Genomic DNA, 42,844 nt, shown 5'->3' with positions numbered 1-42,844 from the left:
CCCACCCCTCAGGCAACAACTCCGCCACCCCCACCCGACTGCCCACCTCAACCCCGACCCCCAACTCCATAGACTCCTCAACAGCCACCATCACGTCCAGAACGTGATAAGCCGTCTCCCCCGAAGCCCTCTCCGCCACCCCAGCCCGAACCGACCGGGCAAGATCAAGCACCCCGGTCCCCCGAGAAGCCGAATGCCCCACCGCGGCCAACTCCTCCGACTCCGCCTCCCCGCCGAGATGCACGACCGTAGCCCCGCCAAACCCATTAGGATCCGGCAAAACCGCGGTACCCCGTGAACCGGTAACCTCCACCACCCCAGTCCGCCGCACCGCGGAATCAAACGAAAACAAAACCTGCGCACTCCCCCCGCGCGCAAACTCAATCAACGCACCAACCGTAGTAGGCACCGCAACCGGAAACTCAGTCCCAGCCCGAGGCCCAGCCCCGATCACCCGAGTCTCCCGCCCCCGCCCGCCAACCCCGGTAACCTTCCGCACCGACCCGAAAACCTGAACCAACTGCGTCAAGTAATAAGGCCCGATATCGAGCAACGGCCCGCCACCGGCCTGAAACAAAAACTCCGGCGCGGGATGCCACCCCTCCGGCCCCGGCGTCTGAAACAGGGCCAACGCGGTAAAAGGGACCCCGATCCGCCCATCCGCAAGCGCCCGAAACGCAGTCTGATGCCCAGCACCAAGCAGAGTGTCCGGCGCCCCCGCCACCCGCACCCCCATCTCCCGCGCCCGATCAAGAAGCTTCCGCACGGTCGACCGATCCACCCCGATCGGCTTCTCCGTCCACACGTGCTTCCCGGCCTCCACCGCCGCGAGACTGACCTCGACATGCACCGAAGGCACAGTCAAGTTCACGACAATCTCGACCTCCGGCAACGCCAGCAACTCCGCTACCGAACCAGCCCAGGCAACCCCATATCGATCCGCCCCCGCCCGAGCCCGCTCCACATCGAGATCAGCAACCCCCACCACCCGAAGATCCGGAAACGAGGTCAGATTCTCCAAATACGCAGCACTGATAAACCCAGCCCCAACAACTCCGACCCCGACACTCACTCGCCGCCCCCAGCGAGATAAGCGAAACTCTCCGCAATCCCCCCGAAAACATCCTCGTGCTGATCAAACTCCACCACCCGCAACGCCCCCGGCGCCGCCGCGAGCACTTCCCCCATCGGCACCCGCCCTTGACCAGCAGGCACCTGCCCAGTGGCGTCGACAGCCAACGACCCGTCCTTCACATGAACGGCGCACACCCGCTGCCCCAACCGCCGCAGCAACGCGGGCGCATCCTCCCCGCCCGCCGTAGCCCAATAAGCATCCACCTCCAGCACCACCTCCGAAGAGAGCCGATCCGCGAAAACCTCCAACGCACTACGCCCGGAAATCCGCGATTCCAGCTCCCACCAATGATTGTGATAACCCACCCGCACCCCAAACCCCGCGGCAACCTCAGCCGCCGCGTTGAGCGCTTCCGCCGTCGCAGCGATCTCCGCCGCATTCCCCCATTGCGAAGCGGGAACCAACGGCTCGATCACCACGTCGATCCCCAGCTCCCGAGCCGCGGCGAACACCGCCTCCTGATCCTTCCCGACCAACGCTGCGTGCGCGGTAGGCGCACTCAACCCGTGCGCCGCCAGCCCCGCCCGAAGCGCCTCGACGTTCTCCACCACCCCGTACGGCTCGACCCGCTCGAACCCGATCGCCGCCAGCCGCCGCAACGTCTCGTCCGGATCAGCCGCGAACGCGTCGCGCACCGAGTACAGCTGCACCGAAGGTCCACCCATGCCAACTCCCAGCGGTAGAGGGCTTTCGCCAATTTCTACCACCTGGTCAGAATTGACACCAGGACAAAACCGGACGGAACTCCGCGGCCAAGATCAGCCGAGATCCTTGTGCCAGATGAGAAAATCGCACGGAGTGGCCAGCAGCGGAGCCAGCTCCGGATGCGGTCCGTCGATCGTCGACGTCTCCACCACCTGGTACCCCAGCCGGCCGTACCACTGCGCGAGGAACTCCTTGGACGGATGCGTCCACTCCCGCGGCACCAGCAGCTCAAGCTGCATCCGCGTACATCCCTGAGCGCGGCAACAACTCTCCGCGAACTCGACCAGCGCACGCCCGATCCCCGCGCCGCGCACCTCCGGCGAAGCAGCGAGCAGACCGAATTCCCCCAGATCCTCGGCCAGCCGCTGAATCCGGACCGACCCCACCACGGTTCCGTCGATCCGCGCCACCGCGATCTCGCCCGCGCGAACCAGCCCGGCCATCTCCCCGGCATTGGTCCGATCGGCCGAACCGGCCCACAATCCCGCCTCGGCCTTCGCGTAGACGGTGTTCACCAGATCGGTCAACAGGGCCACCAGCGCGGTGTCCTCGGCAGCGGACGGCGGCAGGAAGGCGATCTCCGGAGTCGTCACCGGTCCAGACTAACCACCCTCAACTGGCGGCCGAACCGGAAACCGCGGGCCGCGCCTCGCCGAAGCCGCCGTACCGATCCGCTTTCGCGCGCTTGCGCACCTCGTCGAAATGCCGGTGCACCGCGTGCGCGGCCGCCTCCGCGTCGCCGCTGACGAGCGCGTCCACGATCGCCTGATGCCGTTTCGCGGTGGCCGTCGCGGACGAAACCGGCCCGCCCATTTCGCCTTCCGCGGCCCGGTAGACGTCCCAGAACAGCCCAGTCAGCTCGCGCGCCAGGTCGAATCCCGCCTCGGCGCAGATGAGGTCGTGGAACTCGCGGTCGGCCACCGCCGCGTCCGGCCCCTTGCGGCGCATCCGCGCCACGCACGCCTGCAGTTCCCCGATCAGCTCCGGCCGGTGGTCGCGCGCGACCCGGCTGGTCAGCTCCGTTTCGATCATCTCGCGGACCTCGAGCAGGTCGCGCAGCCGCCCGGCGTCGGTGCTGCCGCGGCTGCGCGTGCGGAAGAGCAGCCACGTCTGCAGCGCCTCCGACCCGGCCGAGCCGACGAACGTGCCGTACCCGTGCCGGACCTCGACGATGCCGAGCGCCTGCAGCGCCTTGACCGCCTCCCGGATCGAATTCCGGCTCACGCCGAGATCCTCGGCGAGACTCAGTTCGGTCGGCATCGGCGCGCCGGTCGGCAGCTGCCGGTCGACGATCAGGTCGATGATCTGCTTGGTGATCTCTTCACTGCGTTGCGGGCGCGCCACACGTGTCTCCCGGATGTCTTTCTTGCACTGGCACGTCGCCATCGGAGGACATCCTACGTCATGATCGGCTTTCCCCGCTGCACCCGCGCGGGTGGGAAGCGGGCCGGAACAAGCCTCTTGACCGGGGCGGGAACGGGACTTAGGGTTCCGGCAAGTCATAGGACGTCCCACGTCCTACTTCTCGATGCTTTCTGGGTGGAACACCGCATCAAGTCAGGAGACGCCATGTCCCGAACCGCCATGGGGACTTCGTTCAACCGGCGCGCACTGCTGCGCTACGCCGGCCTCGCCGGGGCTGCCGCAGCGGTTTCGTCGACGCTCGCCGCGTGCGGGGGTCCCGCGTCCACCAACAAGACCGGCGCCTCGTCCGGTTCCGTCACCGCGGTGATCGGGTACGGCAACAACCAGACCTGGGACCCGCTGCAGACCGCGTCGGCGTTCGCGATGGCGGCCATCCTGCACAGCTACGAATCGCTCGTCGAGGGCGATCCGGTCACCCGGGAACCGTTCCCCGGCCTGGCCAAGGCACTGCCGGCAGACCTCAAGAGCACCACGATGCGCTTCGAGCTGCGCGACGGCGCGAAGTGGCACGACGGACAGCCGGTGACCGCCGACGACGTCGTGTTCACCTACGCCCGGGTGCTCGATCCGAAGGAAAACGTCCTCATCCACAGCTTCTTCTCGCAGTGGCTGGAGTCCGTGACCAAGGTCGACGCGAAGACGGTGGAGTTCAAGCTGAAGTTCGCGTTCCCGTACGCGCTGCAGCGGATCCAGATCTGCAAGATCGTGCCCAAGCACGTGTTCGAGAACAACTGGAAGGCCGCCGCGGCGGGCAAGGTCGTCGGTTCCGGGCCGTACAAGATCACCGAACAGGCCCCGCTCTCGCACACGTCGTTCGAGAAGTTCGCCGACTACAACGGCCCGCGCCCGGCCGCGTACGACAAGATGCTCTGGAAGTCCATTGTGGACTCCGCACCGCGGGTCGCGGCGATCTCCGGGGCCAAGCCGGACGCGCAGATCGCGGAGAACATCCCGCCCGCCAACGCCGAACAGCTGCGCAAGGCGGGCCGTACGGTCGAATTCGCCGACGGCGGCAACAACCTGTTCCTCCTCTTCAACACCAAGCACTCCCCGTTCGCCGACAAACGGGTCCGCCAGGCGCTGCATTACGCGATCGACAAGAAGAAGATGATCGAGATCGGCTTGCGCGGCACCGGAACCGCGGGCACGTCGTTCATCAACCCGAAGCTTCCCGGTTCACAGCCCGCGGCGCAGGACTTCACCTACAACCCGGAAAAGGCGAAGCAGCTGCTCGCCGAAGCGGGCGTCAGCGGTTTGAAGATCTCCCTGTCCACGACGAACACCTCACTGGTCCTCGACTGCGTCAAGGTGATCAAGGAGGGCTGGGACGCGATCGGCGTGCAGACCACTTTGGACTCGCAGGACACCAAGGCGCTGTTCTCCAAACTGGACAACGGCGACGACTTCCAGGTCGTGGCCACCACCAACAACCCGTTGCAGTTCGGCAACGACCCCGATCTGCTCATCCGCTATTACTACGACGCGAAATCGGTGCTCATGACGCGGTACGCGCGCTGGAGCGGCTCCGACACCGACGCGTTGCTGGCGTTGCAGGACAAGGCCGCCGCGGAGACCGACGAGACCAAGCGCGGCGGGCTGTACAAGCAATTGCTCGACCAGATTTCCGAGCAAGCGGTGATCTACCCGATCGTCTTCACGCAGATGGGCACCGCCTGGGACCCGAAGGCGATCAGCGGAGTGCGTGCCCAAGGCTACCCGGGCATCTACCTCAACCAGGCCAAACCGGTCTGACGGGAGGCCCGGAAGTGACAGTCGTCGTGCGGATGCTGGCCGGCCGCATCCTCGCCCTGATCCCGCTGCTGCTCGGCGTGATCCTGTTCGTGTTCATCGTGATGCGGTTCTCGCCGGTCGACCCGGCGATGGCCGCGTTCAACGGCGCCAACGCCACCGCCGACCAGCTCCAGCAGTTCCGGGAGCAGAACGGCCTGCTCGACCCGTTGCCGCTGCAGTACGTGCACTTCGTGTGGCATCTGCTGCAGGGCGACTTCGGCACGAGCGTGATCACCAAGGAGCCGGTGGGCCAGACCATCGCCACCGCGCTCCCGCTCACCGTGCAGCTGACCCTGCTCGGCCTGGCGCTCGCGCTCGTCGTCTCGGTCGTGCTCGGCGTGACCTCGGCGCTGTTCCGCGGCCGCTGGCCCGACCACCTGATCCGGTTCGTGACGCTCGCCGGCGTCGCCGCGCCGGCGTTCTGGATCGCGCTGCTGCTGGTCCAGTGGCTGGCGGTCGGCAAGGGCCTGTTCCCCACCAGCGGCTACGTCAGCCCGGCGGACTCGTTCTCCGGCTGGCTCAACTCGCTGACGCTGCCCGCGATCGCGCTGGCCGCGCCGGTCGCCGCGCAGCTGACACGGGTGATCCGGACGTCGATGGTCGAGGAACTCGACAAGGACTACGTGCGGACCGCGCGCGGCGGCGGGCTGCCGCCGGTCGTGGTGGTCGGCCGGAACGTGCTGCGCAACGCCCTGGTCAACCCGCTGACCGTGCTCGGCCTGCGGGTCGGCTACCTGCTCGGCGGCGCGGTGGTGATCGAGACGATGTTCGCGCTGCCCGGCATGGGCCAGAACATGATCCAGGCCGTGCAGGACGGCGACACCGCCAAAGTGCAGGGCTTCGTGATCACCATCGCGGCCGGATTCGTGCTCGTGAACCTGATCGTCGACGTGCTCTACCTCGTCGCCAACCCCCGTCTGCGGAGCCGCTCGTGACGCGCCCGAACCTTCTCGCCGACGTGCTCTTCTCCGTCGCCGACCCCCGACAGCGGAGGCGCTCGTGATGCGCCCGGTCCTCCGCCCGAACCTGACCGCCCGGCTCTCGCGGCCCGGCGTCCGGTTCCGGCGGCTTCCCCTGTCCTCGTGGATCGCGCTGGCCGTGCTGATCGTGCTCGGGCTCGTCGCGATCCTCGGCACCGTCGTCGCCACGCACAATCCGGACCTGCTCAGCACCGACACCGGCGGGCCCAGCGCGGTGCACTGGTTCGGCACCGACCAGTCCGGCCGCGACATCTTCTCCCGGCTCGTCGCGGGCACGCGCTGGTCGCTCGCGATCGGCCTCGGCGCGACGCTGCTCGCGCTGGTCGCCGGAGTCGTCGTCGGAGCCTTCGCGGCGACGTCCGGCCGCCGGGTCGACGGACTGGTCATGCGGGTCCTCGACGTCCTGATGGCCTTCCCCGGCATCGCGCTGGCCGCGGTGCTGGTGGCGGTGTTCGGCCGCGGCATCCTCGTGCTGATCCTCGCCATCGGCTTCCTCAACATGGCTCCGGTGGCGCGGGTGGTGCGGGCGAACGTGCTCGCGCAGTACGGCGAGGACTACGTCGCGGCCGAACGCGTGATCGGCGCGAAACGGCTGTTCATCCTCGCCCGGCACGTCGCGGTCAACTGCGCCGCGCCGATCCTCGTGTACTGCACGGTGACCGTGGCGGACGCGATCGTGTTCGAGGCGTCGCTGTCGTTCATCGGCGCGGGGATCCAGCCGCCCGATCCGTCCTGGGGATCAGTACTCGCGGACGGCAAGGACCTCGTGCTGACCGGCGGCTGGTGGGCGACGCTGTTCCCCGGTCTGCTGATCCTGCTCACCGTGCTGGCGTTGAACATCCTCTCCGAGGGCATCTCCGACGCCTGGGCCGCGCCGTCGGCCCGCACCGCGAAGGCGGCCGAAGCGGCACAGCAGATCGAGTTGGCTCCGGAGGCCACTGCTCCGGTGCTGCCGCTGCGCGGTCTGCGCGAAGCCGGACAGCGGCTGGCGGCGAAGGCGCGGGATCTCTCCGGCCGGGAAACCGTGCTGGGGGTGGAGAATCTCGCGATCTCGTTCCCGGATCGGCACAACGGCGTGCCCGTGGTGGACGGAGTGTCCTTTTCGGTCCGTTCCGGCGAGGTGCTGGGGTTGATCGGCGAATCGGGCTGCGGGAAATCGCTGACCGCGCTGTCGATCATGGGACTGCAGCCGGACGCCGCGCGGCTCAGCGGCGAGATCCGGTTCGCGGGCGAGGACCTGCTCACCATGAAGCCGGGCGTCCGCCGCCGGCATCTCGGGCACGACCTGGCGATGATCTACCAGGACGCGCTCAGCTCGCTGAACCCGGCGATGACGATCCGCGCGCAGCTCAAGCAGTTCACCCGGCGCGGCGGCACCCGCACGCCGGAAGAGCTGCTGGAACTGGTCAACCTCGATCCGGGCCGGACGCTGCGGGCGTATCCGCACGAACTGTCCGGCGGGCAACGGCAGCGCGTGCTGATCGCGATGGCGCTGTCCCGCAGCCCGAAGCTGATCGTGGCCGACGAGCCGACGACGGCGCTCGACGTGACCGTGCAAGCGCAGATCATGGCGCTTTTGCTGCGGCTGCAGGAGGAGCTGGGGTTCGCGCTGGTGCTGGTATCTCACGACCTCGCGCTGGTATCCGACCTCGCCGACCGGGTGGTCGTGATGTACGGCGGCCAGGTCGCCGAGACTGGCGCGACCGCTGCGGTCGTCGGTGCGCCGCGGCACCACTACACCCGTGGTCTGCTCAGCGCGGTGCTGTCGCTGGAGGAGAACGAAGCGACGCTCACCCAGATCAAGGGCGTCGTACCCGCACCGGCGGACTTCCCTCCCGGCTGCCGGTTCGCGAGCCGGTGCCCCGCCGCGCGCGGGCACTGCTTCGAGGTCGCGCCTGAACCCTCAGGTGAAGGACATCTCGTGGCTTGCCACTACCCCGCCGAGAGCCCGGTCGCGGTGATGGTGGAAGGAGCACAGGCATGAGCCTCGTCGAAGTCGACGGCGTGCACGTGGTGCACAAGATCCGCGGCTCGAGTCTTTTCGGACACGACAAGGTGTACGCGCTCACCGACGCCACCCTGGCGATCGCGAAGGGCGAAACCGTCGGCGTGGTCGGAGAATCCGGCTGTGGGAAGTCCACTTTGGCCAAAGTGCTGGTGGGGCTGCAGAAGCCCACCTCCGGCACGGTGCGCTACGCGGGTCAGCCCCTCTCCGCGTTGCGTCCGGCCGAACTGGGCCGCACGGTCGGCATGATCTTCCAGGACCCGTCGACCGCGCTGAACCGGCGGCTGCCCGTTTCGAAGATCCTGCGCGACCCGCTCGACGTGCACCAGATCGGCGCCGCGGCCGAGCGGGCCGAACGGGTCCGGGAGCTGATGCACCTCGTCGGGCTGCCCACCAGCGTGGCCGACGCGCTGCCGTCCCAGCTGTCCGGCGGACAGCGGCAGCGCGTGGCGATCGCCCGGGCGCTCGCCCTGCGGCCGGCCCTGCTGGTGGCCGACGAGCCGACGTCCGCTTTGGACGTTTCGGTGCGCGCGCAGATCCTGAACCTGTTGCTGGAACTGCGGGAACAGCTCGAACTGGCGATGGTGTTCGTGTCGCACGACATCCAGACCGTGCGCCGGATGAGCGACCGCATCGTGACGATGTACCTCGGCCGGATCGTCGAACAAGCCCCGGCGAGCGAACTGCCGCACCACGCGCACCATCCGTACACGCGCGCGCTGTTCTCGGCGACGCCGAGCCTTCTGCACCCGGTGGAACCGATTGTCCTCAGCGGACCCGTCCCGTCGGCGACCGCGCCGCCGCCCGGCTGCCCGTTCCACACCCGCTGCCCGAAAGCCACCGACGAATGCTCCCTGGCCTTGCCGCCGCAGTCCGGGCCGGACGAGCACACCTACCGCTGCATCCACCCAGAAATCGGAGTGACTGCCTCATGACTGCGCCCACGTTCGCCGGCATCATCCCGCCGCTGTGCACGCCGTTCCACGACGACTTCACCGTCGACACCGCGTCGCTGCGGCGGCACATCGACTTCCAGCTCGACGCCGGCGTGCACGGGATTTTCGTGCTCGGCTCGTCCAGCGAGGTCGCCTTCCTGCCCGACGACCAGCGCCGGATCACCGTCGAAACCGCGGTCGACCAGGTCGCCGGCCGAGTCCCGGTGCTCGCCGGCTGTATCGACATGACGACCCTGCGCGTCGCGGAGCACGTGAAGACTGCCGAAGCGGCCGGCGCGGACGCCATCGTGGTGACCGCGCCGTACTACACGCGCACGCACGTCGCGGAGATCGACCGGCATTTCCGGTTGCTGCACGAGCGGACGTCGCTGCCGATTTTCGCCTACGACATCCCGATCGCCGTGCACACGAAGCTCGACCGCGACATGGTGCTGAACCTGGCCGCGGACGGGGTTCTGGCCGGGCTCAAGGATTCCAGCGGCGACGAAGCCGGGTTCCGGATGGTGCTGCAGCAGCGGCGCGAACGCGGGCTGGAGCGATTCGCCGTGTTCACCGGGTCCGAACTGCTGGTGGACGCCGCACTCGCGCAGGGCGCGGACGGCGCGGTGCCGGGGCTCGGAAACGTCGACCCGGTCGGCTATGTGCTGATCTACGACCACTTCCGCGGCGGCAATCCGCAGGCCGCGCGACGCGAACAGGAACGGCTGCTGACGTTGTTCAGCATCACCGACGTGGCGCCGCCGAACCGGATGGGCCGCGGGTCGGCCGCGCTCGGCGCGTTCAAGGCGTCGATGAAGATGCGCGGATTCATCGACAACGCGGTGATGGCGCCGCCGCAGCTTCCTCTCAACGACGACGAACTGCTGCAGATCAAGGGAAAGCTGGCGGAAGCGGGTCTCCTCTGATGGATCGGCTGTACTACGGCGGGGACTACAACCCCGAGCATTGGTCGCCCGACGTGTGGGCGGAAGACCTGAAACTGATGGCCGAGGCTTCGGTCTCGATGGTGACTGTCGGGATTTTCTCCTGGGCGCAGGTCGAACCACGTCCCGGGGAATTCGATTTCGGCTGGTTCGACACGGTAATGGACAACCTCGCTTCCGGCGGCATCCGGGCCTGTCTCGGCACCATGACGGCCTCGCCGCCGCCGTGGCTTTCCCACCGATATCCGGAAATCCTGCCCGTGCGCGCGGACGGCACCCGGCTGTCCGCCGGTGCGCGGCAGCAGTTCTGCCCGTCCAGCCCGGTGTTCCGCGAGCACGCCGCTCGGCTGGTGGAACAGGTCGCGACTCGGTACGCCGAGCACCCGGCACTGGAAATGTGGCATATCGGCAATGAATTCGGCTGCCACATCCGCGCCTGTTACTGCGACGAGTCCGCAGTGGACTTCCGGCGCTGGCTCGCCGAACGCTACGGCACCATCGAGGCGTTGAACGAAGCCTGGAGCACGACCTTCTGGTCGCAGCGGTACTCCGAGTTCGCCGAGATCCAGCCGCCGCGCGTCGCGCCGACCTTCCCGAACCCGGCACACCAGCTCGACTACCACCGGTTCTCGTCCGACGCTTCGCTGGGCTGCTACCTCACCGAGCGCGAGGTGCTGGCCCGGATCACGCCGGACATCCCGGTGACCACGAACTTCGTCGGCCTGGTGCAGAAGTCGCTGGACTGGAACAAATGGGTGCCGCACGAGGACATCGTGAGCCTCGATTCCTATCCCGACCCGTACGATCCGCGCGGGCACCTGGAAGCGGCCTTCGCCTACGACCTCGTCCGGTCCCTTAAGGACGGTCAGCCCTGGCTGCTGCTGGAACAGGCGCCGAGCGCGGTCAACTGGCGCACCCGCAACAGCCCGAAGCCGCCGGGGACGATGCGGCTGGGCAGCTGGCAGGCCGTCGCGCGAGGCGCGGACGCGGTGCTGTTCTTCCAGTGGCGGCAAACGCCGGGCGGGGCCGAGAAATTCCACTCCGCGATGGTGCCGCACGGCGGTCCGGACACCCGGATCTTCCGCGAGGTGCGCGACCTGGGGCAGGAACTGGCGTCGCTGCCGCAACTGGCGGACAGCCGGGTGAAGGCCGACGTCGCGCTCCTGCACGACTGGAACAGCTGGTGGGCGCTGGAGCTGAACTCGCATCCGTCGGACGACCTCAGCCAGCTCGACGCGCACCTCGCGCACTACGCGCCGCTGTTCGACGCGAACGTCACGTGCGACGTCGTGCACCCGTCGCGCGAGCTGTCCGGATATCGGCTCGTCGTGGTGCCCAATCTGTACTTGATGGACAGTGCGGTCGCGGCCAATCTAAGGTCCTATGTGGAGGGTGGCGGGCACCTGGTGGTGTCGTTCTTCTCCGGTATCGCCGACGAGAACGACCGGGTGTACCCCGGCGGCTATCCCGCTCCCCTGCGCGACCTTCTCGGCCTGCGCGTCGACGAGTTCTGGCCACTGCCCGAGAGCGGTGCCACGACGCTCGACCTCGACGGCGCCACCGTGGGTGCGAAGATCTGGTCCGAATGGATCGAAGCCGAGGGCGCGGACGTCGTCGCCACCTTCGCCGAAGGCCCGCTGGCCGGGCGGCCCGCCATCACGCGGCACGAGCTCGGCTCAGGCGTCGCGTGGTACCTCGGCACGCGGCCGGACGCGGACGTCATGCGCACGCTGTTCGACCGGATCACCGCCGACGCCGGAGTTTCGCCGGTGCTGCCCGGCTTGCCGGACGGCGTCCAGGCAATCGTGCGGCATGGTTCCGAAGACTATCTGTTCCTGCTCAACCACAACGCTGAAGCCGTCACTGTTTCCTTGCCTTCGCCCGGTACAGATTTGCTCACCGATCCCGCTCAGCCATCGTCCGAAGTGGAATTGGCGGCACACGGCGTGGCCGTCCTCTCCGGACAGTTCGGAACGGAGACCAGATGAGAACCGCCCTTCGCGTGGTGCTGGCGTTCGTGCTGCTGGCTTTCCTCGCGCCCGTTTCAGCGCAGGCCGCGCCGCAATTCGATCAGCAAGCGCTTTTCAACCCCCACCAGGAAACCGGCTACGCGTGTTTCCGCATCCCGGCGATCGTCCGCAGCACGCAGGGCACGCTGCTGGCCTTCGCCGAGGGCCGCAAGAACAACTGCGGCGACACCGGTGATATCGACCTGGTGCTGAAGCGGTCGACCGACGGTGGCACCACCTGGTCGCCGCTGCAGGTGGTCAACCGCGGCGGCGGGGACACCCACGGCAACCCCGTGCCCATTGTGGACACTAAGACCGGCCGGATTGTCCTCATCACCACGTACAACAAGGGCCGCACCGACGACAAGGGCTGTGACGTGCCGTGCCCGCGCACGCCGCACTCGCAGTACAGCACTGACGACGGCCGCACCTGGTCCACGCCGGTCGACATCAGCGCACAGGCGAAGCTTCCGGAGTGGGACTCCTGGTACGCCTCGGGCCCGGTGCACGGCATCCAGTTGCAGCACGGCCGGCACGCGGGTCGGCTCGTCTTCGGCGTGAACGCGGAACGCAGCGACGGCACCCATTCCGTCGAGAACTACGCCGGTCTGATCTACAGCGACGACGGCGGTTCCTCGTGGCACGTCGGCGCGGTCGACCACTATCTGCACCCGGTGGGCGGCACCTTCACGCAAAAACCGTCCGAAGTCAGCGTCGTGGAACTGCCGGACGGCACGATCTACGCCGGAGGCCGCGAACAAAGCGGCACCGACATCGGCAACCGCGACTACGCGTTGAGCCGGGACGGCGGCGAGACTTTCTCCCAGCGTTTCACCACGATTCCCGACCTCGTGACGCCGATGGTGCAGGGTTCCCTGCTGCGCCTGGACCGTCCGGGCGGCAAGCGGATCCTGTTCGCCTCCCCCGCGGACACCGACCGGCGGCGCTGGATGACCATCCGTTCGTCCTATGACGACGGTCGCACGTGGGAAAACGCCGACCAGGGCACGCGGATCACCACGGACTGGTCGGGCTACTCCGATCTGGTGCAGCTGAGCGGTCCGCAAGACAAGAACGCGAAGATCGGCCTGATGTACGAGGGCGGTGCGGTGGACGCGCGCGACGAAATCCGCTTCGCCCGCTTCGACGAGAACTACCTCGGTTGGAAACGCTCGCCGGGAGTGTCCACTCCGGATGTCGCAAGCAGACAACCTGCCCGCATCCTCGGCGACGCCAGTTTGGTTCCCGGCAAGTTCGGCAAGGCCGTGCAACTGAACAACAGCTTCGTACGCGTTCCGTACTCGCCGACGCAACTGGTGGGCGCAGGCGACTTCACCTTCACCACCTGGGTCAACTACGGCGCGTCCAAAGACCCGCAGGCTCTCCTGTGGCTGGGCGGCATGGGCTCCACCGCGCCGCAGCTGTGGCTCCGCGCCGAACCCGCGTCGCATCGTCTGATCGCGATGATGACCACCGCGGCCGGAAGCAAGTCGGTCACCACGCAGTCGGCGTACGACGATCAGCAATGGCACCACGTGACGCTTCAGCGTTCGGGTGGCCAGCTCCGCATCCTGGTCGACGGCGCGTTGGCCGCATCCGGTCCGGATTCCCCCGGCTCGGTCACCCAGACCGTCTCGTTCCAGCTGTGGCTGGGCGAACGCCTGGACGGCGCCCAGCACCTGTCCGGTTCCCTGGACGACGCACGCCTCTATCGCCGTGCACTGTCCACTGTAGAACTGGACAGCCTTCGCGCCGGAAAGCCGGTCTCCGGAGCGGTCATGCAGCTGCCCTTCGACCGGTAATGCACTGGCTGAAGCCGGGTGCCCGCCACCCGGCTTCAGCCGTGCAACGCGAGATACGGCGCGATCCCGACCAGCACCGCGACGAGCGCGGCTTTCAGCGTCTTGGTCGGCAATGCGTGCGCGATCCGCCAGCCGATCAGCACGCCCGCCAGCTCCGGAATCCCGACGATCGCCGCCAGCCGCCAGTCGACTGCTCCGTGCAGGACATACCCCAGCGTGCCGACGCTGGCGATCACGACCGACTGCACCTGCGCCGCCGCGAGCGCGCCGAGCACCGGCATCCCGGCGACCACCAGCAACGGCACCGCCAGCATCGGCCCGCCGACGCCGACCAGCCCGGCCACCACCGCGACCCCGGCCCCGATCGCCCCCGCGACCGGCAGCCCGACCGCCCGCTCCCGCCCCTTCAGCCCGACGAACACCGCCACGACGAGCGCGAACCCGCCGAGCACGATCCCGAACGCCTTAGCGGACACCCAGGAGTTCAGCAGCACTCCGAGCGGCGTCCCGACTGTCGCCGCGGCGGCGAGAACTCCCGCTGTCCGCCGGGTTTCCGGTTCCCGCAACTGTCCGGAATGGACGAACGCGGCACTGCCGAGGATCCCGGTGGCCACGTGCGTGACGATCGCCGTCCCGGCCACCTGCGCCGGGGTGAGGGAGGTGAAGACGAACAGCCCGACGGTCGCGAGCACTCCGCCGGGCCCGACGGCGGTGATGCCGATCCCGGCGAGCAATCCGGTGACGATGAGCGCGAGGATCACGTCAGACACCGCCGGAAGCCGGTTGCTCGCGCGTGCTCCGCTGCGGGATTGCCCGCACGACGAACTCGCCTGCGCACGGTCCACCTACCGAAACCAGTCCCTCGTCGACGCCTCACCGCGCGACCGCCGGAAAGACCAACCGCCCCACGCACAACCCGGTGCCCGAAACCAGTCCCTCGTCCGCGCCCCACTGCCCGACCACCCGCACGACGAACCGGCTCGCGCGCAATCCGCCGCCCGAAACAGGCCTCTCCTCCGCACCCCACGGCGCCATCACCCGCACAACCAACCGGCCCGCGCACAATCGACCGCCGGAAACCGCGGTCTGCCAATCGAATCACTCCTCACCTCGGTGTGCCCGGCCCGGACTTAGCCACGAACCGCGATCTCCGCCCAGCCACCCTCAAGCCGACCTCGGTGCCCGCCCCACGGCCACGGCGGCAAGATCTCTGCGGACGTCACCCCGCCCCGCGATGCAAAGTCGCGCGCAGTGTCAGCCGGTCCGCGCGGATGTGCAGCCATTCCGCGTCCACCGGACGGCCGTCCGGCAGGCGGGTCAACCGGTCCAGCGCGAAAACCGCCGTTCCCGGCGCGATGCCCAGCAGCGCAGCCGTGTCCGGCCCGGCGGACACCGCGTGCACCTCGACCTCCGCCCGCCCCAGCCGGATGCCGTTCGTCTCCTCCAGCAGCGCGAACAGGTCCCGGTGCGCCAAATCCTTCCCCAGCAACGGAATCCCCAGGTCCGCCACCAGATAGGTCGAGTCGAGCGACAACGGCGCCCCGCCGAGCCGCCGGACCCGCTCCAGGTGCACGACCTCTTCCCCCGCCGCCAGCCCGAGGCGTTCGGCCACCGACGGCGGCGCGGCGACCGTCTCGGCGGTGCGCACCTCGTTGACGACCTCGCCGTGTCCTTCGAGCGCCTCCGCCAGCCCGGACAGCCGGTCGAGCCCGTGCCCGTATTTCGGGCGCACGACCAGCGTCCCGACCCCCTGCCGGCGTTCGACGAGCCCCTCGTCCCGCAGCAAGCCGAGCGCTTCCCGCACGACGTTCCGCGACGCGCCGAACCACTCGCCCAGCGCCCGCTCGCCCGGCAGCAGCTCGCCGACCTCGCCCGCGACGATCCGCTGCCGCAGTCCGTCGGCCACCTGCCGGGCCCGTTCCGCCCTCCGCTGTGCAGTCACCACGTCGGCGACGCTACCGGGATTGTGATTACGCCGAGGTTACGCCACCCACATTGACCTGCGGAACCGCCGTGATCAGCGGCGATGGGCGACCCCGGTGCCCGTTCCGCCACCGCGAACCGGCACGGGGATGCCCCGGGCAGCGGGAGACACCCGGCATCAGCCGCGCTCGACGACCGCGCAGCTCCCGCCGCAGCGGCACCGACCATAAGCACAGCGGCCGGGCTGAACCGCTCCTCGCGGGTCAGCCCGGCCGCCTCAGCCAACGGAACGTGCTCAGCTCAGCAAATGCTCCCCAGGCTCGACGTCCAGCCCCACCACATCCCGTACTCGGCGAGGTTCCCCGCGTCGTTCAGGTGCACGTTGTCCGCCAGCCACGGGCTCGGGTTCGGCAGATTGGCCGAGCCCGCGGGCGGGATGTACTGCCGCAGATCGACGAGCGCCGTCCCCTTGGCGACCGCCGTCTCGTAGATCGCCGAGCCGTACTGCGACCAGAAGTACTTCTGCGTCTGCCCGCCCCACGGGTTGGGCGTCCACTTCAGCTCGGCGTAGATCGACAGCAGGATGTCCACCCCGGGCCGCGCGGCGCGGATGTTGTCGATGACCTTGCCGAGGTTCGCCTTGAACACCGCCGGGTCGGTCTGCGAGATCAGCTCGTTGCCGCCGAGGTCGACGAGGACCAGGTCGGGCTGGCGCTGCGTGATGTCGGCGAGCGCGCCGGTCGTGTCGGGCCAGCGGCCGCCGGGAAGGTAGTCGGTGGCCATCGCGCCGTTGTGCGCGTAGTTCTTCGTGGTGGTGTTCCACTGGGCGTGGAGGTCGTTGGCGATTTTCGTGGTCCAGCCGTAGGTGGTCGGCGCGTAGGTGTCCGTGGCGGACTGGTAGCCCGTGGTGCCGTAACCGGTGTCGGCCGACGTGCCGAGGATCGCGACCTGCTCCTTCTTGGTGCACCAGGTGCTGGTCTGACCAGCGTCGGCGGCGACGGCGGGGGACATCGCGATGCCGAAGCCGACCAGGGTCAGCAGTGCCGCGATACGGGCTCTTCGCATGGGGACCGGGCCTTTCCGGGAGAGATGATCTGCGGATGTGTCGCCGCGACGGGCCCGCGCGTTACCGCTGTGCGGAAAGAGAAACCAGGATGCGGGGAGCGTCACGGTTCTGGCAGGCTCGAAAGCGTGAAGATCCTGTTCGCGTCCGCGCCCGGGTACGGGCTCACCCTTCCGCTGATCCCGGTCGTCTGGGCTGCCCGCGCTGCCGGGCACGACGTGCTGCTGGCCACCACCGCCGAGGTCGCCGAGGTGTCCGCGCGCGCCGGGCTGCCGGTCGCCGACGTCTTCCCCGGCCGCGACATCTGGACCGACCTGCTGGCCACCGTCAAGGGCGACGCCGCCCCGGACCCGGACGAACCCGAGGAGTACCGCATCGCGCGCCGGCACCAGGGCCCGTTCGGGCTTTTCACCGCCGCGATGACCGAGGGCACCATCGAGGCGGGCCGGGCGTTCGGCGCGGACCTCGTCGTCTACCCGTCCGACCACGGGACCGGCGCGCTCGCCGCCGTCGCGCTCGGCGTGCCCGCGCTCGAGGTCGGCAACCGGATCTCCTGGTCGGCCCGGGACCTCTCGTGGCGCACCGAGCACGCCGACTTCCTCGACGGCGAACTCGTCGCGTTGATGCGCACGAAGCTCGGCCTCGGCGACGAGCCGCCGAATGTCATCGCCCGGATCGACCCCCGGGCGCCGAGCATGGGCGGGCTGCGCGCGGAAGAGGAGCACGTGGACGAACGCGACGGCGCGCCGTGGTGGCCGATGCGGTTCGTGCCCTACAACGGCGGGGCGGTACTGCCGGAGTGGGTGCTGCGGAAGCCGGAACGGCCCCGGGTGGCGGTCACGCTCGGCACTGTGGTCCCGGCGATGAGCGGGGTCAGCAGCCTGAAGGTCGTGCTGGACGCGCTCGGCGGAATGGACGTCGAGGTCATTCTCGCGGCGGGCACCGCTGATCTGAGCGAACTGGGCGAGCTTCCCGGGAACGTGCGGTCAGTGGGGTATTTGCCGTTGTCGGTGTTCTTGCCGGGGTGCGCCGCGATCGTGCATCACGGCGGGTCCGGAACTACTGCCGCGCCGTTGTATTACGGGGTGCCGCAATTGGTTCTGCCCAGTTTCGCGGACAATCCGATGTCGGCCGAGCGGGTGGTCGACCGGGGCGTCGGGCTGAGCCACGATCCGGCCACTGTGGACGTTCCCACGGTCCGGAAGCTGGTCTCGCAGTTGCTGGAGGACGAGGCGTACCGGCGGGCGGCCGCGGAGGTCCGGGCGGAGATGAGCGAGCAGCCCACCCCGGCCGACATCCTCGCACGTGCGGTCGCGGCCGTCCGCTAGATCGCCGTTTCTCCCTTGCCCAGCACGACGATCCCGAAGTCGCTGACGTGGTAGTGGCCGCGATCCCGGGCCAGGTCCACCCCGATGTGCGCTCCTGGCGGAACGACGACGTTCTTGTCCAGGATCGCGCGCCGCACCACCGCGCCGCGGCCGACCCGGGCGCCGTCCAGCAGCACTGAACCCTGCACGACCGCGCCGTTCTCGATGAAAACGTCCGGCGACAGCACCGAATCCACCACCTGCGCGCCGGAGATGATGCAGCCGTTGCTGACGATCGACTGGGTCGCCGTGCCGCCTTCCACGAACTTCGCCGCCGCGCGCTGGCCGGGGTGGGCCAGAATGGGCCATTTCCGGTTGTACAGGTTGAAAATCGGCTGCGTAGAAATCAAATCCGTGTGCGCGTCGTAATAGCTGTCGATCGTTCCGACGTCGCGCCAGTAGCCGTGGTCCCGGTCAGTTTCCCCGGGTACCACGTTGCCGTTGAAGTCGTAGACCGCCGCCTCGGATTTCTCCACCAGCGCCGGGATGATGTCGCGGCCCATGTCGTGTTTGGACGCCGGGTTCTTCGCGTCCGCGTGCAGCGCGTCGAGCATCACCTGCGTCGTGAAGACGTAGTTGCCCATCGACACGTACGATTCGTCGGGCGAATCCGGCAGGCCCGGCGGATCCTCGGGTTTCTCCAGGAACGCGTCGATCTTCGTGCCGTCCTCGGTGCTGATCACGCCGAACGAACGGGCCTCCGCGCGCGGCACCCGGATCCCGGCGACCGTCACGCCCGCGCCGGACGCGATGTGCGCGTCGATCATCTGGCGCGGGTCCATCCGGTAGATGTTGTCCGCGCCGAACACCGCGATGTACGCGGGAGATTCGTCGTGCACGAGGTTCAGGCTCTGGTGGATCGCGTCCGCGCTGCCCTGGAACCAGCGCGGGCCCAGCCGCTGCTGCGCGGGCACCGGCGTGACGTACTCGCCGGTCAGCGACGACAGCCGCCACGTCGTCGAGATGTGCCGGTCCAGCGAATGCGATTTGTACTGCGTCAGCACGCAAATCCGCCGGATCCCGCCGTGCACCAGGTTGGAGAGCACGAAGTCGATCAGCCGGTGCACGCCGCCGAACGGGACCGCGGGTTTCGCCCGGTCGGTGGTCAGCGGCATCAGCCGTTTGCCCTCGCCGCCGGCGAGAACGATTCCCAGCACATCGGATCCGTCGATCACGAAACCCTCCCGCACGCCTCGTAAACCCCGACCGTCGCGGCGGCGATCGCTGCCCAGCCGAACTCTCCCACCGCGCGGTCCCGTCCGGCCAGGCCCAGCCGGGTGGCCCGGTCCCGGTCGGCGGCCAGGCCGTTGATCCCGCGCGCGAGCCCGGCCTCGAAAGCGCCGGGCTCGTTCTCGTCGTAGTGCACCAGCACGCCGGTCTCGCCGTCCGCGACCACCTCCGGGATGCCGCCGACGTCGCTGGCCACGACCGCGGTGCCGCAGGCCATCGCCTCCAGGTTCACGATGCCGAGCGGCTCGTACACCGACGGGCAGACGAACACCAGCGCGTGGGTCAGCAACTGGACGACTTCGCGGCGCGGCAGCATTTCCGGGATCCAGTGCACGCCGGACCGGTTTTCCTGCAATTCCGCGACCAGCCCGCGGAACTCCGCGTCCAGTTCCGGCGTGTCCGCGCCGCCCGCGCACAGGATGAGCTGCACGTCTTCGTCCAGCTGAGCCCCGGCGCGCACGAGATGCGGCACGCCTTTCTGCCGCGTGATCCGTCCGACGAACAACGCGTACGGCCGGTTCGGATCGATGCCGTGCTTCTCCAGGACATCGGTGCCCGGATCGGGTTGGTACAGCTCGGTGTCGATGCCGTTGCGCACCACGTGCACCCGCGCCGGGTCGACGTTCGGGTACGCGGCGAGCACGTCGCGCCGCATGCCGGAGCTGACCGCGATGATCGCGTCCGCCGCCTCGTACGCGTCGCGCTCGATCCACGACGACACGCGGTAGCCGCCGCCGAGCTGCTCGGCCTTCCACGGCCGCAGCGGTTCGAGCGAATGCGCGGTGATGACGTGCGGGATGCCGTGCGCGAGCTTCGCGAGATGGCCGCCGAGGTTCGCGTACCAGGTATGACTGTGCGCGAGATCGTGGCCGGCGAGCGCGTCCGCCATCGAAACCGCGATGTCCATCGTGGCGAACGCGGGCTGGGCGTACCCGTGCGCGTCGCGGTGCCCGTGCGCGCCGTCCGGGCGGTCGGGGCCCCAGCAGTGCACGTCCAGGTCGACCAGCGACCGCAGTTCCCGCGCGAGGAACTCGACGTGCACCCCCGCTCCCCCGTACACGTCCGGCGGATACTCCCGGGTGAGCAGGCCGACCTTCATGCGTCGACCCTAGACGTCCCCACCGGACGCACGCAGTACGGAATGCGGGCGAATCCGGTTCGCCGCTCAGTGTTCGCGCCGTCCTACCACGACTGTCGCGCCGAGTTCGTCATCTTCTTCCACCGACGCGGCCAGTCCGGCGCGGCGCAGTTCGGCCGTCGCGGCAGCGGCTTGCCGTTCGCTGGCCTCGAAAAGCACGTGTCCGCCAGGCGCGAGCCACGCCGGTGCCTCAGCGACCACGCGACGGAGCACGTCGAGACCGTCTGCTCCGCCGTCGAGCGCGACGCGGGGTTCGTGGTCGCGTGCCTCGGGCGGCATGAGCGCGACGTCGTCGGTCGGGACGTACGGGACGTTCGCGATCAGCACATCCACCCGGCCGCGCAACCGCGGCGGAAGAGGTGCGTAGAGATCTCCTTGGTAGACCTCACCAGGCACGTTCTGCCGCGCGCACTCGACCGCGGCGGGCTCGACGTCCGCCGCGTGCAGCTCGATTCCCGGCGCCTCGGCCGCGACCGTTGCGCCCAGTGCACCGGAACCGCAACACAGATCGAGCACCACGGACTGGTCATGCGCGAACCCGACGGCCAGCCGGACAAGCAATTCGGTGCGGTGCCGGGGCACGAAAACGCCCGGCGCGACGACGAACCGGCGGCCCGCGAACTCCGCCCAGCCGAGGATGTGCTCCAGCGGTTCCCCGGCGACCCGGCGCTCGACCATCCCGGCCAAGTCGCCCGGCTGGCCCAGCAGAAGCCGGGCCTCGTCCTCGGCGAACACGCAGCCGGCGGCGCGCAGCCGAGCGACGACGTCCTCGAACCCTCGTGCGTGTTTATGCCGGTTAGAACCGGCGTTGCCGCTCACGAGGCCCTACGGCACCACGACGACCGGCCAGGTCGCGGCGCGCACCAGGCGGTTGCCGACCGAGCCGACGAGCCGGTGCCCGCCCTGCTCGGACGCGCCGACCACGACCATGTCCGCGTTCACCTCCTGCGCGGCCTGGCGCAGCTCCGGGAACGTCTCGCCGCGGCGGACCACGAACGTGACCGGCACCTGCAGGTCGGCCGCCCGGTCGCGCAGTTCCGCGCGCAGCTGCTCGATCTCTTCCTCGAACGTCTGCTGCTGCACGTCGACGACCGCGGCCGCGGCGAGGCCGGTCCACACCGTCGGCGCGGCCACGTACACCACGACCAGCCGCGCGCGCTGCCGCCGGGCGAGACCGCCGCCGTAGGCCGTCGCCCGCAGACCGGTCGGCGAGGTGTCCGCGCCGACCAGGATCACGCGCGGCCCGTCGGTGCCCCGTTCGTACGGGCCCGGGTCCCAGCTGGGTCCGTATTCCTCGACCAGTTGCTCCACGCGGCCCATTATGTCCGGAGCGCCGGGACCCGCCGGGGAGCGCCCGCGGTCGGCGAGGAAACCTCGCAAGAAAATTCCCATCTGGTTGGATTTCCCGTCGTTCGGAGTACCCCAGACCTCTCGTGCCTGGTAGCGTCCCCGCAACCTGAACACGCGTCCGGGAAGGACCGGGGAGCCCACACGCGTGCGGCGGCGAGGCGGATCGCGATGCGAGACGATGTAGTCGAGGCGAGTGCGGTGGTCGGGCACTCGCCCGAACAGGTGTGGCAGATCGTCGGCAGTCCCGAGCTGTACCCGAGGTTCGTCCCGGCCATCAGCTGGTGCGAGGTCACCGTGCCCGCCGAGCGCGGCCGCGGCCCGCACTGCCTCATCCGGCTGGCCCCGGACCGGCACACTGTCGCCGAGGGCACCATTCACGCGGCGGTGTACCGGCCGGGCGAGCACGTCGTCTGGTGCGGGCTGCCGGACGAACGGACCTGGGTGTCGGTCGAACTGCGGCCGGTCCCGCGCGGCGGCACCGAGATCGTGCTGCGGATGATGCTCCCGTCCCTGCCGCCGGAACACTCCGACCTGCTCGCCCGCGGCACGGTGAAAGGCCTGCTCAAACAGCTGGCGAAGCGGATCGGGCAGCAGTTGTCCGGGCTGCCGGGCGACCCGCCGGAGCAGGAACCCGCCACGGCCCTGCGCACGGCGAACACGCTGGTCCGCGCGGGAGTGCTGGCCGCCGGACGGCCGGACAAGGTGGTGAAGCAGCTCAGTTCGCTCGCCCGCTGGGGCGCGACGCTGGCCGGCGGATACCTCGCCGCGACCGCCCGCGGGGCCGACGACGTCGCGGTGCACGACGAACGCCACACCCGCACGTTCGGCGAGATCGACGAACGCAGCAACCAGCTGGCCAACGCACTGGCCGCGCTCGACGTCGAGGCCGGTTCGCGGGTCGCGCTGATGTGCCGCAACCACGCGGCGATGGTCGAGGCGTTCGTCGGCTGCAGCAAGCTCGGCGCCGACGTCGTCCTGCTCAACACCGGCCTCTCCCCCGCCGCGGTCGAGGAAGTCCTCACCCAGCACCCGCCCGCCGCGGTCCTCGCCGACGACGAGTTCGCGCCGATCATCGCGTCGGTGCCCGGCGAATTCCCGCGCGTGAGCACGTGGGACGACGCCGACCAGGGCTACCGCACGCTGGACGAACTGCTCCAGGACGCGCCGACGACCCGGCCGAAGCCGAGCGAACGCGAGGGCCGGATCGTCGTGCTGACCTCGGGCACCACCGGAGCTCCGAAGGGCGCGCGCCGTCCGACGCCGAAGGGCGTGAGCACGTCGGCGACCGTTTTGTCGCGAATCCCGTTGCGGGCCAGGGACAAGATCGCCGTGGCCGCCCCGCTGTTCCACAGCTGGGGCCTGGCCGCGATGCAGCTCGGCATGGCGCTGCGGGCGGAGCTGTCGCTGATCCGGAAATTCGACGCGGAGCACACGCTGCGCACGATCGCCGAGCACCGCTGCGACGCGCTGTTCGCGGTGCCGATCATGCTGCAGCGGATCCTCGACCTGCCCGAACGCGTGCGCAGCCGGTACGACCTGTCGTCGCTGCGGATCGTGGCGAGCAGCGGATCGGCGATGCCGGGCGCGTTCGTGACGTCGTTCATGGACACCTTCGGCGACATTCTCTACAACTTCTACGGCTCCACCGAGGTGTCCTGGGCGAGCATCGCCGACCCGGCGGACCTGCGCGCCGCGCCGACGTCCGCCGGCCGCTGCCCGCCGGGCACCCGGGTCGCGATCCTGGACGAGGACCGCCGCCCGGTCCCTCCCGGCGACGAGGGCCAGATCTTCGTCGGCAACGACATGCTGTTCGACGGCTACACCAACGGCTCCAGCGTCCCGCGCGCCCACGACCTGATGGCGACCGGCGACGTCGGCTACCAGGACGCGTCGGGACGGCTGTTCGTCACCGGCCGCGCCGACGAGATGATCGTGTCCGGCGGCGAGAACGTGTTCCCGCGTCCGGTAGAGGAAGCCTTGGCCGCGCTGCCGGGCGTTTCGGACGCGGCGGTGGTCGGGGTCCCGGACGACGAGTTCGGCCAGCGCCTCGCCGCGTATGTCGTGCTCCGCCGCGGCGCGCGCATGCACGCGGAGGACGTCCGGCACTACATCCACCAGAGACTCGCGCGATTCGCGGTGCCGCGCGATGTCTACTTCGTACCGGAGCTCCCGAGGAACGCCACGGGGAAGATCGTGAAGCGGCTCCTGAACGACGATCTTTGGCCGATCACGCAAGGCTGATCTGTTACGGCCCGAGTGCGCGCCTCGCCGCCCGCCCCACCGCCTCCGCCACCGCGGCCAGCGAAGGCGAGTCGAGCTTCCACTGCTGCCAGTACAACTCCACGTCCACCGCCCGGTCCGGGGCCAGCTCGACCAGTTCCCGCCCGGACAGCTGCAGCTCCGGCACCATCCCCCAGCCCAGCCCGGCGGCCACCGCGTCCACAAAGGACACCGAGGCCGGGATGTAGTGCCGGACCCGGCTCGGCAGCTTGCGCCGGGTCAACCGGCGCAGGAACCGGTCCTGCAGGTCGTCTTTCCGGTCGAACAGCACCGCGGGCGCGGCGGGCAGCCGCTCCGCCAGCGAGCCGCCGTCCAGCCAGCGCCGTGCGAACGCCGCCGACGCCACCGCGCGGTAGCGCATCGTGCCGAGGCGGCTGACCGTGCAGCCCTGCACCGGCTGCGGGGTCGCCGTGATCGCCGCCATCACCAAACCCTCGCGGAGCAGGGCGGCCGTGTGGTCCTGGTCGTCGCTGCGCAGGTCGAACGAGACCGGTGGCTCGGCCGGGACCTCTTCGAGCGCGGACAGGAACCACGTGGCCAGCGAGTCCGCGTTGACCGCGATCGGCAGCGTCGTCGGCAGGCCCGGACCGCCGAGCCCCAGCTCCGCGCGCGTGTCCTCCTCGAGCCGGGTCAGCTGCCGGGCGAACCGCACCAGCACCTCGCCGGATTCGGTGAGCCGCACGGGTTTCGAGCGCAGCACGAGCACCCGGCCGATCCGCTGCTCCAGCGCCTTCACCCGCTGGCTCACCGCGGGCGGCGTCACGTGCAGCACGGCCGCCGCGCGATCGAACGACTGCTCGTCCACCACCGCGAGCAAGGTGCGGACCTGGTCAAGCGGAAGATCGGACATCACGATCGCTTATCTTAGTTCAGAATCTTTACCTGGCTTAATGCCCGCGCCCGCTTCTACCGTCGGCAGCGTGATCGCTGCGCTCAGCGCCGGATTCGGCACCGGCATGTCCCTCATCGTCGCCATCGGCGCCCAGAACGCTTTCGTGCTCCGCCAAGGATTGCGCGGCGGCCTGGTCGTCCCGGTGATCCTCGTCTGCACCCTGTCCGACGCGGTGCTCATCGCCGCCGGAGTGAGCGGGATCGGGGCGGTGCTGCAGCGGTGGCCGTCGGCGATCAAGGCGATCGCGATCGTCGGCGGGCTCTTCCTTGTCGGGTACGGGCTCCTCGCCGCGCGCCGCGCGTTCCGCCCAGGGACGCTGTCCGTCTCCCCCGCTGACGTCTCCTCGCCGAAGCGCACCCTTCTCACGTGCCTCGCGCTCACCTGGCTCAACCCGCACGTCTACCTCGACACCGTTCTCCTCGTCGGTTCCGTCGCGGCCGGACACGGCGACAGCCGCTGGCTTTTCGGCATCGGCGCGGTGGTCGCGAGCGCGGTCTGGTTCAGCGCGCTCGGGCTCGGCGCGCGAAGGCTGTCCGATGTGTTCGCGCGTCCCGCGGCCTGGCGGATCCTGGACGGCGTGATCGCGGCGACCATGCTCGTGCTCGGCGTCGCGCTCCTGCTCCACCGGGGATGAATCGCCAGGCTTCCGGCGAACAGGACATTTAGCGTTGCTAATGACTCTGAGTCAGAGCTAACTTGGCGGCATGCCCGCACCCCGGATCGACCTGGCCGAACGCGTTCTCACCGCGGTGCTGGGCGTACGCCGCGTTGTGCGCCGCCGCGTCCGCGCCGAATTGCCGGGGCCGCATCTGCCCGGCTCGCAGGTGGAACTGCTGCGCGTGGTGCACCGGAACCCCGGCATCGGCGTCGCGGCGGCGGCCCGGGAGCTGAGCCTGGCCGGGAATTCGGTGAGCACGCTCGTGAACGTGCTGACCGAGGCCGGCCTGCTGCGCCGCGAAGTGGATGCGGCCGACCGCCGGGCCGCGCGGCTGCAGCTCACCGACGCCGCCCGGGACCGGATGGCGACCTGGCGGCGCGCCCGCATCGGTCTCGTCTCGGTTGCGCTCGCCCGGCTGTCCGAAGAGGACACCGCAGCGATCGTCGCCGCGCTGCCCGCCCTCGAACGGCTCACCGAAGCACTCAAGGAGGACCTGGCATGAGCGAACCGGCAGTCCGCTGCACCGGCTTGCGGCACTCCTTCGGCGCCACCGTCGCGGTCGACGGCGTGGATCTCGCCATCGAACCCGGCGAGGTCTTCGGCCTCCTCGGCCCGAACGGAGCCGGGAAAACCACCACGATCCGGATGATCACGACGCTGCTGCCCGTGCCGGCGGACCACATCACCGTCTTCGGGCTCGACGTCGCCCGCCGCCGGATGGCCGTCCGGCGGCTGATCGGCTATGTCCCGCAACAGCTTTCCGCCGACGGCGCGCTGACCGGCCGCGATAACGTGTCGCTGTTCGCCCGGCTCTTCGACGTGCCGCGAGCGCAACGGGCCGCGCAGGTGCGCGAGGCGCTGGAACTGGTCGGCCTGGAGAACGACGCGGACCGCCCCGCCGGTCGGTACTCCGGCGGCATGATCCGCCGGCTGGAACTGGCGCAGGCGCTGGTCAGCTCGCCCCGGCTGCTGATCCTCGACGAACCGACCATCGGCCTCGACCCGGTGGCGCGCTCGGCAGTGTGGGAGCGGATCTCCGAGATCCGCGCCAAAACCGGGATGACCGTGCTGGTCACGACCCATTACATGGACGAGGCCGAGCAGTACTGCGACCGCGTCGCGCTCATGCACACCGGCAAGATCCGCGCGCTCGGCACGCCGGCCGACCTCGAAGCCGGACTCGGCCCGGAGTCCACTTTGGACGACGTGTTCCGGACCGTCACCGGGAACGCGCTCGACGCGGGAGGGATCCGCGATGTCCGCGCCGCCCGCCGCACCGCCCGCCGCCTCGGCTGACCAGCCTGCCTTCGCCGCGTTCCCGATCGCCCCCGGAAACGCGCCCTATCCAGAAAGGGAACCGCGATGTCCGCGCCACTCGCCGTATCCGCTGACCCCAGCCCGCTGGGACAACTGCGCGTCCTGTTCTCCCGGATCGGCGCGATGTGCCTGGTGGAACTGCAAAAGCTCCGCCGCGACCAAACCGAACTGCTCACCCGGGCCATCCAACCCGCCCTGTGGCTGCTCATCTTCGGCGAGACCTTCACCCGCCTGCGCGCGATCCCGACCGGTTCCGTGCCGTATCTCGACTATCTCGCGCCCGGGATCCTCGCCCAGTCCGCGCTGTTCATCTCCATCTTCTACGGCATCCAGATCATCTGGGAACGCGACGCGGGCGTCCTCGCGAAGCTGCTCGTCACGCCCACTCCGCGCGCGGCATTGGTGGCGGGCAAAGCTTTCGCCGCCGGGGTGCGCGCTCTCGTGCAGGCGTTCATCGTCGTGCTCCTCGCCGCGTTGCTCGGCGTCGGGCTGACCGCGAACCCGTTGCGGCTGCTGGGCGCCGCGGCGGCCGTGGTGCTCGGTTCGGCCTTTTTCTGCTGTCTTTCCATCGTTATCGCCGGTTTGGTGCTTTCGCGCGAACGGCTGATGGGCATCGGCCAGGCGATCACGATGCCGCTGTTTTTCGGGTCCAACGCGCTCTATCCGGTGAACCTGATGCCGTCCTGGCTCAAGGTGCTGAGCCACGTGAACCCGCTCAGTTACCAAGTCGATGCCTTGCGGGGACTCTTGATCGGCACCCCGGAGAACCTTGGGGCCGACTTCGGCGTCTTAGTGGGTGCGACCGCGCTGGCGATCGCGGTCGCTTCGGCTCTGCTGGGAAGGCTGGCTCGATGAAACACCCTGAAGTGCACACCGTTTTCTCACTCGGACAGGCATAACGTGGGAACCGTGTCTCGTCGCAGGGGGATAGCCCCGTTCCTCGGATTGTGCGTACTGGCCGGGATTCTCGTCGCGGGCACGATGGCCCCGGTCGCGATCGGGGCCGGCGTGCTGTCCAACCAGGTCAGCGATTCGGTCGACGCCATCTCCGCCGATCTCGTGCACGCGGAGCCGCCGCTCGTCACCACGGTCACCGACCGGAACGGCGGGACGATCGCGACTTTGTACTCGCAGTACCGCATTCCGGTCACCGCGGCGCAGATCTCCCCGGCGATGAAAGCCGCGATCGTCGACATCGAGGACCGCCGGTTCTACAGCGAGGGCGGCGTCGACCCGCAGGGCATGCTGCGCGCCGCGGTGCACAACAGCTCCGGCGGAAACCTGCAGGGCGCGTCCACTTTGACGCAGCAATACGTGAAGAACTACCTCGTGAACGTTGTGGATCGCAACAACAAGGCGGCGCAGCAACGGGATCAGGAGGATTCGCTGGCGCGCAAGCTGCGCGAGGCGAAAATGGCGGTGCAACTGAGCCAGACCGTGTCGAAGGACGACATCCTGGCCGACTACCTGAACGTGGTCGAGTACACCGGAACCGTGTACGGCGTCGGAGCCGCCGCGCAGGCGTACTTCGGGACGACGGCGGACAAACTGACCGTGCCGCAGGCCGCGCTGCTCGCCGGGATGGTGAACAACCCCAACATCTACAACCCGTACACGCATCCGGACAAGGCGCTCCAACGGCGCAATCTGGTGATCGACGCGATGGTGGCGGCGCGGTCGATCCCGGCGTCCTACGGGGAGACCGCGAAGGCGACCCCGCTGGGCCTCAGCGGTCCGCGGCCGCAGGCCCCGTCGAGCACCTGTCTCGGCGCGGCTCCCGACGCCGGGTTCTTCTGCGCGTACGCGGTGCACTATCTCGTGCAGTCCGGGCTCACCGCCGACCAGATCGACACCGGCGGGTACACCGTGAAAACGACCATGGACCCGCACGTGAGCCAGGTGGCGAAGGACGCGGTGGACGCGAACGTGCCGACCACGCAGGACGGCGTCGCCAACACGTTCGCGGTCGTGCAGCCCGGCAGCGACGGGCACCAGGTGCTCGCGATGGTCGCGAACCGCAATTACGGCACCGATCCCGACCAGGGCGAGACGTCCACGAACATCGTCGCCGACGCGAGCAACAAGTTCGGCGCGGGCTCGTCGTTCAAGATCTTCACCTCGGCCGCCGCGATGGTCACCGGGAAGGCGGGGCTGAACACGCCGCTGCCGAACCCGTACAGCGATTGTTTCAACCCGCCCAACATGAACCGGTACACGCACTGCTATCCGGTGAGCAACGACGGCACGAGCTATCCGAACCCGATCTCGCTGGCCGCCGGCCTGGCGACGTCGCCGAACGTCGCGTTCGTCGGGCTGGAGGCGCAGGTCGGCATGCCCGCGGTGCTGGACATGGCGCGGAAACTGGGCCTGCGCAACACCATGGCGACCAACGACGCGGGCACCAAGCCGATCACCGACCCGTCCGATCCCCGGTCGAAAAACCCGCAGTACAACGAGCCGCAGTCGCAGTATTTCCAGAACCTGCTGTCGTTCACGCTGGGCAACAGCCCGGTCAGCCCGCTGGAAATGGCGAACGTCTCGGCCACCCTGATGAGCGGCGGCATGTGGTGCCCGCCCGACCCGATCCTGTCCGTCACCGACCGCTACGGCCAGCCGGTGTCGCTGCATCGGCAGGCGTGCGAGCAGGTGATCCCGCCCGGCGTCGCGAACACGCTGGAGGCGGGCCTGAGCCAGGACACCACCACCGGCACGTCGGCCCGCGCGGCCCAGGCGGCCGGCTGGACCCACCCGGATATCGGCAAGACCGGAACCACGCAGGAAAGCGAATCCGTCGCGTTCGTCGGCGGAGTCGACCACTACGCGGTGTCCTCCATGGTCTTCGCCGACGGACCCCACCCCCAGGAAATCTGCCCCGGCAACCCAGTCCACCTGGGCGACTGCGGCCACGGCGCCTTCGGCGGCACGGTCGCCGCGCCGCCGTACTTCGCCGCGATGAACCAGCTCCTGGCCGGGCAGCCGGACGTCCCGATCCCGCCCCCGGACCCGGCTTATCTGGACGCCCACGCCTGAGCCGCCGGGGTTCCGTGCGGGGAACGCTGATTCGCTCCGGTTCCCCGCACGGACGACTTGCCAACCTCCGATACCCGCCGATCCGCCCCAAGCACCCAGCCGCTGGCCACCGGATCCGGCACATCCGGACGGCCGCCTCGCGGTGCCTGCCGATGCAATCCTCGCCGGAACGAGGTGATCACCCATGTCCCGACGACCCGACCGGTCCGCGCAGTCGCTGCAGCAGATCGAAAACTCCGACTGGGGCGATCCGCCCGCCGACGCGACCCGGCTGATCGCGACCGTGCATCGCTTGCGGCGCAAGCCCATCGGCCTGCTCACCGCCGAGGACCTCCGCCTCCTGCTCGGCCAGCACGTCGGCGTGCCGTTCCTCGTGCCGCGCGCGCTGGCCATGCTGGAGCAGGACCCGCTCTGCGAAGGCGACCTCTACCCCGGCGACCTGCTCGCGTCGACGCTGCGTGTCCCGGTCTCGCATTGGCGAGCCAACCACGACCACCTCGACCGGCTCGAACGCGTCCTCGCCGCGATCGACCCCGCCACCGAAGACTTCGACCGCCTCCTCCGCAAGCCGATCGCCGCCTTCCGCGAAAAGCTCCGCGCCTGACCGACTCCAGCACGGCGGCCCGCCCCCAGAACTTCGCCCCGCCGCTGGGGTCGGCTTCCCCACGATCCACCGCGCCCCGTCCCGACTGCGCTGCGTGCCCCCGCGAGTGCCGTCCGATGTTGCGTCTTCCTGACGATCGTAAAACGTATTACAGTAGCTGGACGCGTGAATGGCCGTCGTCTGAATTGGGGGCACGTGGTGCAGCTCCAGCCGAGTGCGCATGTCGACACGTTCTGCCGGGACCACCTCCCGCCGTTCGAGCAGTGGCCGCAGCTGTGGTTCGACCTGCCCGAACTGCAGTACCCCGACCGCCTCAACGCGGCCACGCGGCTGCTCGACGACACGATCGCGCGCTGGGGCGCGGACCGTCCCGCGCTGCTCTCCCCCACCGAATCCTGGTCCTACGGCGACCTGCTGACCCGCGCCAACCAGATCGCCCACGAACTCACCGCGCAGGGCGTCGTGCCCGGAAACCGCGTGCTGCTGCGCGGGCCGAACACCCCGTGGCTAGCCGCGTGCTGGCTCGGCGTCCTGAAGGCGGGCGCAGTCGCCGTCGCCACGATGCCGATGCTGCGCGCGCACGAGCTGTCGAAAATCATCGAAGCGAGCACGCCCGTCATCGCCCTCTGCGACCACCGCTACCCCGAAGAACTGCAGCCCTTCGACCTCCCCCTGGTCCCGTACGGCGGCGACAGCTCCGACGACCTCGCCGCCCGCTGCGCGACCCGCCCCGGGACCTTCGAAGACGTCGACACCGCCGCGGACGACGTCGCCCTTCTCGCCTTCACCTCCGGCACCACCGGCCGTCCCAAGGCGACCATGCATTTCCACCGCGACCTGCTCGCGATCGCCGACACGTTCTCCCGGCACCTGGTCAAACCCCGGGAAACCGACCTGTTCTGCGGCACTCCCCCGCTGGCATTCACCTTCGGCCTCGGCGGCCTGCTGGTCTTCCCGCTGCACGCCGGCGCCGCGACGCTGCTCATCGAGCGCGCCACCCCGACCGAACTCGCCGACCTCGTCGCCGAACATCACGTGACGGTCCTGTTCACCGCGCCCACCGCGTACCGCGCGATCCTGGCCTCCGACCGCCGCCCGCTGCTGTCCGGCTTGCGCCGCGCGGTGTCGGCGGGCGAGGCGCTGCCAGAATCCGTCGCGACCGACTTCCACGAGGCGACCGGCCACTGGCTCATCGACGGCATCGGCAGCACCGAAATGCTGCACGTCTTCATCTCGGCCGCCGACGAGGACGCCCGCCCCGGAGCGACCGGCCGCGTCGTACCCGGCTACCGCGCGCGAATCGTCGACGACAACGGCCGCCCCGTCCCCGACGGCACCCCCGGCCGCCTGGCCGTCCAAGGCCCGACCGGCTGCCGCTACCTGGCCGACGACCGCCAAACCGTCTTCGTCGAGGACGGCTGGAACCTCACCGGCGACACGTACGTCCGCGACTCCGACGGCTACTTCCACTACCGCGCCCGCAGCGACGACATGATCGTCTCGTCCGGTTACAACATCGCCGGCCCCGAGGTGGAGGAAGTGCTGCTGCGCCACCCGGATGTCCTGGAATGCGCGGTCGTCGCCGCCCCCGACGACGCGCGGGGTTCGATCGTCGCCGCTTACGTGGTCCTCAACGAGGGCGTTCCCGCCGACGACGCGAAAGTGAAGGAACTGCAGGACTTCGCCAAATCCCTTGCCGCACCGTACAAATACCCGCGGCGAGTGGAGTTCATCCCGGACCTGCCCCGCAACCCGAGCGGGAAAGTCCAGCGATACCTGCTGCGCCGCCGAGCCGCGGAACCGGTGAGCTGAGTTCCGCCGCGCCGCTCATGCCGGGGTGTTCGGCCCACAGGAGCCGTCGCATCGGCAGCCGGAAGTCACCGAACCCGTGAGCTGCGCTCGGCGCACCCGCCAACCCGGCTCGGCCACTGTGCCGCAGTGGCTGAGCCGGTTAAAGCTTCCAGTCCGCCATGACCACCGCGACGCTCATGCCGGGATTGGCAGCTCGTATGAACCGTCGCGCCGGCGGGCTGAAGTCCGGGGCACACTCGTGTCCAAGCGAGCAACCGCTTGCCGCCCCAACCAACGCAGCAGTGAACCGCTCTCAACCGACCGCGCGCACCGCACCGCAGCGAGCGAACCGGTCAGCGCTTCCAGCCCAGCATGATCACCGTGACGATCACGCCGGGATGGTAGGCCCGCATGAGCCGTCGCATTAGCAGCCTGAAGCGCTGGGACTCCCGGCCCCACGCGGTCGGCGGGAGCAGCCGCTGACCGCACTAGCCAATGCAGCAGTTAGCCACTCTCAGCCGACCGCGACCACCACGAACGGGACCCGGTCAGAGCTTCCAGCCCAGCGTGACCACCGTGCCGTCCGCGCTGGTGCGTACCTCTGCCCGGTCCGCCGTCGCCTGCACGAGCAGCAGCCCGCGTCCGCGGACCGACACCGGGTCGTCCTCGATTTCGTCCGGCGGGCGCCATTCCCCGTGGTCGGCGATCACGACCTCGACGCTGTCCGACCGGCACACCGCGTCGAGGTCGACCAGCCCGGGCTCCCCCGGGTACGCGTGGTCCGCGACGTTCGCCAGCGCCTCGTACCCGGCCAGCACGATGTCGTGCGCGCGATCGTCCGGAATGCCCGACTCCAGCGCCCAAGCCAGCAACCGGTGCCGCAGCGCGCGCAGCGCCCCCGGTTCGGCCACGATCCCGTGGCAGCTCAGCGCGCGGGTGCCCTCCTGCACGTCCATCGTCAACCGCCCGCGCCGGCGACCCCGGCCAGTGCCTGGTCGACCGAGGGGAACAGCGCGATCCACTCGTCGAGGCCGGTGGTCGTGAACGGCCGCGAGGTGACCGTGGATGTGCTCACGACCCGCAACGCGCCCGCGTCGAGCTTGCGGTGCGCGCCTGCCAGCACTTGCAGCCCGGACGAGCTGAGAAAATCGACCGCGCGCAGGTCGACCACCAGCACGCCGGGCTCGCGTTCGAGCACCCCGCCCACGAACTCGCCCAGTTCCGGCGCGGTGACCAGGTCGATCTCCCCGCCCACGGTCACGACCGCGGCCGGTCCCCGCCACCGGACGGATACCTCGAGGTCGCCCGCGTCCTGCCCGTCTCCCGAAGCCACGATCACCGATCGTGCCCGATCACCGGACGGATCGCCAGTGGACACCCGGTCGGCGGCGCCGCGAGCCCTCCGCCCGGCCGCCCGCCCGCTCCGCCATCAGCGGGTCCGGCGGGGGCCAGCCGCCGAGAACGGCACGTCAAGCCGGGAACCCGGCCGACGGCAACCACCGCCGGGCCACCAACCGGCCGAGAAGAGGCCATCCGCAGAAACAGCACGCCAAGCCCGGAACCCGGCCGGCACCCCGCCACGAACAGCCAGCCCGACAGAGACTGGTCGCAGACAACCGAGCACCAAGCCCAGAACCCACCTCCGCCCACAGCGAATCCGACTGAGGCTGGTCGCGGACAACCGAGCGTCAAGCCGGGAATCCGGTCGGCCGCCCCCGCCGCGGCAGCCCTCGGAGCACGCAGGCAACCCGGCCGCCTCTCCGCCCAGTTGGCTTCAGCGATCTCCTCGATCCGCGTGCCACAACGGGCGGCAGGGAGCCGTGGTGCGCGTGCGAAGGCCTTCCCTGAATCCGCCGACGGCCAGCACCGTCCGCGGTCAAGCGAACCGATCCGGATCAGCCGCCGCCCACTCTGCCGCCCACTCCCGAGGCGGCTCCGCCAGCAACTGACCGGGCTCCAGCCAGTCGTACCACTCCGCGTACGACAGCACCGTCCGCGCATCCACCCGCCGACGCAGCAACTGCGGCGACAACTCCGACGGATCCGAAACCCCCATCGCCGCCATGATGCGCAGCGCCGACGCGACCGTAGCCTCCTGATACCGCCGCACCCGCTCGGTCTTGTCCGCTACGTCCAGCGCCCGCCCCCGGCGCGGATCCTGCGTCGCGACCCCGACCGGGCACTTGTTCGTGTGGCACCGCTGAGACTGGATGCACCCCACCGCGAACATCATCGCCCGCGCGGCGTTCGTGTAGTCCGCGCCCTGGATGAGGCGCTTCACGACGTCCGCGCCGGTCGCGACTTTCCCGCTCGCCCCCAGGCGGACCCGGTCCCGCAGTCCGGTGCCGACGAGTGCGTTGTGGACAATGTGCAGACCTTCGGTCAGCGGCGTGCCAAGGTGATCCGCGAACTCCAGCGGAGCCGCGCCAGTGCCGCCCTCCGCGCCGTCGACCACGATGAAGTCCGGCGTGACCCCTTCGGCCAGCATCGCCTTGCACACGGCCAGCACCTGCACCCGCGAGCCGACGCAGAGCTTGAACCCGGTCGGCTTCCCGCCCGCCAGCTCGCGCATCCGGGCAATGAACCGCACCAGTTCCCGCGGCGTCGAGAACACGCGGTGATACGGCGGGGAAACCACCGTTTCGCCCGCCGGAACCTCGCGCACCCGGGCGATTTCCGCGTTCACCTTCGAACCCGGAAGCACTCCGCCCATCCCGGGTTTCGCGCCTTGCGAGAGTTTCAACGAAACACATTTAACCGCGTCGTGCGCGGCTTTGTCGGCGAAAGCGGACGGGTCGAAATCTCCGTCCGAGGTGCGGCAGCCGAAGTAGCCGGTGCCGATCTCCCAGATCAGGTCGCCGCCGCCCCGCAGGTGGTACTCCGAGAGGCCGCCCTCGCCGGTGTCGTGCGCGAAACCGCCGCGGGCGGCACCTTGGTTCAGCGCGAGGATCGCGTTGCTGGACAAGGACCCGAAGCTCATCGCCGAAACGTTGAGCAACGCCATGTCGTACGGCCGAGTACAGTCCGGCCCGCCGACCCGGACTCGCGGCGCGTGCTCCGGAACCGACACCGGCGCCAGTGACGGGACGAGGAATTCGTATCCCTCGGCGTACACGTCGCGCTCGGTGCCGAATGGTTCTTCCGCGGCCGTTCCTTTGGCGCGTTGGTAGACAATGGACCGGACGTCGCGATCGTACGGGCGGCCGTCGAAGTTGCGTTCCACAAAGTACTGCTGCAATTCCGGCCGGATGCTTTCGAGCAGAAACCGCAGATGTCCGAGGACCGGATAGTTCCGCAGCACCGAATGCCGCCGCTGGATCACGTCGTACACCCCGGTCGCCGCGAGCACCAGCAACGGCGCCGCCAGGAACCACCACCAGGCCGAGACCGCCACGCTGACCGCTGCCGCCGCGGCCGCGAGGAGGACCAGCGCCGCGACCAGTCCGATTCGGACCACACTGAGTCTTGCCACGGCGTCGAAACTAGCCCCCGCCGCCCACCCTCGCAGGTCGGCCAGACCAGCGCGGGCTTCGCGACTGCCGCAGCCGAGCGCGGCGGCCCGCCACCACTGCTACCGGAACTGCCGTGAGGGGAACCATGAGGGACTCAGAGTCCCTCATGGTTCCCCTCATGGACCAGACCCGGCGCACAACGCCGACGGAACCACGCGATCAGTAAGCCAGATTCGGCCGCAGCCACCGCTCCACTTCGGACAGCTCCTCGCCGCGCCGACGGGCGTAGTCCTCCATCTGGTCGCGCCCGAGGCGGCCGACCGTGAAGTACCGCGATTCCGGATGCGCGAAGATCAGCCCGCTCACCGCCGCGGCGGGCGTCATCGCGTACGACTCGGTCAGCCCGATCCCCAGTTCCTCGGCGCCCAGCAGCTCGAACAGGTCCTTCTTCTCGCTGTGGTCCGGGCTCGCCGGGTAGCCGAGCGCCGGGCGGATGCCGCGGAAGCGTTCCGCGTGCAGGTCCGCCAGGTCCGGCTGCACGTCCGGCTCGAACCAGCGCCGGCGCGCCTCCAGGTGCAGGTACTCGGCGAACGCCTCGGCCAGCCGGTCGGCCAGCGCCTTCACCATGATCGCCCGGTAGTCGTCGTGCTCGGCCTCGTAGCGGGCGGCCAGGTCCTCCGCGCCGTGGATGGCGACGGCGAATCCGCCCAGGTGGTCGCCGGAACCGGCGGGGGCGATGTAGTCGGCGAGGCACCGGTTCGCGCGGCCGTCCGGCTTCTGCGTCTGCTGGCGCAGCATCGGGAACTTCCAGTCCGAGTACTCGCCGTCGAGCAGGATGTCGTCGCCCTCGGAATGGGCGGGCCAGAACGCGTACGCGCCGCGTGCGCTGAACGAGCCGTTCTCGATGATCTCGTCCAGCAGCTGGTTCGCGTCGTCGAACAGCTCGCGCGCGACCGGCTGGTCGAGGATCGCCGGGTACTTGCCCTTGAGTTCCCAGGCCAGGAACAGGAACTGCCAGTCGATCATCTCGCGCAGCTGCGGGATCGACGGCTCGACCACCCGCACGCCGGTGAACTCCGGCGTCGGGATCTCGTCGAACGACACCTTCTCGGCGTTCGCCCGAGCCTGTTCGACCGTCAGCATCGGCGTCGAGTGCCGGTTTTCGTGCTGGATCCGCAGCCGCTGCTGTTCGGCGCGGTTGGCGGTGTCCAGCGCGTCCGCGCGGTCGGTGTCGAGCAGGTCGGACACCACGCCGACCACCCGCGACGCGTCGAGCACGTGCACGGTCGTGTGGTCGTACGCCGGGGCGATCTTGACCGCGGTGTGCTGCTTCGACGTGGTGGCGCCGCCGATCAGCAGCGGCAGCTTCAGCCCGCGCCGCTGCATTTCCTGCGCGACCGACACCATCTCGTCCAGCGACGGCGTGATCAGCCCGGACAGGCCGACGACGTCCGCGTGCTCGGCCACCGCGGTGTCGAGGATCTTCGCCGCGGGCACCATCACGCCGAGGTCGATCACCTCGTAGTTGTTGCAGCCCAGCACGACGCCGACGATGTTCTTGCCGATGTCGTGCACGTCGCCCTTCACCGTGGCGAGCACGACCTTGCCGTTGCCGCGCGAGGTGTCGAAGCGGCCCTCGGCCTGCATTTTGGCCTTCTCCGCCTCCATGTAGGGCTCGAGATAGGCCACCGAACGCTTCATCACCCGCGCGCTCTTCACGACCTGCGGCAGGAACATCTTCCCGGAGCCGAACAGGTCGCCGACGATCTTCATGCCGTCCATCAGCGGGCCTTCGATCACCTCGAGCGGCCGGGCGAACTGCTGCCGGGCCTCCTCGGTGTCGTCCTCGATGAAGTCGACGATGCCGTGCACCAGCGCGTGCGAAAGCCGTTCCGCCACCGGGTTTTCCCGCCAGGACAGGTCGACGACGCGCTTGGTGCCGCTGCCCTTGACCGTCTCGGCGAACTCCACGAGCCGGTCGGTGGCGTCCGGACGGCGGTCGAACAGGACGTCCTCGACCAGTTCCAGCAGGTCCTTCGGGATGTCCTCGTACACCGCGAGCTGGCCGGCGTTGACGATGCCCATGTCGAGCCCGGCGCGCACGGCGTGGAACAGGAACGCCGAGTGCATCGCCTCGCGCACGACGTTGTTGCCGCGGAAGGAGAACGACAGGTTCGAGATGCCGCCGGAGGCGTGCGCGCCCGGACAGCGCTCCTTGATCAGCGGCAGCGCCTCGATGAACGCCTTCGCGTACCCGTTGTGCTCGCTGATGCCGGTGGCGACGGCGAGCACGTTCGGGTCGAAAATGATGTCCTCGCCCGCGAAACCCGCCTGCGTGGTGAGCAGATCGTAGGCGCGGGAACAGATTTCGACCTTGCGCTCGACCGTGTCGGCCTGGCCCTTCTCGTCGAAGGCCATCACCACGACGCCGGCGCCGTAGTCGTGGATGCGCCGGGCCTGCTCCAGGAACGGGCCCTCGCCCTCCTTGAGGCTGATCGAGTTGACCACGCCCTTGCCCTGCACGCAGCGCAGGCCGGCCTCCAGCACGCTCCAGCGCGAGCTGTCGATCATCACCGGGATGCGCGCGACCTCGGGCTCGGTGGCGATGAGGTTGAGGAACGTCGTCATTTCCCGCTCGGATTCGAGCAGGTCGGCGTCGAAGTTGACGTCGAGCAGGTTCGCGCCGCCGCGGACCTGCTCCAGCGCGACGTCCACCGCCGCCTGGTGGTCGCCCGCCTCGATCAGCCTGCGGAACTTCGCCGAGCCGGTCACGTTGGTGCGCTCGCCGATCATCACGAACCCGGTGTCCGCGCCGATCTTGAACGGCTCGAGCCCGGAGAACCGCGTGCTCGGCTCGTGCGCGGGCACCGGCCGCGGCGGAAGGCCCTTGACGGCCTCGGCGATCTTCGCGATGTGCGCGGGCGAGGTCCCGCAGCAGCCGCCGACGATGTTGACCATCCCGGCCCCGGCGAACTCGCCGAGCATGCCGCCGGTCTCCTCGGGCGTCTGGTCGTAGCCGCCGAACGCGTTGGGCAGGCCCGCGTTCGGGTGGCACGCGGTGTAGGTGTCGGCGAGTTTCGCCAGTTCCTCCACGTGCGGGCGCATTTCCTCGGCGCCGAGCGAGCAGTTGACGCCGACGATCAGCGGGCGCGCGTGCGCGATGGAGGTCCAGAACGCCTCGACGGTCTGGCCGGACAGCGTGCGCCCGGACAGGTCGACGATGGTCACCGAAATCCACAGCGGCAGGTGCGGCGCGACCTCGCGGGCCGCGGTGATCGCGGCCTTGCAGTTGAGGGTGTCGAAGATCGTCTCGATCAGCAGCAGGTCGACGCCGCCGTCGGCGAGCGCCTTGGTCTGCTCGGCGTACGAGGCTTTGACCTCTTCGTAGGTGACCGCGCGGAACGCCGGGTCCTCGACGCGCGGCGACAGCGACAGCGTGACGTTCAGCGGGCCGATCGACCCGGCCACGAAGCGGTTTTCGAACTCGTCCGCGGCCTGGCGCGCGAGTTCCGCGGCGCGCAGGTTCATCTCGCGCACGCGGTCCTGCAGGCCGTAGTCGGCCTGGCCGATGCTGGTGGCGGTGAACGTGTTGGTGGTGGTGATGTCCGCGCCCGCGGCCAGGTACTGGCGGTGCACGTCGAGCACGACGTCCGGCCGCGTGAGGTTCAGCAGGTCCGGGTCGCCGGTGACGTCCTTCTCGTGCCCTTCGAGCCAGTCCGCCCGGTAGTCCTCGGGAGCGAGACCGGCGCCCTGCAGCATCGTCCCCCAGGCCCCGTCGAGCACGACGACGCGCTGGTCGAGCAGGTTCCGCAGGTTCTGGGTCATCGCCACCTCCGCATGAGTCCACGGAGGCGCCCTTGGGAATGGTGGTGCCGGCCGAGCGTGGCGGACCACCGGTCCGTTGCAGCGCCTCTCGACCTGGTGGTCAAGACTACCGGATGTGACCATCCCGCGGGCAGGAGTGTTCACTCCTCGGGAATCGAGCGGTCCTCGAGCGGGCTTCCCCGCCACTTCCAGCCGGTCCGCCGCGGTCGTCCGGGCAGGGCGATCCGGCCCGCGCACCAGCGCAGCGCGTCCCAAGCGTCGGGAACCGGCTCCTGCTCGGGGAAAAGCCGCGCGACAACGCGCGCGCAGACGTCGCGCGGCGGGTCGATCGAGGCGCCGAGGCCCTGTGCGAGGTCGTCTCCGTGCAGCAGCAGTTCCACGCAGCCCATCGCGGCGAAACCGGCCGGATCGGAGCGGCCGGTCGGGTGGTAGGCGCGCTCGTCCGGCTGGCTGCTCCGTACTGCGGCAGCGAGCAAACGCCCGCCGGTGAGGGCGAATTCGAGCAGTTCGGCCGGGGACGCGTCGGTGTCGGCTTTGGCGAGGAAGCGCACGTACCGGTCGGACGGGCGGCTCACGACTTGCGCGGCGTAGGACAGGAGCGTGTCGCCCAGGTGCTCTGCGGTGTAACGGCAATCCCACTCGAGGTCGCCCGCCGGACGGGTCCAGTCGCCGCCGGTGACGGGTTCCAGAGCGGCGGAGACGCAGGTGAGGGATTCGTCGAGGTCTTCGGCGCGCACGGTCATCCGGTCAGCGTAGAGAAGCCCAGAACCCGCAGTGGTGGTCTTGGGCGAATCCGGTCAGCGGCTGCGAACCGCCCGGCCGGTACGCGACCGCCTGCCCGGTCGGGGCGCCGCGGACGAAGGCCGTCCAGTCGTCCACCATCCGGTCCGCCAGCCGCTGCTGCGCCGGGGTGAATGTGGTTGGCTGGTCGGCGAAATCGAACAGGTACGGCAGCTCCGCGGTGTGCGTGGCCCCGAGCGGGAAGGGTGCCCGCAAAGCGGCCGCGGCCGGAGAGGTCGGATCGTTGAACTCGTACCTCGACACGGACGGGAGCGAGCTGCCCAGCTTCGCCGCCGGGCAGGCGAACGCCGAATCGGTGACCGCCGCCGCGTACGCCAGCGATGCGTTGCCGCTGAACGCATCCACCGGGTACTCGCGAGCGACCGCGTCGGCGTGCGGGAAGACGTTCGCCAGGGCTTGCGGGTAGCCGTGCCGCGTGACCTCGCGACCGGCCGCCGCCTGCTCGGCGAGGAAATACGTGAACTCGTCGTGCGTCGTGCCCAGCAGGACCGGCATCGGAGTCGCGGGAACCTTCCCGGGCAGCACCGAACCGCCGGTGACCGGGCCCGGCATCTCGATGCCCGCGATCGACCCGTACGCCGGTGCGGTCAGGAGCTTCCCGACCGGCAACGCCCGCAGGCATTCCGCCGCGGTCCGGCGGTCGGCGCAGCCGCGCGCGGCGGTGTACTCGACGCTCTTGCTTTCCGCGGCGGGCAGCGTCGCCTGCGCCTGGCAGGGTCCGCTTTGGATGATCGCGGCGCGGAACAGCCCGCGCGAGCCGGGGGCGACGAGGTGGTCGCACACCGACATCCCGCCCGCGGACTCCCCGGCGATCGTCACCTGGTTCGGGTCTCCGCCGAAGGATTCGATGTTGTCGCGCACCCACAGCAGGGCCTGCTGCTGGTCGAGGAAGCCGTAGTTGCCCGGTTCCGGGCCCAGCGACGGGTCGGCCAGGAAGCCGAGCGCGCCGAGCCGGTAGTTGAGCGTGACCACCACCGCGTCGCCGCGGTCGACCAGCCGGGCAGCGCCGTAGCGGTCGCCGCCGCCGCTGAGGAACGCGCCGCCGTGCAGCCACACCAGGACCGGCCGCCCGGTCTCGCCGACCGGCGGCGTCCAGACGTTGAGATAAAGGCAGTCTTCGCTGGTCAGGGCTCCGTCGGCGGCCTGCGGACAGCGGGGCCCTGGTTTCGTGGCGTCCCGCTCCCCCGCCCAGGGGTCGACCGGGGCGGGCGGCTGCCAGCGCCGCTCGCCGACGGGTGCGGCCGCGTACGGGATGCCCTGGAAGAGCCGGTGACCGGGAGCGACACTGCCGCGGACGGCACCGGCTGCGGCGTGCACGACGTCGCCTGCCCGGCTGCTCGCCGCGTCCGAAGCCGCGCAGGCCGGCGCGGCCAGAACGAGACCGACGGCCAGCGCCGCGAGCCACCGTCGCCGAATCCCCCGAAAAGCCGCCGCCACCGGCCGGACGATACCGGCCGCGCGTCCGGGCCCGGCCGCCGGATCATGCGGCGGAGCACGAGAACCGCGCCGCCGGGCAGCGTCGAGACCAAGCCGAGCACGCCGTAGCCCACCGCGACCGTCACGCCCTGCTCCGCGCCCAGCCCGGCGGCGGCGAACGACACCGCCGCGGCGCCCTCGCGCGGGCCGAACCCGCCGACGTTCAACGGCATCCCCATCGCCAGCAGCGCGAGCACCAGCAACGGCAGCAGGACGGTCAGCGGCGCGGTGGCCCCGGCCGCGCGGGCAGCGACGACGAACAGCGTCAGATGCCCGGCCACCGCCAGCAGGGACCAGCCGGTGACGCCGGGCCACGCTTCGAGCACGCCGGTCCGAATGTCGGCTGCCCAGACGCGACGCAGCCGTTGCCGGACCGCCACCGCGACGACGACCAGGGCCACGAGCACGATTCCCAGGCAGATCAGCACCTGCCGCGGCAGCAGCTCCGGCCGGAAAACGACGACGGCCAATCCGGCGACCACCACCAGGGTCTGTCCGGCGGCGCGTTCGAGCACGACGGCCCGGACGCCGCGGCCGACGTCGCCGGAGCGTCGGCCGTGCTGGACCGCGCGGTGGACGTCGCCGAGGACGCCAGCGGGGAGGACGCCGTTGAGGAATTGCGCGCCGTAGTAGTCGCCGACGGCTTCCCGGAACGGCAGGTGCAGGCCGAGCCGAGCCGCGACCAGCCGCCAGCGGGCGGCGCTCGCGAGCGTGGTCACGACGCCGATGACCAGGGCTATCGCGATCGGTCCCGGCCCCAGCGCGCGCAGACCGCCGGCGAACGCCCCGGTGCCGAGCCGCCACCACAGCGCGGCGACGAGCGCGGCCCCGGCCAGCAAACGCAGCCACCGCATCAATCCACCGCCAAGATTTCGCGCAACCGGCCCGCCGCGGCGGCCCACCCCTCCAGCGTGTT

General features: G+C 69.8%; 35 protein-coding genes, 1 pseudogene and 1 riboswitch (1 of these 37 cut by a window edge). Of the genes and pseudogenes, 16 read left to right on the top strand and 20 right to left on the bottom strand.

Features of this window, described 5'->3' with window-relative positions:
* The 4 genes from SSMG_RS13290 to SSMG_RS13275 all read right to left on the bottom strand — a co-directional run.
* A partial coding sequence (locus tag SSMG_RS13290; protein ID WP_286156953.1) for a Gfo/Idh/MocA family protein occupies window positions 1-1,021 on the bottom strand: 1,021 nt, incomplete at its 3' end.
* A 47-nt stretch (window positions 1,022-1,068) separates the two neighbouring features.
* Window positions 1,069-1,770, bottom strand: a complete 702-nt coding sequence (locus SSMG_RS13285; RefSeq protein ID WP_234392824.1) for a sugar phosphate isomerase/epimerase — start codon at window positions 1,768-1,770, stop codon at window positions 1,069-1,071.
* A 123-nt stretch (window positions 1,771-1,893) separates the two neighbouring features.
* Window positions 1,894-2,433, bottom strand: coding sequence for a GNAT family N-acetyltransferase (locus tag SSMG_RS13280; RefSeq protein WP_009076517.1), 540 nt, complete (start codon window positions 2,431-2,433; stop codon window positions 1,894-1,896).
* Between the two features lie 19 nt (window positions 2,434-2,452).
* Window positions 2,453-3,184, bottom strand: coding sequence for a FadR/GntR family transcriptional regulator (locus tag SSMG_RS13275; protein ID WP_037713544.1), 732 nt, complete (start codon window positions 3,182-3,184; stop codon window positions 2,453-2,455).
* Window positions 3,185-3,409: 225 nt separating this feature from the next.
* On the opposite strand from SSMG_RS13275, the gene SSMG_RS13270 reads away from it, so the two are divergent.
* From SSMG_RS13270 to SSMG_RS13240, 7 genes are all read left to right on the top strand, one after another.
* On the top strand, window positions 3,410-5,017 hold the full coding sequence (locus tag SSMG_RS13270; protein WP_009076511.1) for an ABC transporter substrate-binding protein: 1,608 nt from the start codon (window positions 3,410-3,412) through the stop codon (window positions 5,015-5,017).
* A gap of 14 nt (window positions 5,018-5,031) precedes the next feature.
* Complete coding sequence (locus SSMG_RS13265) at window positions 5,032-5,991, top strand: ABC transporter permease (RefSeq protein WP_037713542.1); 960 nt, start codon at window positions 5,032-5,034, stop codon at window positions 5,989-5,991.
* A 67-nt stretch (window positions 5,992-6,058) separates the two neighbouring features.
* The gene (locus SSMG_RS13260) at window positions 6,059-8,020 is read left to right on the top strand and encodes a dipeptide/oligopeptide/nickel ABC transporter permease/ATP-binding protein (protein ID WP_009076506.1); all 1,962 of its coding nucleotides are present in this window, start codon (window positions 6,059-6,061) and stop codon (window positions 8,018-8,020) included.
* Window positions 8,017-8,976, top strand: coding sequence for an ABC transporter ATP-binding protein (locus tag SSMG_RS13255; RefSeq protein WP_009076503.1), 960 nt, complete (start codon window positions 8,017-8,019; stop codon window positions 8,974-8,976). Before SSMG_RS13260 ends, SSMG_RS13255 begins: the two co-directional genes overlap by 4 nt.
* Window positions 8,973-9,902, top strand: a complete 930-nt coding sequence (locus tag SSMG_RS13250; protein ID WP_009076502.1) for a dihydrodipicolinate synthase family protein — start codon at window positions 8,973-8,975, stop codon at window positions 9,900-9,902. The genes SSMG_RS13255 and SSMG_RS13250 overlap by 4 nt, the downstream gene beginning before the upstream one ends.
* The gene (locus tag SSMG_RS13245) at window positions 9,902-11,908 is read left to right on the top strand and encodes a beta-galactosidase (RefSeq protein ID WP_037713540.1); all 2,007 of its coding nucleotides are present in this window, start codon (window positions 9,902-9,904) and stop codon (window positions 11,906-11,908) included. Before SSMG_RS13250 ends, SSMG_RS13245 begins: the two co-directional genes overlap by 1 nt.
* Window positions 11,905-13,731, top strand: a complete 1,827-nt coding sequence (locus SSMG_RS13240) for a sialidase family protein (RefSeq protein WP_009076498.1) — start codon at window positions 11,905-11,907, stop codon at window positions 13,729-13,731. The genes SSMG_RS13245 and SSMG_RS13240 overlap by 4 nt, the downstream gene beginning before the upstream one ends.
* A gap of 35 nt (window positions 13,732-13,766) precedes the next feature.
* On the opposite strand, the gene SSMG_RS13235 is transcribed toward SSMG_RS13240, so the two are convergent.
* The 3 genes from SSMG_RS13235 to SSMG_RS13225 form a co-directional block, all read right to left on the bottom strand.
* Window positions 13,767-14,501 (bottom strand): sulfite exporter TauE/SafE family protein, encoded by a 735-nt coding sequence (locus SSMG_RS13235; RefSeq protein WP_009076496.1) that lies wholly within the window; start codon window positions 14,499-14,501, stop codon window positions 13,767-13,769.
* A 449-nt stretch (window positions 14,502-14,950) separates the two neighbouring features.
* Window positions 14,951-15,676, bottom strand: a complete 726-nt coding sequence (locus SSMG_RS13230) for a GntR family transcriptional regulator (protein ID WP_009076491.1) — start codon at window positions 15,674-15,676, stop codon at window positions 14,951-14,953.
* Window positions 15,677-15,954: 278 nt separating this feature from the next.
* Window positions 15,955-16,719 (bottom strand): SGNH/GDSL hydrolase family protein, encoded by a 765-nt coding sequence (locus tag SSMG_RS13225; RefSeq protein ID WP_009076489.1) that lies wholly within the window; start codon window positions 16,717-16,719, stop codon window positions 15,955-15,957.
* Window positions 16,720-16,845: 126 nt separating this feature from the next.
* Between SSMG_RS13225 and SSMG_RS13220 the strand changes: the two genes are divergently transcribed.
* Window positions 16,846-18,045 carry a nucleotide disphospho-sugar-binding domain-containing protein gene (locus SSMG_RS13220; protein ID WP_009076487.1) on the top strand — a complete coding sequence of 400 codons (1,200 nt, stop codon included), beginning with the start codon at window positions 16,846-16,848 and terminating at the stop codon, window positions 18,043-18,045.
* On the opposite strand, the gene glgC is transcribed toward SSMG_RS13220, so the two are convergent.
* The 4 genes from glgC to SSMG_RS13200 form a co-directional block, all read right to left on the bottom strand.
* Window positions 18,042-19,241 carry a glucose-1-phosphate adenylyltransferase gene (glgC, locus tag SSMG_RS13215; RefSeq protein ID WP_086024975.1) on the bottom strand — a complete coding sequence of 400 codons (1,200 nt, stop codon included), beginning with the start codon at window positions 19,239-19,241 and terminating at the stop codon, window positions 18,042-18,044. The two genes, SSMG_RS13220 and glgC, sit on opposite strands and share 4 nt — an antisense overlap.
* A gap of 14 nt (window positions 19,242-19,255) precedes the next feature.
* Entirely contained in the window at window positions 19,256-20,413 is a 1,158-nt protein-coding gene (glgA, locus tag SSMG_RS13210) for a glycogen synthase (protein WP_009076481.1), read from the bottom strand.
* A gap of 66 nt (window positions 20,414-20,479) precedes the next feature.
* Window positions 20,480-21,271: a putative protein N(5)-glutamine methyltransferase gene (locus SSMG_RS13205; RefSeq protein WP_009076479.1), complete on the bottom strand. Its 792-nt coding sequence runs from the start codon at window positions 21,269-21,271 to the stop codon at window positions 20,480-20,482.
* A gap of 6 nt (window positions 21,272-21,277) precedes the next feature.
* Complete coding sequence (locus tag SSMG_RS13200) at window positions 21,278-21,763, bottom strand: universal stress protein (RefSeq protein ID WP_199841133.1); 486 nt, start codon at window positions 21,761-21,763, stop codon at window positions 21,278-21,280.
* 207 nt (window positions 21,764-21,970) lie between these two features.
* Between SSMG_RS13200 and SSMG_RS13195 the strand changes: the two genes are divergently transcribed.
* Entirely contained in the window at window positions 21,971-24,043 is a 2,073-nt protein-coding gene (locus SSMG_RS13195) for an AMP-binding protein (protein ID WP_009076475.1), read from the top strand.
* 4 nt (window positions 24,044-24,047) lie between these two features.
* Here SSMG_RS13195 and SSMG_RS13190 read toward each other — a convergent pair whose 3' ends face one another.
* Entirely contained in the window at window positions 24,048-24,932 is an 885-nt protein-coding gene (locus SSMG_RS13190) for a LysR family transcriptional regulator ArgP (RefSeq protein WP_199785896.1), read from the bottom strand.
* Between the two features lie 40 nt (window positions 24,933-24,972).
* Between SSMG_RS13190 and SSMG_RS13185 the strand changes: the two genes are divergently transcribed.
* From SSMG_RS13185 to SSMG_RS13155, 7 genes are all read left to right on the top strand, one after another.
* Window positions 24,973-25,608 (top strand): LysE/ArgO family amino acid transporter, encoded by a 636-nt coding sequence (locus SSMG_RS13185; protein WP_009076471.1) that lies wholly within the window; start codon window positions 24,973-24,975, stop codon window positions 25,606-25,608.
* A gap of 70 nt (window positions 25,609-25,678) precedes the next feature.
* Window positions 25,679-26,134, top strand: coding sequence for a MarR family winged helix-turn-helix transcriptional regulator (locus SSMG_RS13180; RefSeq protein ID WP_009076461.1), 456 nt, complete (start codon window positions 25,679-25,681; stop codon window positions 26,132-26,134).
* Window positions 26,131-26,928, top strand: coding sequence for an ABC transporter ATP-binding protein (locus tag SSMG_RS13175; protein ID WP_009076459.1), 798 nt, complete (start codon window positions 26,131-26,133; stop codon window positions 26,926-26,928). Before SSMG_RS13180 ends, SSMG_RS13175 begins: the two co-directional genes overlap by 4 nt.
* A 66-nt stretch (window positions 26,929-26,994) precedes the next feature.
* On the top strand, window positions 26,995-27,804 hold the full coding sequence (locus SSMG_RS13170) for an ABC transporter permease (RefSeq protein WP_009076457.1): 810 nt from the start codon (window positions 26,995-26,997) through the stop codon (window positions 27,802-27,804).
* 54 nt (window positions 27,805-27,858) lie between these two features.
* Entirely contained in the window at window positions 27,859-29,979 is a 2,121-nt protein-coding gene (locus SSMG_RS13165; protein WP_037717081.1) for a transglycosylase domain-containing protein, read from the top strand.
* Between the two features lie 184 nt (window positions 29,980-30,163).
* Window positions 30,164-30,583 carry a contact-dependent growth inhibition system immunity protein gene (locus SSMG_RS13160; RefSeq protein ID WP_009076446.1) on the top strand — a complete coding sequence of 140 codons (420 nt, stop codon included), beginning with the start codon at window positions 30,164-30,166 and terminating at the stop codon, window positions 30,581-30,583.
* Between the two features lie 198 nt (window positions 30,584-30,781).
* Entirely contained in the window at window positions 30,782-32,395 is a 1,614-nt protein-coding gene (locus SSMG_RS13155) for an AMP-binding protein (protein WP_037717079.1), read from the top strand.
* A 527-nt stretch (window positions 32,396-32,922) separates the two neighbouring features.
* Here the strand turns inward: SSMG_RS13155 and SSMG_RS13150 are convergent.
* The 8 genes and pseudogenes from SSMG_RS13150 to SSMG_RS13115 form a co-directional block, all read right to left on the bottom strand.
* The gene (locus SSMG_RS13150) at window positions 32,923-33,330 is read right to left on the bottom strand and encodes an ATP-binding protein (RefSeq protein WP_009076443.1); all 408 of its coding nucleotides are present in this window, start codon (window positions 33,328-33,330) and stop codon (window positions 32,923-32,925) included.
* A 2-nt stretch (window positions 33,331-33,332) separates the two neighbouring features.
* Window positions 33,333-33,707, bottom strand: a complete 375-nt coding sequence (locus SSMG_RS13145) for an STAS domain-containing protein (protein WP_050788423.1) — start codon at window positions 33,705-33,707, stop codon at window positions 33,333-33,335.
* A gap of 543 nt (window positions 33,708-34,250) precedes the next feature.
* Window positions 34,251-35,831 (bottom strand): FMN-binding glutamate synthase family protein, encoded by a 1,581-nt coding sequence (locus SSMG_RS13140; protein WP_009076439.1) that lies wholly within the window; start codon window positions 35,829-35,831, stop codon window positions 34,251-34,253.
* 214 nt (window positions 35,832-36,045) lie between these two features.
* Entirely contained in the window at window positions 36,046-39,651 is a 3,606-nt protein-coding gene (gene metH / locus SSMG_RS13135; protein WP_009076432.1) for a methionine synthase, read from the bottom strand.
* 17 nt (window positions 39,652-39,668) lie between these two features.
* A riboswitch (S-adenosyl-L-homocysteine riboswitch) is annotated at window positions 39,669-39,747 on the bottom strand.
* 44 nt (window positions 39,748-39,791) lie between these two features.
* A complete protein-coding gene (locus SSMG_RS13130; RefSeq protein ID WP_009076430.1) occupies window positions 39,792-40,394 on the bottom strand; it encodes a maleylpyruvate isomerase N-terminal domain-containing protein in 603 nt (200 codons plus the stop codon).
* Between the two features lie 4 nt (window positions 40,395-40,398).
* Complete coding sequence (locus SSMG_RS13125) at window positions 40,399-41,769, bottom strand: carboxylesterase/lipase family protein (RefSeq protein ID WP_199785895.1); 1,371 nt, start codon at window positions 41,767-41,769, stop codon at window positions 40,399-40,401.
* A gap of 203 nt (window positions 41,770-41,972) precedes the next feature.
* Window positions 41,973-42,782 (bottom strand): annotated as a pseudogene (locus SSMG_RS46845) (lysylphosphatidylglycerol synthase domain-containing protein); the annotation flags it as partial.
* A protein-coding gene (locus SSMG_RS13115) for a glycosyltransferase family 4 protein (RefSeq protein ID WP_009076427.1) crosses the window boundary here: on the bottom strand, window positions 42,782-42,844 show its 3' portion. Its footprint extends 954 nt past the window's final position; only the last 63 of its 1,017 coding nucleotides appear in the window; its start codon lies beyond the right edge, outside the window; the stop codon is at window positions 42,782-42,784. The pseudogene SSMG_RS46845 and the gene SSMG_RS13115, both read right to left, overlap by 1 nt.

Source organism: Streptomyces sp. AA4 (genome assembly GCF_000158875.1).
Classification (GTDB): Bacteria; Actinomycetota; Actinomycetes; order Mycobacteriales; family Pseudonocardiaceae; genus Amycolatopsis.
This window is presented reverse-complemented; position numbering and strand designations above follow the sequence as displayed.

Coding starts and splice junctions, on each gene's coding strand:
- SSMG_RS13175 (WP_009076459.1), top strand. CDS start 26,131: ATGAGCGAACCGGCAGTCCGCTGCACCGGCTTGCGGCACTCCTTCGGC.
- SSMG_RS13270 (WP_009076511.1), top strand. CDS start 3,410: ATGTCCCGAACCGCCATGGGGACTTCGTTCAACCGGCGCGCACTGCTG.
- SSMG_RS13245 (WP_037713540.1), top strand. CDS start 9,902: ATGGATCGGCTGTACTACGGCGGGGACTACAACCCCGAGCATTGGTCG.
- glgA (WP_009076481.1), bottom strand. CDS start 20,413: ATGAAGGTCGGCCTGCTCACCCGGGAGTATCCGCCGGACGTGTACGGG.
- SSMG_RS13195 (WP_009076475.1), top strand. CDS start 21,971: ATGCGAGACGATGTAGTCGAGGCGAGTGCGGTGGTCGGGCACTCGCCC.
- SSMG_RS13240 (WP_009076498.1), top strand. CDS start 11,905: ATGAGAACCGCCCTTCGCGTGGTGCTGGCGTTCGTGCTGCTGGCTTTC.
- SSMG_RS13260 (WP_009076506.1), top strand. CDS start 6,059: ATGCGCCCGGTCCTCCGCCCGAACCTGACCGCCCGGCTCTCGCGGCCC.
- SSMG_RS13150 (WP_009076443.1), bottom strand. CDS start 33,330: ATGGACGTGCAGGAGGGCACCCGCGCGCTGAGCTGCCACGGGATCGTG.
- SSMG_RS13170 (WP_009076457.1), top strand. CDS start 26,995: ATGTCCGCGCCACTCGCCGTATCCGCTGACCCCAGCCCGCTGGGACAA.
- SSMG_RS13185 (WP_009076471.1), top strand. CDS start 24,973: ATGCCCGCGCCCGCTTCTACCGTCGGCAGCGTGATCGCTGCGCTCAGC.
- SSMG_RS13225 (WP_009076489.1), bottom strand. CDS start 16,719: ATGCGAAGAGCCCGTATCGCGGCACTGCTGACCCTGGTCGGCTTCGGC.
- SSMG_RS13130 (WP_009076430.1), bottom strand. CDS start 40,394: ATGACCGTGCGCGCCGAAGACCTCGACGAATCCCTCACCTGCGTCTCC.
- metH (WP_009076432.1), bottom strand. CDS start 39,651: ATGACCCAGAACCTGCGGAACCTGCTCGACCAGCGCGTCGTCGTGCTC.
- SSMG_RS13190 (WP_199785896.1), bottom strand. CDS start 24,932: ATGTCCGATCTTCCGCTTGACCAGGTCCGCACCTTGCTCGCGGTGGTG.
- SSMG_RS13250 (WP_009076502.1), top strand. CDS start 8,973: ATGACTGCGCCCACGTTCGCCGGCATCATCCCGCCGCTGTGCACGCCG.
- SSMG_RS13180 (WP_009076461.1), top strand. CDS start 25,679: ATGCCCGCACCCCGGATCGACCTGGCCGAACGCGTTCTCACCGCGGTG.
- SSMG_RS13255 (WP_009076503.1), top strand. CDS start 8,017: ATGAGCCTCGTCGAAGTCGACGGCGTGCACGTGGTGCACAAGATCCGC.
- SSMG_RS13160 (WP_009076446.1), top strand. CDS start 30,164: ATGTCCCGACGACCCGACCGGTCCGCGCAGTCGCTGCAGCAGATCGAA.